Source organism: Acidithiobacillus concretivorus, assembly GCF_018853445.1.
In the GTDB taxonomy this organism is placed as follows: domain Bacteria; phylum Pseudomonadota; class Gammaproteobacteria; order Acidithiobacillales; family Acidithiobacillaceae; genus Acidithiobacillus; species Acidithiobacillus concretivorus.
This window is the reverse complement of the sequence record NZ_JABELD010000044.1, coordinates 1-47,006: the sequence shown is the minus strand read 5'-3', so window position 1 is coordinate 47,006 and position 47,006 is coordinate 1. Positions and strand designations below refer to the sequence as shown.

Below are 47,006 nucleotides of genomic sequence, written 5' to 3'. Positions count from 1 at the left end.
TGGGACACTACTCGTTTACGCTGGCAGAACAGGTGCTGAATGGCCAGCTCAGACCACTAAAGCAGCCTTCGGAGCTGGATGAATGGCCTTAGCGTACGTTTTCGTTCCGTTGGACTTCAAACCCCTAGTTCTGTTTCCAGCTCATAAGCGACATCAAAATGATCGGCAATAGCACGCTTACCCCGCCCGGTAATGAAAACCAGGCGATCACAACCTGCTGCTAATGCCTCTTCTACGGCATATTGAATCAGCGGCTTATCCACCACGGGCATCATTTCTTTAGGTGTTGCCTTGGTTGCAGGAAGAAAACGGGTACCCATGCCCGCCACCGGAAAGACCGCAGTCCTAACCATTAATTTTGTCATTTCCGGAACATGTTTTTGCATGACACACCTCTTTTTTGCATAGTCAAAAATTTAATTACCAAGCATAAGCAATTCTTATACCATGCGATACAAATAGAGCTCTGCGCCACCCCTTTCTCTAAAAAATCACCCCTAGACAGAAGCCAGACGTAAAACTTGTGATACATATTTACACACAAAAAAACATTCTTCATCAAAACCAAGGCAGTAAAAAAAGTCTTTCTTTAACAAAATTGGAACAAACTATCTCCGTCAAACCTGTGCTGCTTGCTTTTCGTACACAAAACGGCAGGCTATACTGGCAGATGAAAAGTATGGACTATGGCTCACGGCCAACCTGTAGATCTAATCACTAATCGGAGAATGTATATGATTACTGAACATCAAGACTTGAAAACAGAGTTTCCTGAACTGGCTGGACACATGGACCAACTCTTGGCAGAACAGGGGCATTTCGCCAGGCGCTATGAAGAGTTCAATAAACTGACTGCAGACATTGAGCACATTGAGCGCAATGATGCGGCTACCGGTTCGCACAGCCTGGAAGAAATGAAAAAAAAGCGCTTGCTCCTGAAAGATGAGATATACCGGATGCTCACGTCGGATTAAGCCTGCACATGCACGAACAAAGAACACCCATCACCCTCGGGTGTTTTTTCGTTGATAAATCCTGAAAACGGCCGTTGGCCATTAAGCTTTGCAGCGACTTTGGCCCGCGCCGTTGTTGTTCTTGGCGAAATCCAGCGCCCGTCAGGAGAGCTGTTTGAGCCCAAAGGGCGAGTTCTCTCCTGACAGTAGGATGAGAGCCTTAGAACAACAGGCAAGGGACGTTGGCGCAAAAAGCTGAATAGCCAACGGCCGTTTTCAGGTTAATACTGCGTTTTTTCTTCCCACCATTGGGACAGCCGATCCACATCAACAACAATGCGTGCCCCCGCTTCGCGTCCATGCAAAATCTGTGCGGGAGCCTGGGGCTCGCCGAGTTGATCAAGTACGCGCAGTGCCGATGAAAAATCCTGATTTTGAGTATATTCCGTTTGCGTAATCACCGTAGCCAAACCGGCAGATACAGCAGAACGCAAGCCATTTTCCGAGTCCTCCAGAGCCAGACAGTCCGCAGCAGAAAATCCTAATTGCCGCAGTACATACAAATAGATATCCGGGGCAGGCTTTTTGTGCGGGACAATATCGCCGGCGCCAATGGTCCGGAATCGGCCCGGTCCGTCCTGACCCAATGTGCTTTTCAGCAAGGACTCTACATTGGCTGGGGTGGTGGTGGTCGCTATGGCTATGGGTAACCCAACCTCTCTGGCAGCATTCAGCAGGCGTTCCACGCCGGGGCGCAAGGGTAAAAGACCCGCTTCCATCATCTCCACATAAAAAGCCGTTTTCTGCTTGTGGATACGGGCAATATCCGCATCACCAAGCTGCGGATAATCCGGGTGATCATCCAAAAAGCTGCGCAAACGCTCCTTGCCACCGGTCACCTTCAAATAATGTCCGTAGGTAGGGACATCCCAGTCAAAGGGGAGGTCTGCAGCGGCAAATGCCCGGTTGAAAGCCACACGGTGAGCATCCCGCTCGGTATCCGCAAGAGTTCCGTCCACATCAAAAATCAGGGCGCGCAAGGGCATAAGCTTTATTCCTGGTACAGAGTTGAAGGTGCTGGCATTGTAAACATAAGCCGCAAGATTGCCAAAATGGCTGATCTCTGTTAAACGTAAGCGGATTTATTACAAGGACAGGAAGATTACATGGCAGACAAAGCCCCTCAAACTGCTGGCATCAGCCCCACAAATGTTCAGCAATATACCGCATTTGTTCCTTACGAACCAAAGCCAGACGAAGAATACATGAACGACGCGCAAATCGCTCACTTCCAGAAAATTCTGGAAGACTGGCGCGGCGAGCTGATGGCTGAGGTCGATCGTACTGTGCAACACATGCAAATGGAAAACGTCAACTACTCGGACCCCAATGATCGCGCCAGTCTCGAAACCGACATGGGTCTGGAATTACGGGCAAGGGACCGCGAACGCAAACTGATTCGTAAAATTACCCAGGCTCTGGGTCGCATCAAGGAAAATGAATACGGTTATTGCGAATCCTGTGGTGTGGAAATTGGCCTGCGGCGTCTTGAAGCCAGACCAACGGCCACTCTTTGCATTGATTGCAAAACACTTGAAGAAAAACGCGAAAAGCAAATGGCGCAAGACTGAAAAGTTTTATTTTCGGAGCAGGCAGAGCGCAGCGCCCCCCATCGGGGCGCGCACCCACGGGGCCAGATAATAGCCGGGAATGCACAACAAGTGCCCGGCTTCATCCCACAGCAGGGGAATGTTCGCTCGCCACTCGGGCGGTATGCCAGCCTCCAGCATGATATTTTTTACTGTTCGATGCTGTCCGTTAGCCATCCGTGATCGCTCACCGTTTTGACGGCGCCGCCAATATAAATTGACCTGGGCACACTCTGTGCGCAAGGCGTGACTGACGCCCTCTTCAGGGCACTGCGTCAGTAACCGGCATTCCCAGCCGCAAAAAGGAAGGGGCTGGTCAACATTCCAGCTACCGTCTTGCCAATTATCATCAAACTCCGGGGCACGACTTAAATAGAGCACTTTCCCCTGAATCCTGCAGGCACCGCCTTCCCATTGAATGCTTTTAGCTGTAGCAGTCTTCAATGCGTGCTGAAGGACCTCCAGACGCGCCCGTGAGGGTAATGGACACTGAAGACGTTGCAGCCAACCCCGCAAAAACATTCTTTGTCGGGCTGAAGACAACTGCTGCAAAAAGCTTAAGGACAAAGCGTCTTCCTTCAACCCGGGGTGTTCTGACTGGTGCTGGCCCCAATACATGGCAAACCAGTCATCGACGAGCTCGTGAACATCGCCCAGATTTTCAGCGGTTCGGGCCACAGTGGACACCGCGTGGGGCCAGCCGATTTGTTCGAGCAATGGTAATAGCTGTGCGCGGACACGAGTCCGGTCATAACGGGAATCCTGATTCGCCGGATCGGAAATATAGGGGATTTTCTTTTCCTGGATGTAGTCCAGCAGTTCCTGTTTGGTAAACTGCAAAAAAGGACGAAGCAACACCCCTACTCCCAGGGATTTTTGCCGGGGCATGGCCGAGAGTCCGGCAATACCCGTACCCCGCAATAACTGCAGAAAAAAAGTCTCGGCCTGATCTTGCTGATGTTGAGCGGTCAGCAAATAGTCCCCGGCCTCAAGCTGTGCCGCCAGCAACGCATAGCGACCACGACGCGCCCGATCTTCCGGGCCTTCACCTGAAGTTTCCGGAGGCAAATGCAGTACGGTACAGGAGACACCCAGAGCGCGGGCCTGCGCGACGCAGAAACGCGCCCAGTCCGGACTTTCGGCGTGCCAGCCATGATCTACATGCAGGGCTTGCACAGGACAGCCCAAGGCCACCAGAGCGACCAGCAAAGCGGTTGAATCTGAGCCGCCACTATAGGCCACAAAAAACGGGCGCTCCCGAGGCAGGAGCTCCCATTTTTGAAGAACATTCTGGAGTCTTTGCTCCAGATCAGGCCGCGCCGACCACTCCATAGTGCATCAGGCGTTCATAACGGGTGGTCAGTAATTTACTGGTATCCATCGCTTTCAGTTCATTCAGATGCTGGGTAAAACGCTCCCGGACCAAATTGAAAACGGCTTCGGGATCACGATGAGCACCACCCAGAGGTTCGACCAGGACTTCGTCGATCAGTCCGAGAGACTGTAAGCGGCGAGCGGTAATGCCAAGGGTTTCTGCGGCCTCCGCTGCCATTCCTGCGTCTTTCCAGAGAATAGACGCACAGCCTTCCGGTGAAATAACCGAATAAACACTGTACTCCAGCATCAGCATCCGATCACCCACACCAATAGCAAGCGCGCCGCCAGACCCGCCTTCGCCAATGACGGTACAGATGATGGGAACGGCGAGATCGGACATGACAGCCAGATTCCGGGCAATGGCTTCACTTTGGCCGCGTTCTTCTGCACCGATTCCAGGATAGGCACCGGGCGTATCAATAAAAGTGAATACCGGTAATTGAAAGCGTTCGGCCAAACGCAACAGGCGCAGTGCCTTGCGATATCCTTCAGGGCGCGGCATACCAAAATTACGCTGGATTTTTTCCTTGGTATCGCGCCCTTTTTGATGTCCCATCCAGACAATCGGCTGATCATTGAAGCGGGCCAAACCGCCAATGATGGCCTGATCATCAGCAAAAGCCCGGTCTCCGGCCAGAATTTGTACTTCACTGAACAGAGCCTGCACATAATCGAGGGTATAGGGGCGCTGGGGATGCCGCGCCACCTGTACGGTCTGCCAGGCCCCCAGCTTACTGTATATGCGTTGCAACTCTTTGCGGGCCTTCACTTCGAGGCGCTTGATTTCATCGGCAATACCGGGCTGATTCAGAGCATGCAGCTCTTCTACCTTGGCTTCCAGCTCCGCTACACCCTGTTCAAAATCCAGATAACTGATTTTCATTGGCACTCCTGAACATTCTGAAAACTTACCTCAGGCGGGACGCCGGGTCTTGCGCTGTCCACGTTCTAGAGGAATCACATTATTTATCAGCAAATTGGCAGCACGATACGTCCACTGCCATTGATATCCCTCGGGCATATGCGTCTGCAGTGCCGCCAGGGCCTCTTCACTCGCCGTAAAACTTAAGCTTTCCGGCACTTTTAACAGTACCTGCAGGTCATTGTCTACCGGTAAACGCACGAGCAGACGCACAGATCCCGGATATTGCTGAAGCCAATCACGCAAAAGCTCAGGAGCCAGCGGCTTACCCTGAGGAATATCCACCATCAATTGGGTTGCCAACTCTTCACGAGCGCGCTGGCGATCCAGCACTCTTAGAGCACTGAGCCGCAGACCACCAGAATAACTGTCTTCGCCGACCTCACCCAACACCAGCACGGGTTCTTCCCCTTCCCCGATTTTCCCCGCCTGTGCCCAGACTTCGGCAAATACCACCACCTCCAGACGCCCTACACCATCATCCAGCGTCAGAAAATAAATACGATCGCCCCTTTTGGTCCGGGTACTGCGCCGCGCCACCACCAATCCAGCCACCAACACAACGGTTCCTGCAACAATATTGCTTAAAGGCTGCACACCCAGCCCGGCAAGTTCTGTACGCAGATCATCCATGGGATGGCCGCTAAAATAAAAACCCAGGGTTTCCCGTTCCTGACGCAGTATTTCTGTAGATGTCCATGGCTCAGCATGACAAATGGAAGGCGCAACAGGCAAGGCTTCCTGTCCGTCAAAGAGGGACTCCTGCAGACTGGCCTGGCTTTGCTGAAATTGGGCGGCTGCTTCAATGGCGCTTTCCAGAGAAGCTATCAGATCCGCTCTGGACACCTGCCAGTCATCCATGGCGCCAGCACGTATCAGGGCCTCCAGCGCGCGACGATTGATTTTTTGGCTATCTACCCGACAAAGCAGATCAAAAAGGCTGTTAAAAGGACCTTCTCGCCGCGCTTCCAGAATACTTTGAATCGCCGCCCGCCCCAGGCCCTTGATCGCCCCCAGGCCGAAACGGACATCCTGCTTGTCTTCAGGTTTAAACTCCAAACCACTACATTGTACGCTGGGCGGGGCAATGTGCAGGCCCATGCGCTGACATTCGGCAATCATCGCCACAACTTTGTCAGTGTGGTCCATATCTGCAGTCAGTACTGCCGCCATAAAAAACTGGGGATAATGCGCCTTGAGATAAGCCGTCTGATAGGAAACCAGCGCGTAGGCGGCAGAATGGGATTTATTGAAACCATATTCCGCAAATTTTTCCATCAGATCGAAAATGGCTCCCGCCTGATCGGGATGCAGGCCATTTTTATGGGCACCCTCCAGAAAAATACTGCGTTGTTTGGCCATTTCTTCGGGTTTTTTCTTGCCCATGGCCCGGCGCAGCAAATCGGCCCCCCCCAGGGAATAGCCCGCCAGGACCTGAGCCGATTGCATGACCTGCTCCTGATAAACAATGACGCCGTAAGTTTCCTTGAGAATGGGTTCGAGGTTGGCGTGCAAATAACTGACCTGGGCCTTGCCATGCTTGCGGGCAATAAAATCGTCCACCATGCCCGACTGCAAAGGACCGGGACGAAACAGGGCGACCAGGGCCACAATATCCTCAAAAGTATCGGGTTGCAGACGTCGCACCAGATCACGCATACCCGATGATTCCAGCTGAAACACAGCCACGGTTTCGGTGGATTTCAGCAGCGCAAAAGTCTCTGGATCATCGAGCGGGAGTAGCTGAATATTCAGGGGCGCACGGCCCTCCATGGCGGCAGCGGCATTAATCAGTTTCACCGCCATGTCAATAATGGTCAGGGTGCGCAAACCTAAAAAGTCGAATTTTACCAGACCCATTTTTTCGACATCATCCTTGTCCAGCTGGGTCACATTACCACCGCCTCCGGAACTATCCGTAAACAGCGGCAAACGATCCGCCAGAGGTTCTGGAGAGATGACAACCCCACCCGCATGGGTGGAAGCATGGCGAGGCAATCCCTCCAGACGCAAGGCAATATCCAGAAGATCACGCACATCGTCTTCTTCAGTCTGGCGACGCCGCAACTCTTCGGATTCTTCTAGGGCTTTGGCCAGGGTCATGCCCAAATCGCCGGGCACCAGCTTGGCAAGCTGATCGACAAATCCGTAGGGCAGCCCCAGCACCCGGCCAACGTCCCGGACTACCGCCCGCGCCTTCATGGTTCCAAAGGTAATGATCTGACCGACACGTTCGCGGCCATATTTTTCAGCGACATACTGAATGACCCGGTCGCGCTGATCCATACAGAAATCCACGTCAAAATCGGGCATGGAAACCCGCTCCGGATTCAGAAAGCGTTCAAAAAGCAGGCCATTGCTGATAGGGTCAAGGTCGGTAATCCCCAGGGCATAGGCCACCAGAGAACCGGCGCCCGAACCACGTCCAGGTCCGACTGGAACCCCGTTATTCTTGGCCCATTGAATAAAGTCCGCCACAATCAGAAAATAACCGGGGAAACCCATTTGTTGAATAACCCCTACTTCACGCAGCAGGCGTTCATGGTAGGGGAGGCTATCCTGGGCACGAATCTGCAACGCATCCAGACGCGCCTGCAGCCCTTTCTGAGCCGCTTCATGCAGATATTCATCCACAGACTGGCCCTCAGGAATCGGATAATCCGGCAAGGCATATTGGCCCAGCACCAACTCCAGATTACAGCGTTTGGCAATTTCTACCGTGTTGTCACAAGCTTCGGGTAAATCCGCAAAAAGTGTCCGCATTTCCTCTGGATCCGGAAAACGGTGCGCCGTGGTGAAGCGTCTTGGCCGACGTGGATCATCCAGGGTCAGCCCTGCAGAAATGCATTGACGGGCATCAAAAGCGGCAAAATCGGCGGCATCCAGAAAATGGGCATTATTGGTAGCCACCACCGGCAAATTCAGCTTTTCGGCCAGCCCGAGGGTTGCTTGCAGCAGACTTTCCTGATCTTTTTCGCCATTCCGTTGCAGTTCCAGATAAAAGCGTTCGGGAAACCAGTCTGCATAGCGTTTTGCCAAATGTTCAGCCTGCGCATGATCGCGGCGCAGCAAAGCCCGACCAATTTCACCCTGCCCTGCAGCAGACAGGGCAATTAATCCTTCACTGGCATATTGCAACCATTCGGCAGCTATTTGCGGGCGACCCTGCTGATGTCCTTCCAGATAGGCGCGACTCAACAGACGGCTGAGATTGGCGTAACCGGCTTTGTTCATGCACAACAAAATCAGACTGGCGGGGCGGTCTGCATCGCCCTCATCGTGGACCCAGATTTCACTCCCGATCAGCGGCTTCACGCCCTGACTGCGAGCGGCATTATAAAACTTCACCAGCGCAAAAAGATTACCATGATCCGTAATCGCCACTGCTGGCATATTTTTTTCGGCACAACGCTTGGCCAGCGCCTTGACCGGAATAATGCCATCCTCCAGTGAATATTCGGAATGCACATGAAGATGGACAAAAGTTGGTTCACTCACTGCTTTGCCTCCCAGGCTCGATCCACCGGACCAAAACCACGTCGATGCAGCGGACAAGGTCCATATCGCTGTAATGCCTGCATATGGACTGCAGTACCATAACCCATGTGCCGGGCCAAACCATAATGCGGATAATAAGCATCCAACGCCTGCATGGTCTGATCTCTGGCCACCTTGGCGAGAATACTGGCCGCTGCAATAGCATCAACCCGACCATCGCCGCCCACCAGAGTCTCAACCTGCCAGCCCGGCGGTGGCTGATTACCATCCACAACAATACATTCAGGACGTACTGGCAGAGCAGCAATAGCCCGAGACATGGCCCGTAACGAGGCCTGCAAAATATTGTAACGCTCAATTTCCCAAACTGCAGCCCAGCTCAAAGACCAGGCCAGCGCTTCCTGCCGAATTCTGGCAGCCCATTGCAAGCGGGCCTTGGCGGTCATTTTCTTAGAGTCGTTCAGACCGTAAAGAGGTTCACGCAAAATCACCGCCGCCGCAATGACCGGCCCCGCCAGCGGACCACGACCGGCTTCATCCACACCCGCGCAAGTTGGGCCACGGTGTTCCAAAACCGGAGATATTCTGGCTGTACTCATTCGGGATTATTCATGCCACTGACCATTTTTAGATTTACACGTCATGAAAGCATTTTCCGTAAAACCTGTCGCAATGCCTCCGGAGAATCCCCCTGCAACAAGTCACGTATCTGCTTCAGGCGTTGAACTTGTTTATGGCCAGCCTCGGCAAATAAGGGTAACAGTGCTGCAGCCACTTGTCCGGGTGTAAAGGCATCCTGCAAAAACTCCGGATACACGGACTCCTTAAGTAAAATATTGGGCATGGCCACAAAAGGCGTTTTTACCAGGCGCCGCGCAAAAGCGTAGGTCAGGGCATTCAGGGCATAAACCACTACCGCCGGACGCTCCATCAGTGCGGTTTCCAGGGTCGCCGTTCCAGAAGCCACCAGCACCACATTAGCGGCTGACAGTACCGTGCGGGTTTGGGCAATAACCACCAGAACATGACTGGGGCCGGCTCCCTGTTCCCACTGGCGGTTCCAGGCCGGTGCCAGTTCATCACGCGCCAGAGCCACAACAATTTTCAACCGGGGCATTTGCTCGCGCAGCAAACTCGCAGTTTCGGCATAACGGCGGGAAAGTTTTTCCAGCTCACCATGCCGACTGCCGGGCAGCAAAGCGAGGACCTGATCCTCCGCTGCGAGCCCCAGAGCCGCCCGAGAGGTCAAACGATCGGGTGCAGCAGTAGTCTGTGCCAGCAAAGGATGCGCCAGAACCTGCACCGGAACACCAGCTTCGGCATAAATGGGCACTTCAAAGGGAAAAAGCACCAGCATTTGATCAACAATCTGCTTGATTTGATGAATGCGCTGCCCGCGCCAGGCCCAAATCTGCGGCCCCACTACATAAAGGACGCGAATACCCAGTGCCTTGGCCGCCTTGGCAATGCGCATATTGAATGCCGGATGATCAATCAGAATGACACAAGTGGGCCGTTCTTTTTTCAGGTGCGACACAACCTGATGATACAGTCGGCGTAGCGCCCCATAATGGCGCAGCGCCTCAACCAGACCAATGATGGCAAGAGTTTCCCCGTCGGCAATATTTTCAACGCCGGCAGCCTGCAAACGCGAACCTACCACGCCTGACCAATGTAAATTCAGACCGGCAGCAGTCGCATTTTCCATGATTTCCAGTCCGAGATTTTCCCCGGACCGCTCCACAGCAAGGATAAACACCTTGCCCAATGCTTTAATCCTTCAGAGTGCGGCGAATCACCTCTGCCACCCGGGCAACCTGCGCCTCTTGCAGCTCGGGAAACATGGGCAAGGACAAAACCCGCTCGGCCAGCTTGTCCGCTACTGGACAATGACCTTGAGGCTGATCACCAAACATTTTCTGGCGATGACCGGGTATGGGGTAATAAATGGCGCTGGCAATGTGCTCTGCCTGTAAGGCGGCCTTTACCACATCCCGACCTTCCAGCTGAATGGTATATTGGTGATATACATGCTGATAAGCTTCCGGAACACGAGGTAATTGCAGGTCCAGACCGCCGAGATGCTCGGCATACCAGGCAGCCGCCCGCTGACGTCCGGCATTAAAAGTAGAAAGATGCGGGAATTCCGTGCGCAAAATCAATGCCTGCATTTCATCCAGACGACTGTTATAACCCAGCACATCATGATGATAGGTCTGCCATGAACCATGATTGCGCAAGCCCCGTAATTGTTTATCCAGTTCTGGATCATTGGTCACCACCATGCCGCCATCACCGGCACCGCCAAGATTTTTGCTGGGGAAAAAGGAAAAACAGCCGATGTCACCAAAGCTTCCCACCGCACGCCCATGAATACTGGCGCCAATAGCCTGGGCGCAATCTTCAATCACCTTCAGATGATGCTGCTGCGCCAGAGACATGATGGCGGGCATATCGGCAGGCAGACCATAAAGATGTACTGGAATAATGGCTTTTGTGCGGTCGGTGATGGCCGCTTCAATAAGTGACACGGTCAACACATAATTTTGCGGGTCCACATCTACAAAAACCGGCTTGGCACCCACGTAAAGGACCGCTTCTGCCGTAGCAATAAAAGTGAAGGTAGGCACAATCACCTCATCCCCCGGCCCAATTCCCAAAGCACGCAGAGCCAGCAACAATGCATCGGTTCCCGACGCACAGCCCACCCCATGTGCTACCCCGCAGAGTTGCGCCACATCCTGCTCCAAAGCGCGACCGTGTTCACCGAGGATAAAACCCGCCTGATCCAGAATTTTTCCCAATCCGGCAAGAATTTCTTCACGTAGTGGCTGAAAATGTGCGCGCAAATCGACCATGGGAATGGCTGTACTATGACTCATGTATTGATATCCTGTTTAAAAATCCATTGACTGGGTCTGGTCCACCCCTCAGCGGGAAAGAAAACCATCCACCGCCTTGCGTACTTGCAGCGCTGCCGCCAATACCCGGCGACCCGCCGTACCATCACAAAATACCGGAATTTGATGAAGCACCGCACCCAGAAAATCTTCAATTTCTGCGGCCAGGGCATCGGTTTTGCTCAGGCTGACGGCTTCATCCCGAACACCGGGAATACCCGGCACGGCCCCTTCTCCGCGATGATAAATATGCAGGGTATTCTGGATAAAATCTACAGAAGCGTAACGGTCCTGCCAGAAAATCCGCAAGCGCCGGGCCGGTTCGCGAACCACCCGGGAAGCCGCAAGGTTCGCCACGGTACCATTACTGAGAGTGATCCAGGCATTGGCCATGTCGGCCTTGTCGGTCACCGCAGCAACACCTACCGCGCGCACATCAACAGGTTCGGCCTCAGTCAGCAGTAAGGTCAGATCCAGATCATGAATCATGAGATCCATGATGACATCAATATCCAGAGAACGGGGCTTGAAAGGCGCCAGGCGCTCGGCTTCCAAATAACGAGGTGCACCATAACCTGCCTGTCGCAAATGGCGAATGGCCGGATGCACTCTTTTAATATGCCCCACAGCCAGAACCAGTTGGCGTTCCTGAGCCAGAGCAATCAAGGCATCTGCTTCTGGAATATCCAGCGTGAACGGCTTTTCAACCAGGCAATGCACCCCCGCACGCAGTGCTTCTTCAGCAACCGCATGATGGGTTGAAGTTGGGGTCGCTATGGATATGGCCTCCACTGAGGCCAGCAGCTCAGGAATGCTGGCAAAAGCCCGGCAACCTAGTTCCTGGGCCACTTCAGCGGCACGATCGGGGTTGGCGTCATAAACGCCTTGTAGATCGGACAAATTTGCATATTTCTGGGCATGAAAGCGACCCAGATGACCCACACCGATCACGGCGGTTTTGAGATGTTTCATGGTCGGGTAATTCCTCGCTTGCTGTTCTGGATGAAGTCCAGCAAATGGGCGATTTCCGGGGCATCAAGACCACGCTGACGCACCTCTTCCATAGCATCATCCAGACGCTGTCCAGAGCGGAACAAAATTCTGTAAGCGCGTTTGATTTGCAAAATAGTCTCGCGGGAAATACCACGCCGGGCCAGACCACGCACATTAATACCATGAAGACTGGCATGATTCCCGGCAGCCATCATATAGGGTGGAATATCCAGCGGCGCCATGGTTCCCCCACCCAAAATGGCGTGCGAACCAATGCGTGCAAATTGATGGACGGCAGAAAGGCCACCCAGAATAGCGTGGTCTTCAATACATACATGTCCGGCCAGAGTCGCCGCATTGGCCATCACCACCTGATCGCCGATGCAGCAGTCATGCGCCACATGACAATAAGCCATGAGCAGATTGTGGCTACCAATTCGCGTCACACCGCCCCCCTTTACCGTGCCGCGATTCACCGTCACGAACTCCCGCAAGGTATTGTGCGAACCGATTTCCAGTGCCGTAGGCTCGCCCTTATAGCCTAAATCCTGGGGAGCCGTACCCACTGAAGCAAACTGAAAAATATGATTATGGCTGCCAATCCTGGTCGGACCTTCCAGTACCGCATGCGCAGCAATCTGACAGTAATCACCCAACTCCACATTAGCACCAATCACTGCGTAAGGACCAATTTTACAATCGGTACCAATAATGGCACTTGGATCAACAATGGCCGTAGGATGAATGCTTGCGCTCATGGAGCAGTTTCCCGAAGCGTTGCCAGCAACAGGGCCGAAGCCACCTCATGACCATCTACCAGTGCCTGGGTTTCCATTTGCCACATTCCCGAGCGACGCCGACTGACGTTAGCCAGCAACTCCAGACGATCGCCTGGAGTGACCGGCTTGCGGAAGCGGGCCTTATCAATACCGGCAAAATACACGGCGGCATTTTCACCATATTTATCTTCCGAAACAAAAGCCAGCAGAGCAGCGGCCTGGGCCAGGGCCTCAATAATCAAAACCCCTGGCATCACGGGCATGGCCGGAAAATGTCCCTGAAAAAACGGCTCATTCATGGTGACATTTTTGACTGCTCGCAACGACTTTCCGATCTCCATATGCAGCACGCGATCTACCAGCAAAAAAGGATAGCGATGCGGTAATCGCTTCATAATATCCTGAATATTCAGTTCACTCTCCATGCAATGGCTCTCCGTCAGATGATGCTTGGTGCGCAGATTTTTTCTCCAGAGTTTTTACCCGCCGGAACAAGGCATCCAGCCCGTCAAAGCGGGCAACAATGCGCCGCCAACGGGTAATTTCATGGGCTGGTACCACTCCCGAATAAACCCCCGAGCTACGCAAGGAATGGGTAATAGCACTTTGTCCGGCAATCACGCAGTTATCCGCTATTTCAACGTGTCCGGTAACGCCAACCTGCCCGCCAATCCGGCAATGGCTGCCAATACGGGTACTACCCGCTATGCCCGTTTGACCAGCAATAACCGTATGCGCGCCTATTTGCACATTGTGACCGATTTGCACCAGATTATCGATCTTGACTCCGTCGGCAAGAATCGTATCGGTCAGAACACCACGATCAATACAGGTATTGGCACCTATCTCCACATCATTGCCGATCAATACCCCGCCTATCTGGGGAATTTTCAGATATTTCCCGTTTTCTTCCGCAAACCCAAATCCATCCGCACCAATAACTGCACCCGCGTGAATAACACAACGTTCGCCAATGCGGCAACCAGAATAGATTTTCACACCCGGGTAAACATGGGTTCCTGCCCCTATCAGAACGTCAGCACCCACAAATACGCCCGCCTCCAGCCAAACTCCGGCTGCAATCTGTACCCCCGACTCCACCTTGACGAAAGCATCTATGCGCACCTCAGGATGGATTTGCACATTCCGATCCAGTTGAGCGCTGTGATGAATACCCGGTTCATGACGGGCCACAGGAAACAGGTACTGCATAATTTTGGCAAAAGCCGCATAGGGGTTTTTGACAACAATGCAGTTTCCAGAAAAATCATCGGCAGATTCAGGGCTGAGGATAACGGCACCTGCCTGACTGGACTGCAAACAGCCACGTAAGCTGCTTGCCTGGAAAAAAGTAATATCCCCAGCCTCGGCGGTATCAAGTGGGGCTATGCCGGTAACCAGGTATTCTGCATCGCCGCGCAATTCTCCAGCAAGTTGTTGTGCCAGATCCTGAAGACGATGCGTGCTGCTTGCTCTCATTATTTTTTTCCTGCGGACTTTGCCGCACTCATCGTGCTGTTCATGGCTGCCACCACCTGCCCGGTCAAATCAATGGCACCGCTGACATACAACACTGATTTGTCATTGAGAATAACCGTGTAATGCCCGGCACGGCCAATTTGACTGACCACTTTGACCAGTTGGGTCTGAATATTCTTGAGAATCTGATTGCGCTGATAGTTGAGCGTATCCTGAGCCTGGCGCTGAAATTGCTGAAGACTGAGAATCATACTTTGCAATTGTGCTTCGCGATCCTGACGCTGGGCATTACTCAAATGTGGAAAATCTTTTTCCAGCGATTTCTGAAAAGCATCTATTTGTTGGCGCTTTGCTTCTATTTGCTTTTGCTTGGCCTCCACCTGCTTATTGAGGTTCGCCGCGCCGACCTGCGCTTCGGGAAGTTCGCGCAGGGCTTTATCGAGATCGACAAAGCCGATTTTCATGGGGTCGGCGAAGGCTATCCCGGCAAACAGCAACAAACCCAAACCCAGAAGTAACTGACGCATCATACCCATATCACCGGAGCATCAGAAGTTGTTACCCACAGTGAACTGCAGGGGTTGGGTAAGATCTCCCGGCTTTTTGTCCAAGGGGATCGCCAGGGACAAGCGCAGAGGTCCAAGGGGGCTGATCCACAGAAAGCCTATGCCAGCCGTTGTACGCATCTCACCCAGACTGGGGAAATAGTTATTGGTATAATTATAGATGGAACCGTCGGTGTTGGACTGAACACCATAAACCCAACCGCTGGCTGCAAAGAGAGACATCCGGAAATTAGGGTTATCCGCCAGGCCCGGCAATGGAAAGTAAAGGCTGGCATTAAACAACAACTCACGGGTACCACCTACAGGATAACCACCGACCTGCGGACCCAGCGCATAAGTCTGATAGCCCGGCAGTGTCGTAGGACCACCCAGATAATAGTTATTAAAGAAAGGAACCGGCTTGCCACCATAGCCATTGATGAAGCCATAGCGACCACTCAGTCCGCCAGTCAACCAGGAAGTGATGGGATGATAATAGTCAGCCTTGACCTCTGCCTTGTACCATTTTAGTTTTCCCGGAGGGACGGCGGCTTTCAGATCCAGACTGCCATAAAAACCTTTAGTCGGGAAAATCGGCGAATTGCGACTATCATACACCAGACTATTACCCATGGTCACAGCAGTAGCCGTATTACCAAACGTAGTTACATACTGGTTATAAATCTGTGGACTACCAGAAGTCAGATTAATGGTCGTATTACTATAGCCCAAGGACATATAGTCATAGACATACCGCATGATGGGTATGCCCAGCGTGCCCGTAGCACCATAGTCAATTTCCTGATAGGGTGCGACAGCGAGGGTGGAAAGATTGGTATCATTCCGATAAAGATTAACACCCAGACTGATGCCATCCGGAGTAAAATAAGGATCAGTATAAGACAGGTTGAATGCTGTGCCCAATCCGCCCACATTGGCCGAAAAAGACAGCGCATTTCCGGTACCCATAAAATTGTTCTGACTGATGGAACCATTGAACAAAATACCCTGCGCATTGGAGTAACCTACACCCAGGCTGAAACTGCCCGTTGGCCGCTCGCTGACATGCACATCCAGATTCATCTGATCAGGATGACCGGGAACCGGAACCGTTTTAGTGTCAATTTTATCGTAAAAACCAGTCTGCTGGAGCCGCTCCTTGGAACGCCTGATCTGCGCGCCATTATAAAGAGATCCTTCCATCTGCCTGAACTGACGCCGGACTACATAGTCCCGACTGCGATCATTGCCAGTAATTTCAATGCGGCGAATGTACACTTTGCGCCCTGGGTCCACTTCAAAATTCAGAGCCACCTCACGGGTTTTTTCATCCACCGTCGGCACCGGTGTGGTATTGGCAAAAGCATAGCCCAGATCACCCAGCTTGTTGGCAATGGCACTATTGGTGTCATTGATTTTTGCCCGGGAAAATACTTCACCCGGATGAATTTCCACCAGTTTTTCCAGCTCCGGCTTGGAAATCACCAGATTCCCCGTCAAATTCACCGACTTCACATGATAAACCGGTCCTTCATGCACATTGACCGTAATATAGACAAAACGACGATCTGGTGTGACCTGTACCTGATTGGATTCAATATCAAAATTCAGATAGCCGCGATCCAGATAGAAATTGTGCAGGGCTTCCAGGCCCTTCATCAATTTCTCCTGAGAATAACGATCATTTTTGGTAAAAAATGAAAAAGCATCAGGGGCACCAATATCGAAAAGTCCACGCAGACGACTTTCACTGAAAGCGTGATTACCGACAATGGTCACCTGCTTGATAGTAGCCTGCTCTCCCTCGTCAGCAGCCAGATAAATGGCTACGCGGTTACGTGGCAGTTTATCCACCTTGGCATGAATTTTCGCATTGTAATAACCCATGCCTTCATACTGCTGCTGCAGTCCATGTACGACTTCGTCAAGAAGGGACTGATTGAAAATATGGCGGTCCACCAATCCGATGCCTTTCAGGGTTCCTTCCACTTCTTTTTTGGAAAAGGCCTTGATGCCGTGCATCCTGATGCTGGCAATGATCGGACGTTCCTGGACGACCACCAGCAAATTGTCATCCGAGCGAGCGATAGTTACGTCCTTGAAAAAACCTGTAGAGTAAAGATCTTTAATCGCCTGCTGCGCTTTCTGGTCATCTACTTCTTCGCCGATATGAATGGGCAGATAGTTATAAACCGTCCCAGGGGCAATGTGCTGCAATCCTCTTATCTCTATGTTTTTCACAGTGAAGGGTGTAAATGCCCAGGCTGGGGCTGTCCAAACGGCCGCCAAACAGGCGATTCCCGAGGCAAGAACAAGAGGCGAAGGTGAAGTCAGGCTGAATTTTTTCACGGAGTCATCAATCTCGTAATATCGTTGTAAAAAGCGAAGGACATCAGCATCAGAAGCAGCACTATACCGATCTGTTGGGCTTTTTGCACCACCGCCGGTGAAAGCGGCTTACCCCGTACCATTTCCAAAGCGTAAAACACCAGATGACCACCATCCAGTATGGGAATAGGGAGCAAATTCAGGACCCCCAAACTAATGCTGACCAAAGCCAGAAAAGACAGAAATGGCGCCATGCCAGCCTGAGCCGACTGCCCCGCATATTCGGCAATGCTAATAGGCCCGCTGATATTGTCTGGCGAAACAAAGCCCTGCACCATCCGAACTATCATCTCCACGGTCATCCAGGACATCTGCCAGGTACTCTGCGCACCATAGATCAATCCCTCAAATGGTCCCCGCTGGCGTATAACTATCAAATCCTTGGGCAGAGGCGCCATGACAATGCCGATTCTGCCAATCGCTTTACCCGCCTTGTCGAGAAACATTTGTGGTTTGATCTGAATGGTTTTGCTGATCCCCGCAGCCGTCCGGTAAGTCATCTCCACCGTTTTGTCTGGATGCGATTCAATGTGACGGGCCAGACTCTCCCAGCTCGGGACAGGATGATGATCAATGCCGGTAATACGATCGCCAGCTACCAGTCCTGCCTGGGCGGCCGGACTTTTGGCTTCGACTGCTCCCACAGTTGCTGGCAGGTAAGGCTCCATTCCGATGATCTTGCCAACAAAGTCCGGCCCCACCGAATCTGCCTTCAGATTTTGCAAGGGCAGGGTATGGGTTGCCAACCTGCCCTGCTCGGTAGTCTCAAGGTGTGCCGGCACCCGGGCAATGGCCGCCGACAACAAACCCATACGCATGTCTTCCCAGGTATAAACCTGCTGCCCATTCAGGGAGGTAATGCGTTGGCCCGGCTGCAAATGGGCCTGAGCGGCCAGAGAATGATCATTCACCAGACCAACAATGGGAGCCAGCCCGGGAATACCAATCCAGGCAACCCCGGCATAAGCAACAACTGCAAAAAGGAGATTGGCTGCAGGGCCAGCCAGGGCAATGAGAAAACGTTTGCTGGGAGCCAGTTGCTCAAAAGTCCGGGAACGGTCTTCAGGCATTACTTCTTCACCAGCCTGTTCACCGAGCATTTTGACGTAACCACCCAAAGGTAACGCAGCGAGGACATATTCGGTGCGATCCTTACCCCAACGCCGACTGATCAGCGCGGGACCAAAGCCGATGCTGAATTTCAGCACTTTCACGCCCATGAATTTGGCGACCCAGAAATGTCCAGATTCATGAATCAGCACCAAAATGCCAATTGCGAGAATAAAAGCGCCTATGGTTTCGAGTATGTGCACAGTAGCCCGAAATCAGGCCAAAGCAGATTCAGCATAACGGCGCAGATGCTTGCCGGCTATCACTCTGGCCTGCTGATCAATCGCCAGAACAGCATCCAGCTCATCCGGTGTAGCAGGTTGCAGTTCTGCCAGGGTATTTTCCACTACAGCAGCAATCCGGGCAAAAGGTAAAGCCTCGTCCAGAAACGCCTGAACCGCTACTTCATTGGCAGCATTGAGAACAGTAGCTGCAGCACCACCTGCTTTCAGTGCTGAAAAAGCTAAAGCCAGACAAGGGAACCGTTGCAGGTCAGGGGCTTCAAATTGCAAATCTGTGGTCTTGGCCAGATCCAGTGAGGATACCCCACTTTCGATGCGTTCCGGGTAAGCCAGGGCATGAGCAATGGGTGTACGCATGTCCGGATTGCCCAGTTGCGCCAACACCGAACCGTCTACGTATTCCACCATGGAATGAATGATACTTTGGGGGTGGATGAGCACATCAATTTGTTCTGCCGGAAGATTAAACAGCCAGTGGGCTTCAATCACCTCCAGACCCTTGTTCATCATCGTTGCCGAATCTACAGAAATTTTCCGGCCCATCACCCAGTTGGGATGCGCACAGGCCTGATCCGGGGTTACCCCCGCGAGCCTCTCTAAAGGCCAGGTCCGGAAAGGACCGCCAGAGGCTGTCAAAAGAATGCGGCGCACACCTCGCCCATCGGCAAAGCACTGGAAAACGGCATTATGCTCACTATCAATGGGCAGCAGGGTCACCTGACACGCCCGCACCCGGTCCATAAACAGCTTGCCCGCCATCACCAGACATTCCTTGTTGGCCAGGTAAACTTTTTTGCCGGCTTCCACTGCAGCCAGAGTAGGCAGAAGCCCTGCTGCTCCGACAATTGCGGCCATTACCTCGTCAACACCGTCCATTCTGGCAACATCTGCCAATGCTTCTGGACCACTTTCTACATTGATCTGTTTAAGACCGGCATCACGTAACAACACCCGCAATTGTTGGGCGGCGTCAGCGGCCGCCATGACGACCTGTTCGGGTTGATGGATTTTGCAGAGTGCCAACATCTCCGCAACACGATGATTACCCGTTAAGGCCACCACCCGGAATGCATCGGAATGGCGCGAAAGCACGTCCAGGGTGCTTTTTCCAATGGAGCCCGTGGCTCCGAGTATGCAGATGCCTCTTGTCATTTCCACCAACCCAGATAGTAAAGCCCGGCTACAAAAACCGGGATACCCGCGCTGATACTGTCCAGACGGTCAAGCAAACCACCGTGTCCTGGCAGTAATTGCCCACTATCCTTACGATCTGCGCGGCGTTTGAGATAACTTTCTGCCAGGTCACCAATGACTGCAAATATTGCTGTCACCACCCCCAGCAAAGCCCCCGAGCATAATACGAGAGGGTGAGACCCCAGCCAGATCCATGCGCCCAGTGTGCCCACAATGGCGCTGGCAAGCAAGCCACCCAAAAGACCCTCCCAGGTTTTGCCCGGACTGACCTGCGGGATCAGCCGCCGCCGGCCCCAAAATTTACCAAATGTCATGGCGCCAATATCGCCGGCACTGATTATTAAAATCACCCATAAAAGTTGATGTGGAGCCTGACGTTGAAGTTGCAGGGCAAACCAGAAAGCTGGCAAAAAAGCTGGCAAAAGCAGGAAACCCGTAAGCGGACGCTGCCAAAATGAAGCCCTATGCAACAAGCTGGGTGACACAGCAAGCATCAGCATCACCCATAATAGCCAGGCCGCTACCGAAATATCCGCCAACAGGGGGCCGATCAGGTTTTTAAACCAAAGCGGCAGCAGCAAAAGCAGCGCAAGCAACAGCCCCAGAAGCAGGGCAATAGGCTTGGAGAACAAGCTGAGACGCCCCCATTCCTGTCCGGCAAATAGGGCGAGCAGCATTAAAAAAACCAGAAAAATCGGAGAGGAAGCCTGAAAAATCAGGACAAAAACCAGCAGCAACAAAAAGGCGGCGGTGATCAGTCGCTGACGGAGCAATCGCCCTCCAGGACCTGATCGCCAGTACGTCCAAAACGCCTTTGACGATGCGCAAAAGAATGCAGTGCATGTTGTAAAGAAGCGCGATCAAAATCCGGCCAGAGCGTGTCAGTAAAATAGAATTCTGTGTACGCCAGTTGCCAGACCAAAAAATTACTGATGCGTTCTTCCCCACCCGTACGAATCAACAAATCGGGCTCGGGACCATCGGACAGACTCAAGTGTCGGGCAATATCCTGCTCGCTGAGATCCTGTAAATTCAATGCTGCAGACTGAAACGCAGCAATTGCGGCGCGTGTAGCTTGGGCAATATCCCAACGTCCACCGTAATTTACCGCCAGATTGAGTTGCAAACGGGTATTATCCCGGGTGAGATTTTCAGCGTCTTCAATCAACTGACGGATATCCCGTTCCAGCGCGCTGCGATCACCAATAATCCGTAAGCGCACCCCGTTTTCATGCAACTTACGGGCTTCCCGCTTCAGGAGCAAGCGAAACAGATTCATGAGCAGACGCACCTCCAGAGGAGGCCGCCGCCAATTTTCAGTACTAAAAGCAAAAAGAGTGAGATGGGGAATACCCAGGTCGACACAGGACTGAACCATTTCCCGGACCACTTCAGCTCCGCGTCGATGACCGGCCACACGGGGTAAATGCTGCCGATACGCCCAGCGGCCATTACCATCCATAATGACCGCAACATGGCGAGGGAACTTAGAAGGTTCTGATCCAGGCAGTGCAGCCATAATTCTCAGACCTCCATGAGGTCAGCTTCCTTGGCCTCCACCACGGCATCGACTTCATCCACAAAGCGATCCGTCAGCTTCTGAAAAGCCTCTTCTGCCTGACGCTCTTCGTCTTCGGAAATGAGTTTTTGCTTATGAAGGTCCTTGACCTGTGAAATACTGTCACGACGAATATTACGAATGGCCACTCGGGCACCTTCGCCCTCCTGCCTGACCACTTTTACCATCTCCTTGCGCCGCTCTTCAGAAAGTGCCGGCAGAGGTACACGAATATTGTCCGAACCGGCTACCGGATTGAGTCCCAGTCCAGCATCACGAATGGCTTTGTCAATTTTTGGGATCAGGTTTTTTTCCCAAGGTGTCACCACCAGAGAACGGGCGTCAGCCACGGAAACCGAGGCCACCTGAGCTAGCGGGGTAGGAGCATTGTAATAATCAATCATTACATGATCCAGCAAACCAGCACTGGCGCGACCGGTACGCAGACGCGTCAACTCCCCCTTGAGGGATTCGATGCTTTTTTTCATCCGGGTTTCGGCGTCTTTTTTGATGTCCTGAATACTCATGGAACCTCTCTACGCACCGAGGTGCCTTCCTCTTCACCCAGCATTACCCGCATTAATGCGCCGGATTTGTTAATGGAAAAAACGATGATGGGCATATCATTATCACGACAAAGGGTAATCGCTGTCGCATCCATCACCTGAAGATTCTGCTCCAGAACCTGGCTATAAGACAGTTCACGGTAACGCATGGCCTCAGGATGAGTGACCGGATCATCCGTATATACGCCGTCCACCTTGGTTCCTTTCAGAACCAACTCGGCATTGATTTCTACGGCCCGCAAACTGGCGGCTGTATCCGTGGTAAAAAAAGGATTACCCGTACCAGCGCCAAAAATGACTACCCGACCTTTCTCCAGATGGCGAATAGCACGCCTGCGGATATAAGGTTCTGCGACCTGCTCTATATGCAGGGCGGAAAGCACCCGCGTCGGCAAGCCCAAATGCTCCAGAGCATCCTGAACCGCCAGAGCATTCATTACCGTCGCCAGCATCCCCATATAGTCAGCAGTGGCACGATCCATACCCTCAGCAGCCTTGGCCATCCCCCGGAAAATATTGCCACCGCCAATGACAATGGCGACCTGCACACCAGAAGAGACCACATCCTTGATTTCGCGAGCCATACGGCGTACAACCTCGCGGTCGACGCCATACTGCCCATCCCCCATCAAAGCCTCCCCACTGAGCTTCAGGAGAACACGTGAGTACAGGGGAGCGGTCATTCAGGACCCCCGGACTTGCGCCATCACTTCACTGGCAAAGTCTGCGGTAGGCGCTTTTTCGATCCCTTCACCCACCTCAAAACGAATGAATTCGATGACTTCCACGCCCGAAAAACCCTTGACCAACTGCCCCACGCTTTTATCCGGATCTTTCACAAAAGGCTGCCCGGTCAGCGCAATTTCGTTGACCAGCTTGTTAAGTCGGCCGGATATCATTTTTTCAACAATATCAGCAGGCTTGCCACTATCAGCGGCCTGGGCGACCAGGATATCCTTTTCCCGGGCCAGGCGCTCTGCAGATACCTGATCAGGACGAACCACTTCCGGACGGGCTGCAGCGACATGCATGGCCACATCCTTACCGAGTTCTTCCGTAGCCGCCTGACCTTCCAGCGCCACTATCACCCCGATGCGACTGCCATGTATATAGGCTCCTACCACGCCTTCCTTGACTTGCAAGTGCTGTAAGCGCCGCAAACTGATATTTTCACCCAACTTGCTGACCAGGGTTTTGCGCCGCTCTTCAATGGAAGCATCCGCCACCAGCGCCTCTATTTGTTTCAGCCCCTGTTGCAGAGCCTGTTCGGCACAATCCTTGGCCAAGGCCAGAAAATCATCATTCTTGGCCACAAAATCGGTCTCGCAGTTCACTTCCAGCACCACACCCTGCTTCTGGTCTGCACTCAGCGCAGTAACAATGACACCCTCCGCCGCTACGCGACTGGCCTTCTTGTCAGCCTTGGCCAAACCCCGGGTGCGCAGCAAATCAATAGCCGCCTCCATATCTCCGTCCGCTTCCGTCAGAACGGTCTTGCATTCCATCATGCCAGCGCCGGTGCGCTCACGCAGTTCTTTAACCTGTTGTGCACTAATAGCCATGTAAACTCCTTGGTTATGTGGTGAATGCGTTAATCGGCGTCAATTTCAATGGTTTCTTCGTCCACTTCGACGAATTCATCCAGTAAATCCGCTTCGCCACCCTGCCGACCAGCCAAAATGGCATCAGCCACCAGCGAAGCATAAAGACGGATAGCACGGGTAGCATCGTCATTACCCGGAATAGGATAATCAATCAGCAACGGATCACAATTACTATCGACCACACCAATAACCGGAATGCCCAGCTTGCGCGCTTCCAGCACCGCAATATTTTCATGACCCACATCAATCACAAAAATAGCATCGGGCAGACCATTCATTTCCTTGATGCCACCAAGACTGCGTTCCAGTTTGTCACGCTCACGCGACAGGGTCAGACCTTCTTTTTTGGTCAGCTTTTCGAGAGTGCCATCGGCTGTCATCTGGTCCAACTCGTCCAGACGACGAATAGACTGACGAATGGTTTTAAAGTTGGTCAGGGTACCGCCAAGCCAGCGTTGATTCACAAAAAAAGCGCCACAACGACGGGCTTCCTGCTCAACCGCTTCACGCGCCTGGCGTTTGGTACCCACAAAAAGAACACGGCCATGTTTGCGCGACACCTGCTCAATAAAAGCCAGCGCGCTACGGAGCATGGGTAAAGTATGTTCAAGATTGATAATGTGAATGCGATTGCGCTCACCAAACAGGTAAGGAGCCATTTTGGGGTGCCAGTAACGGGCTTGATGACCAAAGTGCACGCCAGCTTCCAGCAGGGCACGCATGCTTACATTGCTGCTCATAGATATTTCTCCAGTTTTCATAGGGTTAAGATCCACCACGCCGCCGAGAACTCCATCCTTACGGACACCCGGAAATCCTCTCAGGCTGCGTGTGCGTATTAGGGCAAAGCCCAGCGCGTTTTATCACAAGTTACCCCACTAGAGCAAGACTGGCTTCAGGTCAGGGCCTAAGTCGCTGCAAATCAGCCGCGCTAACTGCTGTTTTTGGGTGGATTCCTGCGATGCCAAAACCAGTAAAGCAAAGCACCCACAAACAGTAACAGCAACAAAATAATTTGCACCTGGCGCACGCCATTCAGCAGGCTTTGCAAGGAAGCCCCGAGAACATAACCGATGCCGGCGATGGCACCCGCCCAGACAGCAGCAGCCAGTGGATTCATGATCAAATAGCGCCGGGGTGGATAATGATGAACACCCAGGAGTATCGGGGTGATGGTTCGAGTCCCATAAATAAAGCGAAACAGCAGCGTCACCCAATCACCAAAGCGCCTAATCAATCCCTCTGCCTGGGCAACATGGCGCTTAAGAAAATTGGGAAGCCAGTCGAGAATGCGTTCTCCATAGCGCGAACCTACCTGATACAGAACCTGATCATTAATCGTGCTGCCCAGCCAGGAAACGGCAATAACCATGGGTAAATCAAGTACACCGGCATGAGCAAGCGCCCCGGCAATAATGACTACCGCCTCGCCTTCCAGCAAGGTCCCGACAAACAGTATCCAATACCCATATTGGCGGAGGAATTCCTTGATAACGCTCAGCGTGACAGGTTGCAGATGCAGCCAGTGCAACAGCGGGTTCAGGAATTCGATGGGAGCATCCTCTTACCAATGCAGATGAAAATCAGGGGCCATATTTTCCTGTTCCTGCTCAATGTCCGCAAAAAGCAGGGGCATTTCATTCATGTAATGCTCTGGAAGTGACAGACGCAGGGCTTTATCATTCACTTGCAAGGCGGGGGCGGTTCCTGAAACTTGTGCGCCGCGATGAAAAACAATAGCGAGACGCAGTAATACCGTCAAACGCTGAACAGCGAGCAGATCTTCAGCCGCAATACCCAAGGTAGAATAGAACTGCAGATGCGGAAGTCGCTTGCGCTGGGTGCGCAGCAATGCTGCCACAACGCCCTGCTCTCTGCGGGAAAATCCTGCCAAATCGGCATTGCGCCAGATGTATTCGCCGTGCTTGTGAAAGCCGGAATGGGCAATGTCCAGACCAATATCATGGGTTAACGCCGCCCACTGCAGCCATTGCTGATGGGCACCATGCAAAGACCAGTTCGCCATCGCTGCCACAAAAAACTGGTCCGCCCAGGCTGCCACCCCCCGGTTACGCCCGGTTTGACTGTGAAAGCGCTCCTGGAGACTGCGAATACTGAGTTCGCGGGTGTCTTCCTGGTGAATCCGGCCGAGCAGGTCATAAATGGCACCTTCCCGCAACGCCCCTTCTGAAAAGCGCATTTCCTGAATATTCAAAGCCTCGAACAAGGCGAAAAGAATCATGAAACCACCCGCAAAAACAGCAGCACGATCGGACTTCAAACCTTTCAGACGGGACAAGGCCCGCACCGATCCCAACTGCAGAATTTGCTCTCGCAACCAATACATACCGTCGCGGGTAATACGGCTACCCTGACCATTCTCGACCAGAATCCGGTTGATGGCTTTGACTGTCCCTGAAGAACCTACGGCCTGATCCCAGCCATGGCCGGTAAATTCATCCAGCATTGGCTCTACGGCCATACGCACCTTTTTTTCAAGCCGCTCGCAGGACACAGTGGTGATCAGATCATCCGGGAAAAACGCGCGGCTGGAGCCTACACAACCAAAATGGAGGCTCTCACGATTATTCGGAACAAAACCCTGACCCACAATGAGTTCGGTACTCCCCCCACCGATGTCAACCACCAGACGTCGTTCATCCGCATCTACCGCCAGGCTATGCGCGACCCCCAGATAGACCAGTCGCGCCTCTTCCCGGCCGGCAACAATTTCCAGAGGAAAACCCAGAGTGGCTTCAATAGCCTGCACAAAACCCTCAGCAGCACTTGCCTGGCGCAACGTGTTGGTACCAATGATGCGGACCCGCTCGGGACGAATCCCACGCAGGCGCTGACCAAAACGTGCCAGACAATCCAGCGCCCGTTTTTCGACCAGCGGATCGAGCGTGGCATCCTCCCGCAAACCTTCGGCAAGTCGCACACCTTCTCGCAGGCGGTCAAGCAAACGAATTTCTGAACCCAGTTCTTCCGCCACCACCATATGAAAAGAATTGGAACCCAGATCCACTGCTGCCAAATAATTTTCCAATACTGCAGTGGTCACGGGTTCCGACATGATTATTTCCCCTGGAGGCTTTGCTCTACCTGATCCAAGGGAAGATGCCGGACATTTTTGCCCTTGGCAAGATAAATCACATACTCACAAATATTACGGGCATGGTCGCCAATACGCTCTATGGCCTTGGCAATAAACAGGGCATCAATAGCTGGAGTAATGGTGCGTGGGTCTTCCATCATATAAGTAATCAGACGACGCAGGGCAGACCGGTATTCCTGATTGAGGACCTCGTCTCCCTTGGCAATGGCAATGGCCTGTTCAGCATCTGCCCGAGCCAGGGCATCCATGGCACGGCGCAGCATGTTCAGCGCATAATCCGCCATGACGCCCACATCACGCATGAAAGCCGGATTGGAATTGCGTGTCCCATGGCCCATGGCCAACACCATATCGGCAATCTTGCTGGCCTTATCGCCCATGCGCTCAAGATCGGCAATACTTTTGATGAGCGTCATGACCAGACGTAAGTCCGAGGCCGCCGGTTGGCGCATTGCGAGGATATTGATACATTCCTCCTCAATCCGAACTTCATAACCATTGACCTCATGGTCCCGAGCTACCACTTCCCGGGCCAGGTCATTATCCCCAGTCTGCAAGGCGCGAATGGCATTGCTGATTTGTTCTTCAACGACGCCACCCATCGCCAGAACCAGCGCATGAACTTCGTTCAAATCATCATTGAAACGTTGGGAAATATGCTGATCTTTATCCATGTTCAGTTCTCCTTAACCATAACGACCCGTGATGTAATCTTCCGTCTGCTTCTTGGCCGGATTGGTAAATAATTGGTTGGTCTGGCCAAACTCGACCATTTCACCAATATACATAAAGGCCGTGTAATCAGACACGCGCGCAGCCTGTTGCATATTGTGGGTCACAATGAGAATGGTGAACTGATTGCGCAATTCACTGACCAGTTCCTCAATTTTCAGGGTAGCTATCGGGTCGAGAGCGGAAGTAGGCTCATCCAGCAAAATCACTTCGGGTTTTACCGCAACAGCGCGGGCAATACACAGACGTTGCTGTTGTCCTCCGGAAAGACCCAAACCACTGGTCTTGAGTTTATCCTTGACCTCGTCCCAGAGAGCGGCCTGACGCAGGGCTTCTTCTACCCGCTCATCCATTTCCACCTTGCGAAGTTTTTCGTAGAGTTTGATGCCGAAGGCTATATTATCGTAAATCGACATCGGAAAGGGCGTTGGCTTTTGAAACACCATGCCGATTTTGGCACGCAACATATTGACGTCCATACTGGGGGAAAGAATATTTTCGCCATCCAGCAACACCTCACCGGTAGCGCGCTGCCCGGGATACAATGAATACATCCGGTTAAAGACTCGTAGCAAGGTCGACTTACCACAACCCGAAGGGCCAATGAAAGCAGTAACCTGTTTTTCCGGCATCTCCAGATTGATATCCTTGAGGGACTTGTTACTGCCGTAGTAAAAATCCAGGTGGCGAACAGCAATTTTGGTATTTTGAAGTTCCGACATTAACGCGGGCTCCTGTCTTTAATAAGAAAACGTGATCCAAGGCTCAAAACCAACACGGCGAGAGTAGCCATTAACGCACCCGCCCAGGCAAGATTTTGCCACGCATGGTAAGGACTTATGGCAAACTGAAATATTTTCGGCAGCACACTGACGCCAACATATTTTGTATTCATTATAATTTTCAAGTTAATACGCAACCTTCCAGGGTGATGCCCACTGCATAGACAGTCTACCATAGCAGGTTTTTATTACCGTTTTATGACAGACTTTCACCGTTGCCAACACTACGCGCCAGAGACAAGGGAAACTGTGCGGTAAATACCGTTCCCTGGCCAATTTCACTATGTACTTCCAAATGGCCCTGATAGCGTTCTACCGCATGGCGAACAATGGCAAGTCCCAAACCTGTACCCCCCATCCGCCGGGATCTTCCCTTGTCCACCCGATAAAAACGTTCGGTAATTCTTTGCAGATGTTCGGCAGCAATCCCGTCTCCAGTATCTTGTACCATCAGCCTGAGCATATCAGGACCACGGCCCCAGCTGATGCTAATACTGCGCCCAGCGGGGGTGTACTTGATAGCATTTTCAAGGAGATTACGAATAATACTGGTTAAGTCTACCTGTTCTGCAAAAATACCCAGATTCTCGTCCAGCTGGGTGTAAATTTTCAGTCTTTTTTCGGATATATTGGGCTTGAGCGTATCCAGCACACCCTCAATCAGTGCACTGAAAATGACAGTATCACAGCGCTCTGGTTCGGCTTCAGCCGCCTCCATACGCGCCAGTGAAAGCAAATCTTCAACCAGGGATTGCATCCGCAGGGTTTGCTGCTCCATCAAATGCAACTGACTGCCTACTTCTTCGTCTTCGGCCAGCGGACCATCCAGCAAGTTTTCAAGGAAGCCCCGCACAACAGTCAATGGACTACGCAGTTCATGAGAGACGTTGGCCACAAAATCCTGGCGCACCTGCTCCAATTGGCGAATGCGGGTCACATCCCGAAAAATCACCAAGGCTCCAGCATCGGCCAAAGGATAACGTACCCCCTCCAAAAGCAACTGGGCATCTGATGGGGCAGCCAATTGCAAACTTGAAGGACCCTCACCGCTCAAAAATGCCCGCAGATTGGGAGTACGCAACCAGAAAGCCAGAGGTTTGCCAACATCATCGGGCCATTGCAATTGCAAGAGGCGAATACCTGAAGGATTAACCCAGACCAATTGGCCGCGCTCATCCATGAGCACTACCACATCTGGCATTGCCTGGAGCGCATCGCGTAGCTGCAGAATCTGGGCGCTTAACTGACGTTGTCTGGCCTCCTGATCCCGCCGCCAGTGATAACCGTCGGCAAATGTTTCTTCCCAAAGCCCTCCAGCGAGGGGGGGAAGATGGGTATCGGGATTACGGAACCAGGCACTGAAACTTTGGGACTGTTGCCGATGCCAGGCAACCCAGATGGCCAGAATCAAGGCAATGATAACGGGAGGTACATAAGACCAGGCACGTAAACTGTCTGCGGCCAGAAAAAGGGGAATCAGAGCCCATATGGCCAGCGGGTAAAACCAGGCGCGCAAAGTTTTCACAAAAACAAAAGAGAATTTTTCAGAATCTTATGTGGTGCCACGATCATACGTCACCGACCACTGCACTACATCGATAACCCTCACCACGAACCGTTTCAATCAGGGACGCGTGGCCGTATTCGTCAAGAACGCGCCGCAAACGGCGGATATGAACATCGACAGTGCGCTCTTCGATAAAACTTTGCCGGCCCCAAATCTGATCCAACAACATGTCGCGAGAAAAAACCCGATCTGGATTGGTGACAAACAGGCGCAGCATACGAAATTCCGTGGGACCCAGGTGCAGCTGCACATCTTTCACATAAACCCGATGCGCACGCAGGTCTACATGCAACTCCCCCAGCTTCACCACACCGGCAGCATTATTACCATAACTGCGGCGCAACAACGCGTTGACGCGCGCCACCATCTCACGTGGTGAAAAGGGCTTGGCCAGGTAATCATCTGCCCCCGATTCCAGGCCATGCACTCTATCTCCTTCCTCACCTCGGGCAGTCAGAAGGATAATAGGCAGTTTTTGGGTTTCTTCGCTACGCCGCAAGGCCCGACACCAGGCGAGACCATTTTCACCCGGTAGCATCCAGTCCAGAATAACGAGCTGAGGTGCCCAACTCTGTAGCGCCGGCTCAGCGGATTCAACGCTGCCTTCGCAACGCACCTCAAAGCCCTGACGCTTCAGAGTAACCCGCAACAATTCTTGAATGCCCTCTTCATCCTCAACGACCAGAATGCGTGCAGAGGAAACCTTCTCTTCTTCCATGTCTGCCTTTTCTTGGGTTAACGCCCCTTCCCTCAGCATTGTGACTGATCAGCACGGGGTCTGCCAAGCTGAAAAACCGGACAAACATGATCCAGCAACATTTATGAGCGGACTTTATCGATCCCGAAACCGATTTCCGCCACCAGCCGGACGTGAAGGCGCTCGGCGCTGAGCACCGGGCGCAGCCGGACGGCGCGCATGCGGCACATGCGGGTGGCTGGAAAAGCTTTGCTTGGGCTCGAACCCCACAATGGTTTCCTTGGTAAAAGAGCGCTTTAAAAGCTTTTCTACGTCCGATAACTGTTTACGCTCATCTACGCTGACCAGAGAAACCGCCTGACCATTATTTCCTGCGCGGCCGGTACGCCCAATCCGGTGGACATAGTCTTCCGGCACATGCGGCAGTTCAAAGTTCACCACATGCGGTAATTCATTGATATCAATGCCCCGTGCAGCAATGTCCGTAGCCACCAGCACCCGCACCTTACCTTCCTTGAATTCAGCCAGCGCACGAGTACGGGCACCCTGGCTCTTGTCACCATGAATGGCCATGGCCTGCATACCCCCCTGGGAGAGATGTTTCGCCAGTCGATCCGCACCATGTTTGGTACGCGTAAACACCAGCACCTGATGCCATTGATGTTCACCAATAAGATGGGTCAGGAGTTCTCTTTTACGCTCCTGATCAACGGCCAGAAAGCGCTGAGAAACCGTATCGGCAGTCGCGTTGCGACTGGCCACTTCGACACTGACCGGATTATTCAGAAGGCCGTCTGCCAGCGTTCTGATTTCCGGCGAAAAAGTGGCGGAAAACAACAAGTTCTGACGTTTTTTGGGCAATACTGCCAAAATACGGCGAATATCCCGAATAAAACCCATATCCAGCATTCGATCCGCTTCATCCAGAACCAGAATTTCAACATGCGACAAATCCACACTGCGTTGCTGAATATGATCCAGAAGGCGCCCTGGTGTGGCCACCAGCACGTCCACACTGCGTCGCAATTTCTGCATTTGTGGATTGATTTTGACGCCACCAATCAGAATCATGGAGCGGAGAGACAAATGTCGCCCGTAAAGCTGCACACTTTCTTCTACCTGAGCAGCCAGTTCCCGGGTAGGGACCAACACCAGGGCTCGCACGCTGGAGGGACCATGAAACGCAGTTTCCGACGTGGCGGCCAGTTTATGGAGAATCGGCATGGCAAAAGCAGCGGTTTTACCCGTGCCGGTTTGCGCGCCTGCCAGCAAATCCACACCTGACATGACTACCGGTATGGCCTGTTCCTGAATAGGTGTGGGGGTGGTATAACCGCGTTCCGCTGCGGCACGCCAAATGGGCTCGGAAAGACCGAGAGATGCAAAATCAGACGACATGGGATTTACTCCAAAACACCGGCCTCGCCGCTAGGGCGTCAGTCTGGGCAGACGCTTCTCAAGGTGGGGACCAATGCAAAGGGCCGTCATATAGACTGTATCATGACGACGAGCAGACAATATCAGAATATCAACATAAATACGAGAATAAAATGAGTTAATCGGCAAATTTCGCCGTTAAACCTTCTATCTTATCCAGCCACCACCGATCAGACGCTCACCCTGGTAACACACCGCTGCCTGACCGGGGGTAATGGCGCGTTGTGCTTCATGAAAGCGAATTTCGGCACGACCATCTTCTTTGAGTAGCAACAGACCCGGCTCCGGGCGTGAACGATACCGCAATTTGACGGTGACATGGTGTTCATCTGAGGCAGATAGAGTCGTCAGCCAGTTGCAGTCCTGCAAATAAGCCTGAGGCTGATACAATTCAGTTTCACTACCAACGCGCACCTGATTACTGACCGGATCCAGGGCCAGCACGTAGCGCGGTTGACCACTGCCGCCACCCAGACCTTTGCGCTGCCCTACAGTAAAATTGAGGGTTCCGGAATGATGCCCGATCACTTGACCACTGCTATCGACCATCTCACCTTCCTGCTCCATATCAAGGCCGGCATAATCCGCCAGGAAACGCCGATAGTCTCCGTCAGGAACAAAACAGATATCTTGGGAATCCTGTTTGGCTGCCACCGGCAAACCGTGCCGCCGGGCTAGGGCCCGAACAGCGTCCTTATTCATTTCACCCACTGGGAAACGCAGCTGTGGCAACAGACCAGCATTCAGAGCGAACAGAAAATAAGACTGATCTTTTGCTGCGTCCTCACCCCGCAGCAAAGACATCCCGAAAGGTGTTTCCTGAAGACGGGCATAATGACCCGTACCCAGAATTGTCGCACCCAGCTTTTTACCTTCTTCCAACAGGGCATCGAACTTGAGAAACTGATTGCAGCGGGCGCAGGGATTGGGCGTTCGCCCCGCCTGATATTCTGCCACAAACACGTCCACTACCTGCTGGCGAAAAGCCTCGCGATAATCCAGAACCTGATAAGGGATATTGAGCTGGGCACAGACTTCGGCTGCGTCTTCAATATCTTTCTCGTCGCAACAACGACTTTTCGGCCACAGGCGCATGGTGACGCCGATCAGATCATAGCCTTGTTCCTGCATAAGAATCGCCGCTACCGCTGAATCCACACCACCGGAAAGTGCCACCAATGCCTTGGGCGCCGCCATGTTAATCTGTCCTTAGTCCCGCTCTGCCAGCCAGGCCATCTGGATGGCTTCAAGAACCCCTTCGCTGGACTTTTCAGGATCATCATCAAAGTCTGCAAGTTCCACAATCCAGCGATGCAAATCTGTAAATCGAAGCAACTGCACATCCGCATCGGGATGCGCTTCATCCAGCGCGAAAACAATATCCATGGTATCGTCCCAGTGCATTAGTGCCGCTCCTTTTCCAGATTGATGGTGTACTTGGGTATTTCAATAACCAGAGGGGTTTCTGCCACTTTGGCCTGACAACTCAGACGCGAAGTGGGCTCCAGACCCCAGGCTTTGTCGAGAAGATCCTCCTCTTTTTCTTCGGCTTCTACGAGGCTGTCAAAACCTTCCCGCAAAATGACATGACAGGTTGTACAGGCACAGGACATTTCGCAGGCATGTTCAATCGCTATATGGTTGCGCATGGCCGCAGCAATAATGGTTTCCCCTGGCTCCGCCTCAAACTCCGCCCCTTCAGGGCAAAGTTCAGCATTGGGTAGTACTTGTATTTTAGTCATTTACTCTCCCAGATCATCTATGGAACGGCCGGCAATAGCCCGCCGCAAGGCACTATCCATGCGTCGTTGCACCAGAGGTTCGGCTGCAGCTTCCACAGCCTCGGCGGCTTTACTGATGGCCTCTGCATCACTGCCGGCCAGACACTGCTCTAAATGCTGACTGGCGACATCCAATTGGGCTTTTTCGTCCGCTTGCAGCAAGGCAGCATCCGCAGATAAGGCACTTTGCAAGGCCTCGCGCACCCGTTCTCCTTCCACCCTCGCTTCAGAAAGGCGTCGATGTGCGACGTCATCAGCCCCATGCGCAAAAGAATCCTGAAGCATACGCGCAATTTCTTCGTCATTCAGGCCAAAACTGGGTTTAACCAGCACCTCCGAACGCACGCCCGTACTGCTTTCTTCGGCCGACACCGTTAATAGTCCATCGGCATCAACCTGAAAGGTAACCCGAATCCGGGCAGCCCCGGCCACCATTGGGGGAATCCCCCGCAAACTGAACCGCGCCAGAGAACGACAATCCTGCACGAGGTCTCGCTCGCCCTGCAGCACATGAATACTCATGGCCGTTTGCCCGTCCTTGAAAGTTGTGAACTCCTGGGCTTTGGCAGCGGGAATGGGGGTATTACGGGGAATGATTTTTTCCACCAGCCCGCCCATGGTCTCCAGACCCAATGAAAGGGGCAGAACATCCATCAACAGTAAGTCTTCGCGCTGATTGCCCACCAACGCATCAGCCTGAATGGCCGCACCCAAAGCCACAACCTGATCAGGATCAATATCTGTCAATACGGGCTGCTGAAAAAATTCGGCCACCAGACTACGCAGGGCCGGAACTCGGGTTGCCCCCCCCACCAGCACCACACCGTCCACCTCCGCCACTTTCAGGCCCGCATCACGCAGGGCGCGCCGGCAGGCCGGCAGGGTGCGCTGCAGAACAGGCTGAATGAGGGTCTCAAGCTGGGTTCGGCTCAAGTGAATGACTTGCGGAGCACCCCCCGCAGCATCCAGCGTAATCTGAACCTGATCCTGATCTGTCAGCGCCTCTTTGGCCTGCCGCGCCTGCTGCAAAATTTGACGACGCCGGAGTGGATCATCCAGCTGAGTGCCCCCTTCCGCCATCAACCACTCAGCAATGGCGTGATCCATGTCATCGCCACCCAGGGCCGTATCGCCGGCAGTTGCCAACACTTCAAACACCCCCGCCTGCAAGCGTAAAATGGAAATGTCAAAAGTGCCGCCGCCAAGATCATAAATGGCAAAAAGACCTTCACTTTTTTTATCCAGTCCATACGCCACCGCCGCCGCCGTAGGCTCGGCCAGCAGGCGCAAAACATTCAAGCCCGCAAGTCGGGCAGCATCTTTAGTAGCCTGCCGCTGCGCCTCATCAAAATAGGCCGGCACGGTGATGACGGCACCTTCGGGCTCAGATCCCAGCGTTTCCACCGCCAGTGCTTTCAGAACCTTAAGAATTTCGGCAGAAACCTCAACGGGAGACTTTTCACCCGCTCGGGTGCGCAGGCGAATCATGCCTTCAGCGGGTACCAGATCGTAAGGTAAATGCCCGGCCAGGAGCTGAACGTCTTCATGGCCACGCCCCATAAAACGCTTTACCGAAGCAATGGTGTTATGAGGATCCTGACCCGCTGCAGCCTGCGCTGGATAACCCACAACCACTTTGTCGTCTTCGCAGTAGCGCACCACCGAGGGCAACAAATATTGCCCGTCATGATTGCGCATGACTGTTGGCAGCGCCGACAAAACGGAAGCCACCAGCGAATGGGTAGTTCCCAGATCAATCCCGATAGCCAGCCGCCGCTGATGCGGATCAGCAGCCATACCTGGTTCTGCAATTTGCATTAACGCCATGCTATAGCACCTTGTTTATTAATGATAAAAAGCTCTGGGTATGGTCCCTGCAAGGTCAATACGCCAGGCTTATCTTAAAAATATCGTGTGACGCAGCCAAAACTACAGATTTTGCAAAGATTCTTCGCCACGATCAATTTCAACCAGGAGTTTGTCCAGAAACTGCAACTCACGCAGTACAGATCCAGCCTCGTCCACCTGTTCACAGGGCAGTTTTTTCAAGAGGATATGAAGCTTATTTACGGCTTTGGATGAAGCGTCTTCCACCTCTCCGCGCAAATTGTCCAATCCGTTCTGGTCTCTGCCTGCAAGCACTTCTTCCAGACGCTCACGATATATCATCTGGGTCATCAACAGTGACGGATCAGCCACCTTGACCTGTTCTCCAAGGGCATCAATTCCCTGACGTTGCAACACATAATCGGCACGCTTCAGGGGATCACGCAGTACCGCCAGCGCTTCATTCAGCCGGGTACTCCACTCCAGGGAAAACCGCCGGGTCGTCGCGTCTGCCTGGGCAAAGCGGTCGGGATGCAGGGTTTTCTGCAACTGCAATACCTGACTCCGTAATGCCTGCAAATCCAGATCATAGCTTTCCGGCAAACCGACCACATCAAACAGGGATAACTCCGCCCGAAAGGGCTGAATAGCTCCACAAGAATGACAAAGTGCGGGGGGAGCATTGAGCTCCGCCCCGCACTGAATGCATACCTCTGCCATCAGGTCGTGAAGCTCTCGCCGCAGCCGCAGGCGTCCTTCACATTAGGGTTGTTGAAACGAAACCCTTCATTCAGGCCTTCACGGGTAAAATCCAGTTCCGTCCCGTCCAGATATATGAGGCTTTTCGGATCCACGAACAGACTCACATCATCATGGGGAAAAACCATATCTTCCGGGTTAGGGGCATCCACAAACTCCATCACGTAGGATAAGCCAGAGCAGCCGCTGGTTTTGACACCAATTCGGATTCCCAAGCCCTTACCCCGTTTGGCAATGCTTTTGCGCACCTGCTGGACCGCACTTTCTGATAAAGTCAAAGCCATGACCGTATCCTTAATGTGCCACCTGGGCGGCAGCCACTTCAGCTTGACTGTGCCCGGCACCCCGCTTGCTGCGATAGTCTTCCACAGCCGCTTTGATGGCATCTTCTGCCAACACAGAGCAGTGGATTTTGACGGGTGGTAATTCCAGTTCTTCGGCAATATGACTGTTTTTGATCGTCATAGCCTCGTCCAGAGTTTTACCTTTGACCCACTCAGTAACTAATGAGCTGGAGGCAATGGCCGAACCGCAACCATAAGTCTTGAACTTGGCATCTTCGATAATGCCCTGCTCGTTCACCTTGATTTGCAGACGCATGACGTCTCCACATGCGGGCGCGCCCACCATGCCGGTGCCGACCCCGCTATCATCCTTATCCATCGCCCCAACATTCCGGGGATTTTCGTAATGATCAATCACTTTTTCGCTGTATGCCATGACTATTCTCCTTGCGTGAGAGCCTTAATGTGCGGCCCACTGAATACTGTTAAGATCTATGCCTTCCAGATGCATTTCCCAAAGCGGGGACAACTCCCGCAATTTGCCCACTTTGCCCGCAATCAACTCGATAGTGGCATCAATTTCTGCCTCGGTCGTGAAGCGCCCAATACCGAAACGAATGGAACTATGGGCTAATTCGTCAGATTTACCCAGCGCCCGGAGCACGTAAGATGGCTCCAAACTGGCTGAAGTACAGGCTGAACCGCTGGAAACCGCAATTTCCTTCAGAGCCATGATCAGAGATTCGCCTTCGACAAAGGCAAAACTGATATTCAGGTTATGCGGAACCCGATGTTCCATACTGCCATTAATATAGGTTTCTTCAACACGATCCTGAATGCCTTTGAGCAGACGATCGCGCAATTTACCAATTCGTTGGGCATCAGCACCCATTAACTGAACGGCCAATTCAGCCGCTGCTCCCATACCTACAATCTGGTGTGTGGGCAAAGTGCCTGAACGCATACCCCGTTCGTGACCACCACCATGCACCTGAGCTTCTACGCGCACCCGGGGCTTGCGCCGGACATACAGGGCACCGATTCCTTTGGGACCATAAATCTTGTGTCCTGACAAGCTCATCATGTCCGCCTGAATGGCTTCTACATCTACCGGCACCTTACCCAGCGCCTGCACCGCATCTACATGGAAAAGCACCTTGTGTGCCCGCAAAATCCGGCCAATTTCTTCCATGGGCTGGATGACACCGATTTCATTATTCACGAACAGCACCGAGGCGATAATGGTATCTGGGCGAATGGCGGCTTCAAACGCCTTCAGATCGACCAGACCATCTTCCTGAACCTCCAAGTAGGTAACCTCAAAACCTTCCCGCTCCAACTGACGGCAAGTGTCCAGCGTCGCTTTATGCTCGGTGCGCAGGGTGATAATGTGCTTGCCCTTACCGGAATAAAAATGCGCCGCGCCTTTCAAGGCCAGATTAGTAGCCTCTGTTGCGCCTGAGGTCCAGACAATTTCCCGGGGATCCGCATGAAGCGCATCCGCTACCTGCTGACGGGCTTTTTCGACAGCCTTTTCTGCTGTCCAGCCATAAGCATGAGAACGGCTCGCCGCATTGCCAAAATCATGGGTCAAATAAGGCAGCATTTGTTCCAACACCTGAGGATCTACCGGCGTGGTCGCCTGGTAATCCAGATAAATGGGACGATCCGGGTCAATCAGCAAGGGTTTCTTGCTCTCCAGGTCGATAATTTGGGGTTGATTCATTTTCTGCACCTCACGGTATCAAGCGGTATCATGTGTCGCCGAACGCGATACATGGTGATTTTGCATACGCACCGGCACACCCTGCGCCGATTCTTTTTGTAAATGTCGGGCAACCAGATCACCTAAGGTGATACCCCCGAGAAAACTGGCGATACGCTCGCCCAATTCTTCCCACAAATCATGGGTCAGACATTGTTGAGCATCACCTTTGCAGCTGTTTTGCGATTCACCACCACACTGGGTTGTGCTGATGGATTCATTAACCGCCTCGACAATCTTGGTCAGGGGAATTTCTGAATCCGGCACAGCCAGCCGATAACCTCCACCTGGCCCACGCACACTTTCAATCAGCCCGAAGCGCCGCATGCGTCCAAACAACTGCTCCAGATAAGCCACCGATATTTGCTGACGCCGGGAAACATCCGCTACCGTCACCACGTCCTCACTCTGATGCAAAGCCAAATCGAGCATGGCTGTTACGGCATAGCGGCCTTTCGTCGTCAATTTCATATCAGGTAACCTCTGCTGCACATCCTACTATCTGTACTAATTTAGTCAAGTATTCTATTTTGAAGTTCCCTGTTCAGCAGAATCCGGCTCTGCTTCCAGAGAACAGGCGATTTCCTCGACCGGCATCAAGGCTTCACGCGGCTGTAATTGTTGCAATCCAGACCTGATCTGGGTGATCTCGGCATCCTGACGATGCATGTGTTCGAGCATGCATTCTATTGCGCGCGCTACCGGATCAGGCATCTGCCCGGTCAGTCCATAGGCCTCAAAATTATCCGGGTGTTGCTCCCCTTTATTCACTACCCGGCCGGGAATACCCACCACCGTCGCCCCTGCCGGAACCGATTTGACCACGACCGCGTTGGAACCAATCCGAGCCTGATCGCCAACCATAATGGGTCCCAGCACTTTGGCCCCCGCGCCGACAATCACACCATTACCCAATGTGGGATGACGCTTGCCCGGTTGCCAGGACGTTCCACCCAAGGTAACTCCGTGATAAAGCGTACAATCATCGCCAATTTCTGCCGTCTCACCGATCACTACACCCATGCCATGATCAATAAAAAAGCGTTGCCCGATGCAGGCACCAGGATGAATTTCAATGCCCGTCCAAAAACGGGAAAAAGCCGCGAGACTCCTGGCCAACAAGCGCCAGCGCCGTTTCCAGAGCTCATGGGCCAGACGGTGCATAAACAGGGCATGCACACCAGGGTAGGTCAACAAAACCTCAAGACGATTGCGGGCGGCAGGATCACGGGCAAATACGGCATCCAGGTCAGCACGCCAATGACCAGCCATTTGTTATGTTCCTCCCGATTTACGCGCCCTTGTCAGTCCGCATTAAAGACTATCCCGACCCTTTTTGTCTACTATTCGTCGCCCATCGCTGTATTTCGGTGAGAATGCCACGCAGAATGTTGACTTCATTAGCGGTAGGCCGCGCCCGGTCATATAAACGGCGCAGACGTCGCATCATCCGGATGGCACGAATTTCCTGCAAAAAACCACTTTGCCGCAAAACCTGCTCCAGATGACCATAAAAACCTTCCATATCCTCCATGGGCGCTGCTACTTCAATGCTTGTTGCATCAGTATCAGCGCACCATTCCGCCGTTGTGCAGCGTGTCGCCATGTGCAGTTCGTAAGCCAGAACCTGCACCGCCTGACCAAGATTCAGGGAATGATATAATTCCGCCGTGGGGATATTCACCAGAACCTGACAATGATCCAGCTCCTCATTGCTGAGCCCCGTGCGCTCACGGCCAAAAACCAGCGCACAGTTTCCGGCAGCAAGCTCCGCAACCATTTCCACAGCCGCCTCGCGAGCATCCAGCACAGGCCACTGAATGCGGCGATCCCGGGCACTGGTTCCATAGACCTTGTGACACCCCTGCAAGGCTGTAGCCAGATCTGCCGTGACTTGCGCCCGTTCAAGAACATCCTCGGCACCTGATGCCAGTGCTGTCGCTTCAGGATGGGGAAAAAAACGTGGATTCACCAGGACCAGATGTTGCAGTCCCATCACTTTCATGGCGCGGGCAGTGGCGCCAATATTGCCAGGATGACTGGTTTCCACCAGAACCACCCGCAGCCCCTCCAGAAATTTTGTACTCAAGCTAGGTTACTCCTGATCACGCTCTGGTAAATTTGATAGCAAATGGTAGTTTAACCTGAAGGCTTTTTGCGATTATTCGCAGCGCTATTCGTGCGGTCATTGTCGTTCTCCTTTATAATGGACCCAATTTATTTTCCCATAAGGGTTCTCATGCAGCATCCCATACTCGTTACCGCTATCCGTGCCGCCCGCAAAGCCGGCGATATCATCAATCGCAGTTTTGCCCGAGTCAACGAAATTACCATCACCAATAAAGCGCACAATGACTTTGTGACCGACGTGGATCAACGCGCCGAGGCCGCCATTGTCGAAATCGTCCGCCGCGCCTACCCGGATCATGGCATTCTGGCCGAAGAAGGTAACCGGATTCCTGACAAGGATTTTGAATGGATTATTGACCCTCTCGACGGCACTACCAATTTCATTCACGGCATGCCACAACTTTGTGTTTCCATTGGTATTAAACATTTTGACCGGCTGGAACATGCCGTTATTTATAACCCCATCCACGATGAACTGTTTACTGCCACGCGCGGCGGCGGCGCCCATCTGAATGATCGCCGCCTGCGTATTGCCCAACGCAAAGATCTGGATGGCGCGCTTCTGGGTACCGGATTTCCTTTTCGGGATTTCTCCTATCTAGACACCTATCTCGCCACCTTCAAGGCCTTCATGCTAAAAACTGCAGGTATTCGGCGCCCGGGTTCCGCCGCTCTGGATCTGGCTTACGTGGCCGCCGGCCGTTATGACGGATTCTGGGAATTCAACCTCAAACCCTGGGATCTGGCCGCAGGAGCACTGCTGGTTCAGGAGGCCGGAGGGGTCGCTACCGACTTTACGGGGGACCAGGGATTTCTGGAAAATGGCAACATTGTGGCAGGCAATCTGCGCGTACATGCGCAGATGCTCCACATCATCAGTCAGGAAATCAACAAGCCCAAGGCCTGAAAACCCGCAGCTCGGGCGCAGCGTTTTACTGTCCTGCCAATGACCTTGATCCGGCCCAGTGCCGGGCAAACTGGCGGGCTACCCGGCCGCTGCGGGAACCACGCTGCAGTGCCCAGCGCAGGGCTTCCTCCTGCCATTGCTCAGGATCTGCCGGCATATTCAGACGCTGCATATGGATCGCGCAAATATCCAGATACATTGCCTGATCAAAGGGATAAAAGCCCAGCCACAAACCAAAACGCTCAGATAAACTGATTTTTTCCTCAGCTGTTTCGCCCGCAATAATCTCATCGCCATGCCGGTGATATTCTTCATTGTCAGAAAAATGTCGGGGCATGAGATGACGCCTATTACTGGTGGCATACAAAAGCACATTGTCGGGCCGCGCTTCCACACCGCCATCCAGCAGTGATTTGAGGGCTTTGTAGCCAGGATCATCAGAACCAAAAGACAAATCATCACAAAACAGGGCAAAGTGATAACGCTGTTCGGGATCAGCAGCCTGCAGGGCGGCCAGTATTTCCGGCAAATCGAGAATACCATCCGCATCTATTTCAATCAGACGCAGGCCCTGATCGGCATAACGCCGCAGCAAGGCTTTGACCAGGGAGGACTTTCCCGTTCCCCTTCCGCCCCAGAGCAATGCGTCATTGGCCGGGAAACCGGCCACAAACTGCCGGGTATTCAATTCCAGGGCCGCCTTGGTTTCGTCAATACCCAACAACTCATCCATATCCGGCAAATCCACCCGGCTAACGGCCTCCAGACGCCCACCCAGAGGCAAATGTCGCCAGCGCGCCGCCTTGATGCTGGCGAAATCCGGCAAGGGATGATCACTGCTATCCCCCAGCAGCGCCGCTAAACTTTGAAGCAAATGCTGACGTTCCACTGTCCATAAACTCCTTTCTGTGATTAGATAGCTGCGTTCCACTCTATATTACTGCGTCCCGTCATGAAACTGCTTACCGACTTTTTGCCCATTATCCTCTTTTTTGTAGCGTATAAGATTCATGGTATTTATACGGCTACAGAAGTGCTGATTGTTGCCGCCATTGTGCTCATGGCCTGGCAATGGTGGCGGCGTGGGCGCATTGAGACAATGACCTGGGTCTCTACGCTGCTGATCCTGATTTTTGGTGGCCTGACTCTCTATTTTCATAATGATACCTTCATCAAGGTCAAACCCAGCATCCTCTACCTGCTTTTTGCCGGAGTCCTGTTGTTCACCCATTGGCGGGAACAGCCTCTGCTCGAACGCCTGATGGGTGGTCAACTGCCAGCCACTTTGCCGCAATCGTTCTGGCGACGCCTCAATATTTACTGGATCACGTTTTTTATTTTTGGCGCGGTCCTGAATCTGGTGGTGGCCTACAGTTTTTCGACAGGTATCTGGGTAGACTTCAAGCTTTTCGGTATGCTCGGCATTACCATCATTTTTGTGCTGTTCCAGGCCGTGGTCATTTCCCGGGCACTTCCCCAGGAAATTAAAGACAGTGACTCGTGAACGCCGATGCTGGAAACACCCATACCGCTCATTCATTGATAGGACAAGCTTATGTATTACTGCATCATTGGCACCGATAATCCGAATTCCCTGAGCAAGCGCCAAAACGCCCGGGGTGATCATCTGGCGCGCCTGCATCAGTTACAATCTGAAGGACGACTGCTGACGGCCGGCCCTTTCCCGGCGGCTGATACGGAAGAACCCGGCGAAGCGGGATTTACCGGCAGTCTGATTATCGCCCGTTTTAATTCTCTGGAAGAAGCCCATGCCTGGGCGGCCGCCGAACCCTATCTCAGTGCTGGCGTCTATGCAGATGTCAGTGTTCGTCCCTACAAAGGAGTGTTTTTACCATGAACAAGCAAGTGCTTGAACATCTCATTGAAGATGCCCTTCATCCCGAGTTTCTGGAAATTAAAGATCGTAGTGAGGCCCACAGTTCGCACGAGCAATCCGACGGTGGTGGTCACTACGAGTTACGCATTGTCTGCCATCAGTTTGAGGGTATGGCGCCCCTCGCCCGTCACCGGCTGGTCAACGCGGCGACGGAGTCAGTACGGGAAAAAATTCATGCCTTGGCAGTCAAGGCGTATACCCCCGAAGAATTTGCCGCACTGAACCAACCCAAAACCCGGCGCCCGACCATCTCCCTGAATACCCAGTAACGTACCGGACAACCATCATTGCTGACTGACAATAACGACTTTGCGCTCGATATGGCAGGGACAAAACATGCCTATTGATAGTTTTGTCCGCAGTTTTCGCGAGTCTTCCCCCTATATCCATCGCTTCAGGGGGCAGACTTTCGTCATCAATTTTGGTGGCGATGCCATTGCTGATGGCAGTATTCGTGGTCTGGCCCATGATATTGCCCTGCTCAACAGCCTGGGGATTAACGTGGTGCTGGTTCATGGCGCCGGTCCACAAATCGATGCGGCTCTGCAAGTTCATGGCTTACAAACGCAGCGCGTCAATGGTAAGCGCATTACCAGCCCCGAAGCCATGCAGGTTCTGCGGGAAGCGGTAGGCGGCGCGCGGCTGGTGGTGGAAGCAGTGCTATCTGAAGGACAAATGGGTTCGCCCATGGCGCATGCCGGACTTCAGGTGGTCAGCGGTAATTTCATTATTGCCCAGCCTTTGGGTATTCTCGAAGGGGTGGATTATCAAAGTACCGGGCAAGTACGGCGGGTGGCTAACGAGGCCATGGAACGGCATCTAGCCGCTGACGAAATTGTTCTGCTTTCACCTATCGGGGTTTCTCCTACCGGAACTCTGTTCAATATCCGTGCTGAAGAAGTAGCTGTCGCTGCGGCCATTGCTTTGGGTGCGGCAAAACTGGTTTTTTACATGGACGAGGACGGGATTCTGGATGGAGAAGGAGAACTCCTGCGGCAACTGACCTCTTCAGAAATTCCGAGCCTGCTGGACCGCCCAAATATTACGGCAGATGCCCGCGAGCATCTACTGAGTGCCGGAACAGCCTGTGCTCGGGGCGTAGAACGTGTTCATCTGATTTCCCGGCATGTGGATGGTGCCCTGCTCCGCGAACTGTTTACCCGTGATGGCCTGGGCACGCTGATATCCAGGGATTCCTTTGAGCACATGCGGATGGCCACTGTCACCGATATTCCCGGCATTCTCGCTTTGATCAGGCCGCTGGAAGAAAAAGGGATTCTGGTGAAACGCAGTCGTGAACGCCTGGAAATGGAAGCGGATCATTTTGTGGTCATGGAACGGGACGGCAAGATTATTGGCTGCGCGGCCGTCTATCCTTATCCCGAACAGGGCATGGCAGAGGTCGCCTGTCTGGCGGTGGATAGCCGGTATCGTCGTCAGGGACGCGGTGAGCGGCTGATGGCGTTTTGTGAGAACTGGGCCAGAGAACGGCAATTGTCACAGATTTTTGTGTTGAGCACCCAAACTACCCACTGGTTTCTGGAGCGCAAATTCCGCCAGGGAACCCTGGAGGAACTTCCTGTTCCACGGCAGCAACTCTATAATTTCCAACGTCGTAGTCAGGTTTTTTTCCAGATTCTCTGAAAAAACGGGTTTAAGGCGTGGTCTCCTCGAGAACTTCTGGTTCGACTGCTTCCTCAGCTTCCCGAGTCTCTGCAAAATGCAGTTCTTCGCCGCGATCCATGGTCTGCCGTTCGGGTTGTTTGCTCATACCGCCACTACGTCCGTCATAGCGATTGACTACCGTACAGCGTCGAGCAATGAATCCGCCTTTTTCGGTTTCACTGGGCTCAATATCAAATTCGAGAATAATATCCCGACTGGGGAGTTCGTCTGTATCCAACTCGCGGGGCAAGTCGGAAATATGCACAAAAGCCGATTCGTAGGGAGAGTCCTCATGACGCGTATCTGTCACCCAAAGTCGGGCGGAGATATTGGTCAGAAAACGAATAAAACCAAAGCCGCGCTCGGCTTCCCAACGAATACAAATACCACGAATACGAGAGCCCATTTCTCCCCATGGGACTCGTACATCGCCTCGGGTCGGGAGCAAACCAGGCACTAGATAACCCGAATAAAAAGCATCAGCTTCGTGCTGCAACTCTCTGGAAACATTGCGAAATGCCAGAACCTCGACTCGGCATCCCTTATTTTGCAGCGCCCTGACTACCTGGAGAAAATCACCATCTCCAGTCACCAGCAGCAACTGATCCAGTCGTTCGGACTGAAGCATGACATCAACCGCTAGGTCCAGGTCGGCATTGGCTTTTGAAACCCGGTTACCCTCATCATCCACAAACCAGCGCACGGGTTTTTCAATGATTTTCCAACCCAGGTCACGAACCGCCTGTTGGTAACTGCGAATACCTTCACGGTACTCACGGTCACTTTTCATGCGTTCCCCGTCCACGGCCATATAGGTATTCAGGCGCAGCAGACGCGCCTGGTCTTCACGCGCAGCGAAGCGCCGCAATACGTCATAACGCATGGCATAGCCACCGTTATAACGCACATTTTCCGCATCTACATAAACACCAATATGCAATTCACCATTACTCATGAATAATCAGGACTCCAAAATGGCGCCATTGGCCGCATTGGTAACCAGCTTGCGATAACGCCGCAACCAGGGAGACGACAAAGGTTTTTCAATGGGCACCCAGTGCTTGCGGCGCTCGGCCAGTTCTTCATCACTCAAATCAACATGAATTTTACCATTGTCCAGGTCCAGAGAGATGATATCACCGGCTTTCAGCAAACCGATCGGCCCGCCTTCAGCGGCCTCAGGAGAAATATGACCAATACAGGCACCACGGGTAGCACCACTGAAACGACCATCAGTAATCAAGGCCACGCTTTCACCCAGTCCCATTCCCATGATATTGGCGGTTGGGGTCAGCATTTCCGGCATACCGGGACCACCTTTAGGTCCTTCATAGCGGATAACCACCACATCGCCCGCGTGCACCTCGCCCGCCAGAATCCCTTCGGCAGCACCATCCATGCTCTCAAAAATTTTGGCTGGGCCTGAAAACCGACGCATTTCCGGAATAACCGCACCAATTTTGACAATGCCGCCCTCAGGAGCGAGATTACCGAAAACCACCCGCAGCCCCCCCGTCGGAGAAATAGGATTATCCGCCAGACGAATGATTTTACTGTCCTTGACGCTCGCTTCCGAAACAATTTCACGGAGGCTCTGGCCGCTGACCGTTGGCTTGTCCAGATGCAGTACATCGGGATTACGCTTGTGGACTTCGTGGAGGATGGCGGGAATACCCCCTGCCCGACCAATGTCCTCAATATGCACGGTGGATAATGCCGGGGAAACCTTTGCCAAATAGGCGACTTTCTGCGCCAGATCATTGAGGCGGGACAGCGGATACTGGATGCCTGCCTCGCGGGCAATGGCAAGGGTATGCAAAACCGTATTGGTAGAACCGCCCATGGCCATATCCAGAATAAATGCATTATCGATGGCATCAAAATCCACTAGCTGACGCATG

The 47,006-nt window shown here is 52.9% G+C and carries 49 protein-coding genes and 1 pseudogene; 7 read left to right on the top strand and 43 right to left on the bottom strand.

The window, feature by feature from the left end:
• Positions 1-125: 125 nt before the first annotated feature.
• Positions 126-386: pseudogene (locus HJG40_RS06465) on the bottom strand (sugar phosphate nucleotidyltransferase); the annotation flags it as partial.
• Between the two features lie 348 nt (positions 387-734).
• Here HJG40_RS06465 and HJG40_RS06460 point away from each other — a divergent pair.
• A complete protein-coding gene (locus HJG40_RS06460; RefSeq protein ID WP_215863425.1) occupies positions 735-974 on the top strand; it encodes an HP1242/YdcH family protein in 240 nt (79 codons plus the stop codon).
• A gap of 260 nt (positions 975-1,234) precedes the next feature.
• Here the strand turns inward: HJG40_RS06460 and HJG40_RS06455 are convergent, their stop codons facing one another.
• Positions 1,235-1,999: an HAD-IA family hydrolase gene (locus tag HJG40_RS06455; RefSeq protein ID WP_215863424.1), complete on the bottom strand. Its 765-nt coding sequence runs from the start codon at positions 1,997-1,999 to the stop codon at positions 1,235-1,237.
• A 120-nt stretch (positions 2,000-2,119) separates the two neighbouring features.
• On the opposite strand from HJG40_RS06455, the gene dksA reads away from it, so the two are divergent.
• Positions 2,120-2,584, top strand: a complete 465-nt coding sequence (dksA, locus tag HJG40_RS06450; protein ID WP_215863423.1) for an RNA polymerase-binding protein DksA — start codon at positions 2,120-2,122, stop codon at positions 2,582-2,584.
• A 6-nt stretch (positions 2,585-2,590) separates the two neighbouring features.
• On the opposite strand, the gene tilS is transcribed toward dksA, so the two are convergent.
• The 38 genes from tilS to HJG40_RS06260 all read right to left on the bottom strand — a co-directional run bounded on the left by tilS (position 2,591) and on the right by HJG40_RS06260 (position 40,595).
• Entirely contained in the window at positions 2,591-3,934 is a 1,344-nt protein-coding gene (tilS, locus tag HJG40_RS06445; protein ID WP_226857252.1) for a tRNA lysidine(34) synthetase TilS, read from the bottom strand.
• Positions 3,912-4,862: an acetyl-CoA carboxylase carboxyltransferase subunit alpha gene (locus HJG40_RS06440; protein ID WP_215863422.1), complete on the bottom strand. Its 951-nt coding sequence runs from the start codon at positions 4,860-4,862 to the stop codon at positions 3,912-3,914. The genes tilS and HJG40_RS06440 overlap by 23 nt, the downstream gene beginning before the upstream one ends.
• A 30-nt stretch (positions 4,863-4,892) precedes the next feature.
• Positions 4,893-8,399 (bottom strand): DNA polymerase III subunit alpha, encoded by a 3,507-nt coding sequence (gene dnaE, locus HJG40_RS06435; protein ID WP_215863421.1) that lies wholly within the window; start codon positions 8,397-8,399, stop codon positions 4,893-4,895.
• Positions 8,396-8,998 carry a ribonuclease HII gene (rnhB, locus tag HJG40_RS06430; RefSeq protein WP_215863420.1) on the bottom strand — a complete coding sequence of 201 codons (603 nt, stop codon included), beginning with the start codon at positions 8,996-8,998 and terminating at the stop codon, positions 8,396-8,398. The genes dnaE and rnhB overlap by 4 nt, the downstream gene beginning before the upstream one ends.
• A gap of 41 nt (positions 8,999-9,039) precedes the next feature.
• The gene (gene lpxB, locus HJG40_RS06425; protein ID WP_368355890.1) at positions 9,040-10,158 is read right to left on the bottom strand and encodes a lipid-A-disaccharide synthase; all 1,119 of its coding nucleotides are present in this window, start codon (positions 10,156-10,158) and stop codon (positions 9,040-9,042) included.
• A 13-nt stretch (positions 10,159-10,171) separates the two neighbouring features.
• The gene (locus HJG40_RS06420; RefSeq protein WP_215863418.1) at positions 10,172-11,281 is read right to left on the bottom strand and encodes a DegT/DnrJ/EryC1/StrS family aminotransferase; all 1,110 of its coding nucleotides are present in this window, start codon (positions 11,279-11,281) and stop codon (positions 10,172-10,174) included.
• Positions 11,282-11,329: 48 nt separating this feature from the next.
• Entirely contained in the window at positions 11,330-12,271 is a 942-nt protein-coding gene (locus HJG40_RS06415; protein WP_215863417.1) for a Gfo/Idh/MocA family protein, read from the bottom strand.
• Positions 12,268-13,050, bottom strand: coding sequence for an acyl-ACP--UDP-N-acetylglucosamine O-acyltransferase (gene lpxA / locus HJG40_RS06410; protein WP_215863416.1), 783 nt, complete (start codon positions 13,048-13,050; stop codon positions 12,268-12,270). The genes HJG40_RS06415 and lpxA overlap by 4 nt, the downstream gene beginning before the upstream one ends.
• On the bottom strand, positions 13,047-13,496 hold the full coding sequence (gene fabZ, locus HJG40_RS06405) for a 3-hydroxyacyl-ACP dehydratase FabZ (RefSeq protein ID WP_215863415.1): 450 nt from the start codon (positions 13,494-13,496) through the stop codon (positions 13,047-13,049). The genes lpxA and fabZ overlap by 4 nt, the downstream gene beginning before the upstream one ends.
• Entirely contained in the window at positions 13,486-14,550 is a 1,065-nt protein-coding gene (lpxD, locus tag HJG40_RS06400) for a UDP-3-O-(3-hydroxymyristoyl)glucosamine N-acyltransferase (RefSeq protein WP_215863414.1), read from the bottom strand. The genes fabZ and lpxD overlap by 11 nt, the downstream gene beginning before the upstream one ends.
• On the bottom strand, positions 14,550-15,080 hold the full coding sequence (locus HJG40_RS06395) for an OmpH/Skp family outer membrane protein (protein WP_215863413.1): 531 nt from the start codon (positions 15,078-15,080) through the stop codon (positions 14,550-14,552). The genes lpxD and HJG40_RS06395 overlap by 1 nt, the downstream gene beginning before the upstream one ends.
• Before the next feature lie 18 nt (positions 15,081-15,098).
• A complete protein-coding gene (gene bamA / locus HJG40_RS06390) occupies positions 15,099-17,444 on the bottom strand; it encodes an outer membrane protein assembly factor BamA (protein ID WP_215863412.1) in 2,346 nt (781 codons plus the stop codon).
• A complete protein-coding gene (rseP, locus tag HJG40_RS06385; protein WP_215863411.1) occupies positions 17,441-18,796 on the bottom strand; it encodes an RIP metalloprotease RseP in 1,356 nt (451 codons plus the stop codon). The genes bamA and rseP overlap by 4 nt, the downstream gene beginning before the upstream one ends.
• Before the next feature lie 12 nt (positions 18,797-18,808).
• Complete coding sequence (gene ispC / locus HJG40_RS06380; RefSeq protein ID WP_215863410.1) at positions 18,809-19,987, bottom strand: 1-deoxy-D-xylulose-5-phosphate reductoisomerase; 1,179 nt, start codon at positions 19,985-19,987, stop codon at positions 18,809-18,811.
• The gene (locus HJG40_RS06375; protein WP_215863409.1) at positions 19,984-20,802 is read right to left on the bottom strand and encodes a phosphatidate cytidylyltransferase; all 819 of its coding nucleotides are present in this window, start codon (positions 20,800-20,802) and stop codon (positions 19,984-19,986) included. Before HJG40_RS06375 ends, ispC begins: the two co-directional genes overlap by 4 nt.
• Positions 20,784-21,548, bottom strand: coding sequence for a polyprenyl diphosphate synthase (gene uppS / locus HJG40_RS06370; RefSeq protein ID WP_215863408.1), 765 nt, complete (start codon positions 21,546-21,548; stop codon positions 20,784-20,786). The genes HJG40_RS06375 and uppS overlap by 19 nt, the downstream gene beginning before the upstream one ends.
• Before the next feature lie 5 nt (positions 21,549-21,553).
• A complete protein-coding gene (gene frr, locus HJG40_RS06365) occupies positions 21,554-22,114 on the bottom strand; it encodes a ribosome recycling factor (RefSeq protein WP_215863407.1) in 561 nt (186 codons plus the stop codon).
• Complete coding sequence (gene pyrH, locus HJG40_RS06360) at positions 22,111-22,836, bottom strand: UMP kinase (protein WP_215863406.1); 726 nt, start codon at positions 22,834-22,836, stop codon at positions 22,111-22,113. Before pyrH ends, frr begins: the two co-directional genes overlap by 4 nt.
• Positions 22,837-23,715, bottom strand: a complete 879-nt coding sequence (tsf, locus tag HJG40_RS06355; RefSeq protein WP_215863405.1) for a translation elongation factor Ts — start codon at positions 23,713-23,715, stop codon at positions 22,837-22,839.
• Between the two features lie 29 nt (positions 23,716-23,744).
• Complete coding sequence (rpsB, locus tag HJG40_RS06350; RefSeq protein ID WP_215863404.1) at positions 23,745-24,497, bottom strand: 30S ribosomal protein S2; 753 nt, start codon at positions 24,495-24,497, stop codon at positions 23,745-23,747.
• A 191-nt stretch (positions 24,498-24,688) separates the two neighbouring features.
• Positions 24,689-25,288, bottom strand: a complete 600-nt coding sequence (locus tag HJG40_RS06345) for a DedA family protein (RefSeq protein ID WP_226857250.1) — start codon at positions 25,286-25,288, stop codon at positions 24,689-24,691.
• 33 nt (positions 25,289-25,321) lie between these two features.
• On the bottom strand, positions 25,322-26,833 hold the full coding sequence (locus HJG40_RS06340) for a Ppx/GppA phosphatase family protein (protein ID WP_215863403.1): 1,512 nt from the start codon (positions 26,831-26,833) through the stop codon (positions 25,322-25,324).
• Positions 26,834-26,835: 2 nt separating this feature from the next.
• On the bottom strand, positions 26,836-27,549 hold the full coding sequence (gene phoU / locus HJG40_RS06335; RefSeq protein WP_215863402.1) for a phosphate signaling complex protein PhoU: 714 nt from the start codon (positions 27,547-27,549) through the stop codon (positions 26,836-26,838).
• A gap of 12 nt (positions 27,550-27,561) precedes the next feature.
• Positions 27,562-28,329 carry a phosphate ABC transporter ATP-binding protein PstB gene (gene pstB / locus HJG40_RS06330; RefSeq protein ID WP_193649940.1) on the bottom strand — a complete coding sequence of 256 codons (768 nt, stop codon included), beginning with the start codon at positions 28,327-28,329 and terminating at the stop codon, positions 27,562-27,564.
• A gap of 256 nt (positions 28,330-28,585) precedes the next feature.
• Positions 28,586-29,914: a phosphate regulon sensor histidine kinase PhoR gene (gene phoR / locus HJG40_RS06325; protein ID WP_215863401.1), complete on the bottom strand. Its 1,329-nt coding sequence runs from the start codon at positions 29,912-29,914 to the stop codon at positions 28,586-28,588.
• Positions 29,915-29,957: 43 nt separating this feature from the next.
• Positions 29,958-30,674 carry a phosphate regulon transcriptional regulator PhoB gene (gene phoB / locus HJG40_RS06320; protein WP_215863400.1) on the bottom strand — a complete coding sequence of 239 codons (717 nt, stop codon included), beginning with the start codon at positions 30,672-30,674 and terminating at the stop codon, positions 29,958-29,960.
• A 114-nt stretch (positions 30,675-30,788) separates the two neighbouring features.
• Complete coding sequence (locus HJG40_RS06315) at positions 30,789-32,051, bottom strand: DEAD/DEAH box helicase (RefSeq protein WP_215863399.1); 1,263 nt, start codon at positions 32,049-32,051, stop codon at positions 30,789-30,791.
• Between the two features lie 186 nt (positions 32,052-32,237).
• On the bottom strand, positions 32,238-33,287 hold the full coding sequence (gene mnmA, locus HJG40_RS06310; protein ID WP_215863398.1) for a tRNA 2-thiouridine(34) synthase MnmA: 1,050 nt from the start codon (positions 33,285-33,287) through the stop codon (positions 32,238-32,240).
• A 12-nt stretch (positions 33,288-33,299) separates the two neighbouring features.
• Positions 33,300-33,494, bottom strand: coding sequence for a Fe-S cluster assembly protein IscX (gene iscX, locus HJG40_RS06305; RefSeq protein WP_142086378.1), 195 nt, complete (start codon positions 33,492-33,494; stop codon positions 33,300-33,302).
• Positions 33,494-33,832 (bottom strand): ISC system 2Fe-2S type ferredoxin, encoded by a 339-nt coding sequence (fdx, locus tag HJG40_RS06300; protein WP_215863397.1) that lies wholly within the window; start codon positions 33,830-33,832, stop codon positions 33,494-33,496. The genes iscX and fdx overlap by 1 nt, the downstream gene beginning before the upstream one ends.
• Positions 33,833-35,698: a Fe-S protein assembly chaperone HscA gene (gene hscA, locus HJG40_RS06295; RefSeq protein WP_215863396.1), complete on the bottom strand. Its 1,866-nt coding sequence runs from the start codon at positions 35,696-35,698 to the stop codon at positions 33,833-33,835.
• Positions 35,699-35,800: 102 nt separating this feature from the next.
• Complete coding sequence (gene hscB / locus HJG40_RS06290) at positions 35,801-36,418, bottom strand: Fe-S protein assembly co-chaperone HscB (protein WP_215863395.1); 618 nt, start codon at positions 36,416-36,418, stop codon at positions 35,801-35,803.
• Positions 36,418-36,741 carry an iron-sulfur cluster assembly protein IscA gene (iscA, locus tag HJG40_RS06285; protein WP_215863394.1) on the bottom strand — a complete coding sequence of 108 codons (324 nt, stop codon included), beginning with the start codon at positions 36,739-36,741 and terminating at the stop codon, positions 36,418-36,420. The genes hscB and iscA overlap by 1 nt, the downstream gene beginning before the upstream one ends.
• Before the next feature lie 10 nt (positions 36,742-36,751).
• The gene (gene iscU, locus HJG40_RS06280) at positions 36,752-37,177 is read right to left on the bottom strand and encodes a Fe-S cluster assembly scaffold IscU (protein WP_215863393.1); all 426 of its coding nucleotides are present in this window, start codon (positions 37,175-37,177) and stop codon (positions 36,752-36,754) included.
• Positions 37,178-37,201: 24 nt separating this feature from the next.
• Positions 37,202-38,467, bottom strand: a complete 1,266-nt coding sequence (locus HJG40_RS06275; RefSeq protein WP_226857249.1) for an IscS subfamily cysteine desulfurase — start codon at positions 38,465-38,467, stop codon at positions 37,202-37,204.
• Positions 38,468-38,485: 18 nt separating this feature from the next.
• Positions 38,486-38,977, bottom strand: a complete 492-nt coding sequence (locus tag HJG40_RS06270) for an Rrf2 family transcriptional regulator (protein WP_215863392.1) — start codon at positions 38,975-38,977, stop codon at positions 38,486-38,488.
• 54 nt (positions 38,978-39,031) lie between these two features.
• Positions 39,032-39,778: a serine O-acetyltransferase gene (gene cysE, locus HJG40_RS06265; protein ID WP_215863391.1), complete on the bottom strand. Its 747-nt coding sequence runs from the start codon at positions 39,776-39,778 to the stop codon at positions 39,032-39,034.
• 49 nt (positions 39,779-39,827) lie between these two features.
• Positions 39,828-40,595, bottom strand: coding sequence for an RNA methyltransferase (locus HJG40_RS06260; protein ID WP_215863390.1), 768 nt, complete (start codon positions 40,593-40,595; stop codon positions 39,828-39,830).
• Between the two features lie 150 nt (positions 40,596-40,745).
• On the opposite strand from HJG40_RS06260, the gene HJG40_RS06255 reads away from it, so the two are divergent.
• Positions 40,746-41,543 carry an inositol monophosphatase family protein gene (locus HJG40_RS06255; RefSeq protein ID WP_215863389.1) on the top strand — a complete coding sequence of 266 codons (798 nt, stop codon included), beginning with the start codon at positions 40,746-40,748 and terminating at the stop codon, positions 41,541-41,543.
• Between the two features lie 25 nt (positions 41,544-41,568).
• Here HJG40_RS06255 and HJG40_RS06250 read toward each other — a convergent pair whose 3' ends face one another.
• Entirely contained in the window at positions 41,569-42,432 is an 864-nt protein-coding gene (locus HJG40_RS06250) for an ATP-binding protein (RefSeq protein WP_215863388.1), read from the bottom strand.
• A 63-nt stretch (positions 42,433-42,495) separates the two neighbouring features.
• On the opposite strand from HJG40_RS06250, the gene HJG40_RS06245 reads away from it, so the two are divergent.
• The 4 genes from HJG40_RS06245 (at position 42,496) to argA (ending at position 45,084) form a co-directional block, all read left to right on the top strand.
• Positions 42,496-43,047 (top strand): septation protein A, encoded by a 552-nt coding sequence (locus tag HJG40_RS06245; protein WP_215863387.1) that lies wholly within the window; start codon positions 42,496-42,498, stop codon positions 43,045-43,047.
• 51 nt (positions 43,048-43,098) lie between these two features.
• The gene (locus HJG40_RS06240; protein ID WP_024893514.1) at positions 43,099-43,401 is read left to right on the top strand and encodes a YciI family protein; all 303 of its coding nucleotides are present in this window, start codon (positions 43,099-43,101) and stop codon (positions 43,399-43,401) included.
• Positions 43,398-43,709: a BolA family protein gene (locus HJG40_RS06235; RefSeq protein ID WP_215863386.1), complete on the top strand. Its 312-nt coding sequence runs from the start codon at positions 43,398-43,400 to the stop codon at positions 43,707-43,709. The genes HJG40_RS06240 and HJG40_RS06235 overlap by 4 nt, the downstream gene beginning before the upstream one ends.
• A gap of 67 nt (positions 43,710-43,776) precedes the next feature.
• Positions 43,777-45,084: an amino-acid N-acetyltransferase gene (gene argA, locus HJG40_RS06230; RefSeq protein WP_215863385.1), complete on the top strand. Its 1,308-nt coding sequence runs from the start codon at positions 43,777-43,779 to the stop codon at positions 45,082-45,084.
• Between the two features lie 10 nt (positions 45,085-45,094).
• Here the strand turns inward: argA and HJG40_RS06225 are convergent, their stop codons facing one another.
• Together HJG40_RS06225 and HJG40_RS06220 are read right to left on the bottom strand one after the other, a co-directional pair.
• Positions 45,095-46,060 (bottom strand): LabA-like NYN domain-containing protein, encoded by a 966-nt coding sequence (locus HJG40_RS06225; protein ID WP_215863384.1) that lies wholly within the window; start codon positions 46,058-46,060, stop codon positions 45,095-45,097.
• A gap of 6 nt (positions 46,061-46,066) precedes the next feature.
• The coding region (locus HJG40_RS06220; protein WP_215863383.1) for a dihydroxy-acid dehydratase domain-containing protein at positions 46,067-47,006 on the bottom strand (940 nt) is incomplete at its 5' end.

Bases quoted from the DNA above. Each gene is read 5' to 3' on its own strand.
- HJG40_RS06255 (WP_215863389.1), top strand. From the start codon at position 40,746: ATGCAGCATCCCATACTCGTTACCGCTATCCGTGCCGCCCGCAAAGCC.
- HJG40_RS06240 (WP_024893514.1), top strand. From the start codon at position 43,099: ATGTATTACTGCATCATTGGCACCGATAATCCGAATTCCCTGAGCAAG.
- iscU (WP_215863393.1), bottom strand. From the start codon at position 37,177: ATGGCATACAGCGAAAAAGTGATTGATCATTACGAAAATCCCCGGAAT.
- uppS (WP_215863408.1), bottom strand. From the start codon at position 21,548: ATGGCTGCACTGCCTGGATCAGAACCTTCTAAGTTCCCTCGCCATGTT.
- cysE (WP_215863391.1), bottom strand. From the start codon at position 39,778: ATGGCTGGTCATTGGCGTGCTGACCTGGATGCCGTATTTGCCCGTGAT.
- HJG40_RS06420 (WP_215863418.1), bottom strand. From the start codon at position 11,281: ATGAGTCATAGTACAGCCATTCCCATGGTCGATTTGCGCGCACATTTT.
- HJG40_RS06225 (WP_215863384.1), bottom strand. From the start codon at position 46,060: ATGAGTAATGGTGAATTGCATATTGGTGTTTATGTAGATGCGGAAAAT.
- HJG40_RS06275 (WP_226857249.1), bottom strand. From the start codon at position 38,467: ATGAATCAACCCCAAATTATCGACCTGGAGAGCAAGAAACCCTTGCTG.
- iscX (WP_142086378.1), bottom strand. From the start codon at position 33,494: ATGCACTGGGACGATACCATGGATATTGTTTTCGCGCTGGATGAAGCG.
- HJG40_RS06340 (WP_215863403.1), bottom strand. From the start codon at position 26,833: ATGTCGGAACCCGTGACCACTGCAGTATTGGAAAATTATTTGGCAGCA.
- HJG40_RS06235 (WP_215863386.1), top strand. From the start codon at position 43,398: ATGAACAAGCAAGTGCTTGAACATCTCATTGAAGATGCCCTTCATCCC.
- HJG40_RS06460 (WP_215863425.1), top strand. From the start codon at position 735: ATGATTACTGAACATCAAGACTTGAAAACAGAGTTTCCTGAACTGGCT.
- pstB (WP_193649940.1), bottom strand. From the start codon at position 28,329: ATGTCGGAACTTCAAAATACCAAAATTGCTGTTCGCCACCTGGATTTT.
- fabZ (WP_215863415.1), bottom strand. From the start codon at position 13,496: ATGGAGAGTGAACTGAATATTCAGGATATTATGAAGCGATTACCGCAT.
- lpxD (WP_215863414.1), bottom strand. From the start codon at position 14,550: ATGAGAGCAAGCAGCACGCATCGTCTTCAGGATCTGGCACAACAACTT.
- rnhB (WP_215863420.1), bottom strand. From the start codon at position 8,998: ATGAGTACAGCCAGAATATCTCCGGTTTTGGAACACCGTGGCCCAACT.
- HJG40_RS06315 (WP_215863399.1), bottom strand. From the start codon at position 32,051: ATGTCGTCTGATTTTGCATCTCTCGGTCTTTCCGAGCCCATTTGGCGT.
- mnmA (WP_215863398.1), bottom strand. From the start codon at position 33,287: ATGGCGGCGCCCAAGGCATTGGTGGCACTTTCCGGTGGTGTGGATTCA.
- tsf (WP_215863405.1), bottom strand. From the start codon at position 23,715: ATGGCTATTAGTGCACAACAGGTTAAAGAACTGCGTGAGCGCACCGGC.
- rpsB (WP_215863404.1), bottom strand. From the start codon at position 24,497: ATGAGCAGCAATGTAAGCATGCGTGCCCTGCTGGAAGCTGGCGTGCAC.
- dksA (WP_215863423.1), top strand. From the start codon at position 2,120: ATGGCAGACAAAGCCCCTCAAACTGCTGGCATCAGCCCCACAAATGTT.
- HJG40_RS06455 (WP_215863424.1), bottom strand. From the start codon at position 1,999: ATGCCCTTGCGCGCCCTGATTTTTGATGTGGACGGAACTCTTGCGGAT.
- pyrH (WP_215863406.1), bottom strand. From the start codon at position 22,836: ATGACCGCTCCCCTGTACTCACGTGTTCTCCTGAAGCTCAGTGGGGAG.
- HJG40_RS06270 (WP_215863392.1), bottom strand. From the start codon at position 38,977: ATGAAATTGACGACGAAAGGCCGCTATGCCGTAACAGCCATGCTCGAT.
- ispC (WP_215863410.1), bottom strand. From the start codon at position 19,987: ATGACAAGAGGCATCTGCATACTCGGAGCCACGGGCTCCATTGGAAAA.
- HJG40_RS06245 (WP_215863387.1), top strand. From the start codon at position 42,496: ATGAAACTGCTTACCGACTTTTTGCCCATTATCCTCTTTTTTGTAGCG.
- fdx (WP_215863397.1), bottom strand. From the start codon at position 33,832: ATGACTAAAATACAAGTACTACCCAATGCTGAACTTTGCCCTGAAGGG.
- HJG40_RS06395 (WP_215863413.1), bottom strand. From the start codon at position 15,080: ATGATGCGTCAGTTACTTCTGGGTTTGGGTTTGTTGCTGTTTGCCGGG.
- phoB (WP_215863400.1), bottom strand. From the start codon at position 30,674: ATGGAAGAAGAGAAGGTTTCCTCTGCACGCATTCTGGTCGTTGAGGAT.
- hscA (WP_215863396.1), bottom strand. From the start codon at position 35,698: ATGGCGTTAATGCAAATTGCAGAACCAGGTATGGCTGCTGATCCGCAT.
- phoU (WP_215863402.1), bottom strand. From the start codon at position 27,549: ATGGATAAAGATCAGCATATTTCCCAACGTTTCAATGATGATTTGAAC.
- frr (WP_215863407.1), bottom strand. From the start codon at position 22,114: ATGAGTATTCAGGACATCAAAAAAGACGCCGAAACCCGGATGAAAAAA.
- tilS (WP_226857252.1), bottom strand. From the start codon at position 3,934: ATGGAGTGGTCGGCGCGGCCTGATCTGGAGCAAAGACTCCAGAATGTT.
- hscB (WP_215863395.1), bottom strand. From the start codon at position 36,418: ATGGCAGAGGTATGCATTCAGTGCGGGGCGGAGCTCAATGCTCCCCCC.
- HJG40_RS06440 (WP_215863422.1), bottom strand. From the start codon at position 4,862: ATGAAAATCAGTTATCTGGATTTTGAACAGGGTGTAGCGGAGCTGGAA.
- lpxA (WP_215863416.1), bottom strand. From the start codon at position 13,050: ATGAGCGCAAGCATTCATCCTACGGCCATTGTTGATCCAAGTGCCATT.
- iscA (WP_215863394.1), bottom strand. From the start codon at position 36,741: ATGGCTTTGACTTTATCAGAAAGTGCGGTCCAGCAGGTGCGCAAAAGC.
- HJG40_RS06415 (WP_215863417.1), bottom strand. From the start codon at position 12,271: ATGAAACATCTCAAAACCGCCGTGATCGGTGTGGGTCATCTGGGTCGC.
- argA (WP_215863385.1), top strand. From the start codon at position 43,777: ATGCCTATTGATAGTTTTGTCCGCAGTTTTCGCGAGTCTTCCCCCTAT.